Origin of the sequence: Psychrobacter immobilis (assembly GCF_904846175.1) — a bacterium.
In the GTDB taxonomy this organism is placed as follows: Bacteria; Pseudomonadota; Gammaproteobacteria; order Pseudomonadales; family Moraxellaceae; genus Psychrobacter; species Psychrobacter immobilis_E.
In genome coordinates this window covers 1-57,671 of sequence record NZ_CAJGZM010000006.1, presented here as the reverse complement: position 1 = coordinate 57,671, position 57,671 = coordinate 1, and the positions used below count along the sequence as shown (strand labels likewise).

Sequence of the window (57,671 nt, the reverse complement as noted above, 5' to 3'; positions counted from 1 at the left end):
GCGCGGTCACTTTTTGCGCCTTCAAAGAATTCATCTTTACTACAGTTCTCGACGATATGACCTTCATCCATAAAGATAATCCGGTTGGCAACTTGATTAGCAAAACCCATCTCATGGGTGACACACATCATGGTCATGCCATCACGGGTCAGTTCAATCATGACATCAAGCACTTCTTGAATCATCTCAGGATCAAGCGCTGAGGTTGGCTCATCAAAGAGCATCGCCACTGGATCCATCGCTAAGGCACGGGCAATCGCCACGCGCTGCTGCTGACCACCGGATAGCTCAGCGGGATATTTTGCCGCCTGAACCGTTAGCCCAACGCGATCTAAATAAGCCATGGCTTTTTTCTTAGCTTCGTCTTCTTTACGACCCAATACTTTGATTTGGGCAACGGTTAAATTATCAATAATCGTCAGATGCGGGAACAGCTCAAAATGCTGAAACACCATACCTACTTGACTGCGTAACTTGGGCAAATTAGTTTTCGGCGCACCCACTGAGATACCGCTTACCATTATCTCGCCCTTTTGAAAAGGCTCTAATCCATTGACAGTCTTAATGAGCGTTGACTTACCACTACCCGATGGACCGCAGACCACCACGACATCGCCTTTATGCACATGCGCAGTACAGCCAGTCATCACCTGAAAATCGCCATACCATTTACTGACATCGGTCATCTTGATGACAATCTCATCGCTTGCATGACCATTGTCGGTGACCAGTCCACCAAATTCATTTATATACGTGTCAGCATTATTAATCACCGGCTCATTCATCACTGGCTCCTAACCACATTATTTTTACAATTATTAAATAGAGCTATTCTTACGCAGGTTTCAATACTTAGGTTTCAATACTTAAGTTTCAATACAGAGGCAGCAAGACCTTAAAACCTTAAACGTTTTTGCAGTTGTTGCACACCAACAGAAGCGCTCAAACTGATGATAAAATAAACTGCCCCTGCCCCAAGTATATACGGCGTCAATAAGCCCATCAGCTCTCCGCGTACATAAGCGGCACGGAAAAAATCCGTCAAACCAATGGCAAAAACTAAGGTCGTATCTTGGAATAAAATAATACATTGCTGCAAAATCAGCGGTAACATCTTGCGAAACGCTTGCGGCAAAATAATCAAACGCATCGTTTGCCCATAGGTCATACCAAGCGCTTTTGCAGCATTGACCTGCCCACTACCAATAGATTGAATACCCGCCCGCACCACTTCTGAAAAGTATGCCGCTTCAAACATCATGAAAGCGACAACACAAGAGGTAAAGGCCGTATCTAGTTGTAAGTATTTACCGGCAATCCAAAAATAAATCATTGGCACCGCAAAATAAAACCATAGCAATACTAATAATAACGGTACAGAACGAAAGTAATTGACGTATAGCTTAGCGGGTATCTCAAGCGCTTTGATACCGGACAAGCGCATCAACGCCAATACTGTTCCTAAGCTGATGCCGCCTAATATTGCTAAAAACAATACCTTTAAAGTCGTCAGCATGCCACCCATCAAACCAGGGTAAGCCGTTGCAAGTTCGGTCATCATATTCATTTTTGACTCCCTGCAATCAGCCCAGGCACACGCAATTTACGTTCAATCAACCCCATAATGGCAATTAATGACAGATTAAATACCAAATAAATAATGGTCGCATAGGTATAAATCTCAAGACTGTTTTGGGTATATTCACTAATGGTTTTAGTCTGACTAATTAACTCCATGACCCCTACTAAAGACGCAACCGAGGCGTTTTTAAAGCAGTTGGTCAGCTCCGAGCTCAGCGGTGGCAAAATAACCCGAAAGGCTTGTGGCAGCAGCACTTCTTTATAAGCTTGCGGAATACTAAAGCCAAGCGCGTAGGCGGCGTTGATTTGTCCTTTTGGCAGCGACTCGATACCAGTACGTACTTGTTCAACAATACGAGCAGCGGTAAATAAACCTAGACCGATACTGGCTGACAGCATGGCTGAGGTATTTGGAGACAAGTCTTTATACCACCACTCTTGTATAGAAGGTGTTAGCCAACCGGGGGCGATATAAAACCAGAAAAACAATTGTACCAATAAAGGAATATTACGAAAAAAAGTCACATAAGCGGTGCCAATAGCACGCGCGCCTTTATTCGGTAAGGTGCGCATAATACCAAAGATGGTACCAACCACCATGGCGATTGCCCAAGCGATACTACCAATCAATAACAACCAGCCGAGACCCGTAATCATCCAATGGATATACAGCTCGCTACCGATACCGGTTTGCTCAAAGAGCACACCCCAGTTCCAGCTATAGTTCATAATTGTCTCTCCGAGCAACGGTTAAAAAGCCCACGCCTCAGACTGCTATCAAGAAACTTGACAAACAATCTGAAGGCGTAAGCATGCTATGTTGAGGGACAAGGAACATTATTGTGCAGTGGCAACTTTTGGCTGATCACTATCATGTGGATTGGCAATCAAAGCTTTTAAGTTATCTGACATCTCAAACTTTAGGTTGACATTTTTTGGTGGAATAGGATTCATAAACCATTTGTCATAAATAGTATTTATCTCGCCTGATTTAAAGACATTGGCTAATGCTTCATCAACCACCGCTTTAAATTCCGGATCGTCTTTACGCATCATACAACCATAAATCTCAAACGATTGTGGCTCACCAACGATAACCCATTCATCCGGATTTTTTGCCTTGGCTTTTTCGCCCGCTAGCAATACATCATCCATCATGAAAGCATCAGCACGGCCGTTTTCTAACATTAAGAATGCTTCGCCATGGTCTTTTGCTGAGATGATATTGATATTCATCTTTTTGTCATCGTTGTATTCACGAATATAACGCTCTGATGTCGTACCGGCAGTCGTGACCAAGGTTTTGCCTTTTAAATCATCAAAGCCTGTGATACCTGAATCTTTTTTGGTTAATAGACGCGTACCGATTTCAAAGAAGCCGTTAGAGAATGCAACTTGCTTTTGACGTTCTTCATTGTTGGTCGTTGAACCACACTCGAAATCTACCGTGCCGTTCTGTACCAATGGAATACGAGTTTGTGAGGTAATTAAGTTATAGCGGATTTTTAAATCCGGCATATTGAGTTTTTCTTTGACCGCCTCCACCACTTTCATCTCTAAATCATGCGCATAACCGATTGGCTGATTTGGATCATCAGCGATATAGGAGAACGGAATAGAAGAGTCACGGTGACCGACTACAATAGTACCTGACTCTTTAATTTTTTGTAGGGTACCGTTGGTATTTGCGGCCGCTTCTGTTGTAGCTGCACCATCTGCTGGCGTCGCTTCAGTATTGGTTTGATTGCTATTATTACAGCCCGCCAAGCCAAGCGCCATAAAGGCAACCAGAGTCAGAGGTTTTGAGATTAAGTAGCTCATGAGATACATCCTTTTATCACATTATCACAAAATTAAGAGGGGACTTTGGCGTTGTTTAAGCCATTACTCGACTTTATATTGGTCATTAAACGACTTTTCCGCCGTGCATCCGTGCTTGTTGCTGTTAGTTATCACTATGCAACTTAATGTTACTGTACAACAATTTGAGCGGTGGGGGTAAACTTTTTTTAATGAGACTGGTATTTTAAGACTTTCGGTTTTGTAGCATCAATAAACACTCAATAAATTAGGCAGTAGTGACCATCAACTTAGCGTTATTTAAAAAATTAATACCAGCATATATCCTTTATGAATCACTTAAATTAAACCAATAACCCAACCGCTATGATTGATAAATAACGATTAATCCCCATAAAGCTAACAACTTCTTAATACTAGCTATGACCTATGACACAACATACTCAAGCCCCAAATACAGATAACCAAACGGTTGCCAATAGCCATGATAACGATGTGCGCCAACGCTTTTTTATCGAAGATTCACCAGTACGCGGCGATGTGGTACGCCTATCGCGCAGCTATGCGACGACGATTGCGCAAAAACCTTACCCAGAAGCGATTAAGCGCTTATTGGGTGAGATGCTGACGGCAGCAAGCTTGCTCATTAGTACGGTTAAAATTAATGGTCGTTTATCGATTCAATTGCAATCATCGGACAGCGATAGCTTGCTCAATTGGGCGATGGCAGAATGCGACCAAGACGGTATCATCCGTGCGCTTGCCAGCTGGAAAAGCGACACTGACGAGCAAGTGCAAGCATGGGAAAATATGACCCATGCTAAAGAAGCGTTTGCTGAATTGGGCGCTGCTGGTCAAGGCGTATTGTTTATCAATATCCAGCCTGATGGCGGCGAGCCGTATCAAGGTATCGTTGAGCGTAGCCATGATAATTTGGCTGATTGCTTAGCGCATTATCAAAAACAATCGGCGCAGATTCCGACGCTGATTAATTTGGCGTCCGATGGTTTGCAAGCCGGTGGTATCTTGGTGCAAATGCTGCCTCGTACGGCTGAAGAAACTTATGAAGTCGAGCAAAACCAAGACGCCGGTATCGATGATGATTTGTGGACGCGCTTAAGTGTATTGACGCGGACGCTAAAAGAAGAAGAGCTAACCACGCTTGATACCAACGAGATTCTTTATCGCTTATATAATGAAGAAAAAGTTGTTGCCCCCGACCCTGTCTCTTTATCCTTTGGTTGTACTTGTTCACGCGAGAAGTGTGAAATGGCCATCGAGCAAATCGGTGAAACTGAAGCCTTGGATATCGTTGATGAGCAAGGTGGCACTTTTGAGATGGATTGCGGATTTTGCGGTGAAGTCTATAAATTTAACAAAGACGATGTGGCGACAATTTTCGCTGAGTAGTATTCAATTATATTTCTTTGTGATTATTTGATTTTTCTTAATTAAAATAACCCTCAAGTGTGAAGCTTGAGGGTTTTTCTTTTTTATCATGCTAGGCTTATTGCTCTAAACTTATTAACCATTATATCAATGAGTTTAAGAATGCTTAATCTGCAACTTCGTCTATTTCTGGATAAGAGTAGATACGGTCTTCAAGTGCATATTTCGCTTCATGCACGTCCCCCTGCCTATTAGCTAATAACCAAGTAACGATTTGCTGATGTACCCTATCGTTAGAAATTAAGTTCATATGATTGACGCCATAAAAAATCGCCTTATGACCCTCTGGCACATTCAACGTATGCTCTTCGGTATATTCGCCAAGCGCTGACTCTACCGAAACCAGTCCATCGCCAAGTAAGCTTGTGGTTTTAGATTTATAATGAACCTCGACCAGAGCCGCCGCCACCAAATAGGTATTCACATGCAAAGGCAAGCGTGTTGGATGGCGAAATTCTGCCGGCAGCACACTGCGACCTTCGGCAGATTTCCAGTCCGCATCGCGAATACTGCCATAACGCAAATCAATAATTCCTGCGCTACGCAAATCACCCAGTTTTGCCAGCGAACCTGCAAAAGGCAGCTTAGCGATTTTATCTTGGACAAAATGACCAATCTGCTCCAAGCTTGCGCCATGATGCGGCGAGCCTAAAGTGATAAGATTACTGACGCGTTTGACCCAGCTAAACCCTTGCTCTTTACCATAAAACAGCGCGCTACGACTCAGCAAACCGCCCATGCTATGACCGATTAAATCAAGCTGGGTAATATCAGGATTATTTTCGACCAAATCTTGCAAGACTTTTGCAAAGCTACGCCCATTACTGGAGATACGTCGACCGGTATTATAGTTCAAATACAATACCGTGGTATTTGGCAGACTGCTACTCAGTGTTTCAGCCAAATCACCTTCGTCTGATATCTGCCAACTCAAATGACTCATACAAAGCCCATGGCATAAAATAACCACCCGCCCTGATAATGTATCGGTTTGCACACCATTGTATTTGTCATATAGCACCATCGATACTGCCAATGGATTATGATGAGTGACAAGGTGATCGCCCATGACACCATTTAAGATATTAACCATACGGCGGAGGTTTTTTGGTAACGGCTGTATTTTTTTAGGCTTTAAAACGGTGTTATAAAGCCGCAGTCCGGTGGCAAGATTATTACCGACCAATTGCATTGCTTGGCGTACCGTACCATAAATGCGACCAGTGATACCGCGCTGCCAATGCTCAATATTGCCTTTATTAAAGCGACCTAAAGGACGTAGCAAAATCTCACGATGGATGGCTTCTACGATATCAGTGACTTCCACCACGCCCATCGTAGCTAGCTGAGCCAAACCCTCAAAGAAATCAACCAAAGAGATAGGATGATGCGGTTTGCTATAGCTGTTATCGACCATTTCTGCGCTTAGCTCATCGACATAAATATATTCGAGTTTCGCCAGCTCTTCATAGACATCGCCTTGAAAATCTTCATCAGCACCCGCTTCGCTATCAGGGGGACGCCGAGTGGTGGCAAATAAATCGTGAATGCTTTCTAAAGGTCTTGGATTGAGCATAGTTTTGATACATCAAACAATGAAGGAGATTTTCCATACTAGCCTGTAAATGCTCTAAACAGAAGAAAATGATTTAATTATCCCGTATATTTATTGTCAGGATGGTTAAAAGTGTATGAGCAAATATATTATTTACAGTTTTTTCTCAATGTTTTTATCAGTAAAATATAAAATTATCATGCTAAATTTTTAGCATAAAAAAACCCCAAATATTATTTGAGGTTTTGATAATGATTAGCAGGCTTGTTATTTAGAGCATTATCGTTGAAAGCATTATCGTTGAAAGTATTGCCATTAAAGGCATTGTGATTAATACAATTTATCATTCACAGTTAACTAATAGCTTATTTAACTTCTGCTTGCCATTCATGAGCGCCCAGTTTTAAGCTTAATTGGTCACCCACTTGCAATGCGCCCACACCGCTTGGCGTACCAGTCATAATCACATCGCCTGCTTGCAGGCTAAAGGCATGACTGATATTTGCCAATAACTCATAAACAGGAAATAGCATTAAGGCACTATCGCCGTCTTGCTTGAGCGCATCATTAATAGTCAGCTGATAATGCACATTTTTAAAATCATCAAATACTTGCGGGTCAAGCCAATCGCCAAGCACGCAGGCGCCATCGAAGCATTTAGCGCGCTCCCATGGATGACCTTTTTCCTTTAGCTCAGTTTGCAGCTCGCGCAAGGTCAAATCTAAGCCCAAGGTTACGCCACCAATGGCTTGCTTAGCTTCTTCAATCGTTGCTGCTGATAAGTCTGCGGCTAATTGCACACACAGCTCTGCTTCATAATGCGTTTCACCATACAGCGCTGGATTTGGACAGACCACGCCCTGACGGATAGAAACCACCGAAGAGGCAGGCTTCATAAATAATATCGGCGCTGTTGGTACTTCATTGCCTAATTCTTGAGCATGCGCCGCATAGTTACGACCGACGCAGACCACTTTACCAATAGCTGCACGTAAACGCTCATTGGTATGATGAATGCTGTCGGCAGTATTATCATTACTAACGCCCGCAGCAATCGCATCGACTAAAGACATATGTGGTGATTGGCTCATATTAGACTCTCATGGAAATTTATAAAATTATAGTTATTTCTTTATTCTATAAGTGCTGCCACTTTTATATTTATTATCAATATAATTAAGGAATCGTATTGGTCATGACATCAGGTGGCACATAGCTGGCATGGCGGTTCATGCGTTTTTCGAACAATCTAAAGCTAAACAAGATAACCCATGACAGCAATAGGTAAACGATACCAGCAGCAAAGAACAATTCCATCAAGGTATAAGTACGCGCACTAATCGTACGAGCGACGCCCGTGATATCCATCAAAGCGATGGTTGATGCCAGCGCACTGCCCTTTAGCATAAAGATAACTTCATTACTATAAGCAGGAATCACAATACCAAAAGCGCGCGGTAAAGTAATACGGGTCAGCTTTTGCCATTTTGACATACCAATCGCATCGGCGGCTTCAAGCTCGCCCACAGGAATATTTTGGATAGCACCGCGAATAATCTCGGCTAAATAGGCACTGGTATTGAGGGTAAAGGCAATAATTGCACACCAGTAAGCTTGGCTAAGCACGGGCTCCCATAAGAATGAGTTGCGCACCGCTTCAAACTGCCCAAGACCATAATAAATCAGGAATATCTGTACCAGTAGCGGCGTGCCACGGAAAAAGAAGATATATAAAAACGGTAAAACTTGCACTAGCCAATTTTTGGACAACCGCAATAACGCCAAAATCAAACCAAAAAACAGCCCAATAATGCCTGAAAATACCACCAGCTGTACGGTTAATACCGCGCCATTTAATAAATCAGGGATATGGTCAAAAATGACCTGCCAATTCCAATCCATAGTATCTCTCCTCTACCCTATGGTCGATTGACTGTGAGTGGTTTGATGGGGGCTAGTTTGACGGCTGAGCTTTTTGGCATAACGCGCCGCCGGATTGGCGCGCCATTCAAGCCACATCATAAAGCCAGTAATCAACATCGTCAGACCCAAATAAATAATCGCCGCTGCCATATAAAAGGTAAACGGCTGCTGTGTCGACTGCGCTGCACGCGAGGACTGATACATGATATCTTTGAGACCGACAACCGAGACCAAGGCCGTATCTTTAAGCAACACCAAAAATAAATTCCCCAGGCCTGGCAGCGCAATTTGCCATACTTGCGGCAAGGTAATACGATAAAAGGTCTGAAAAGGACGCATACCAATCGCTTGCGCCGCTTCACGCTGCCCTATCGGAATCTCTTGAATCGACATGCGAAAAATTTCAGTCGCATAAGCACCAAACGCAATAGACAATGCCATCACCCCGCCCCAAAAAGCACTAATCTCGACATAGTCGTTATAGCCGAACTTTTTGAGGATGCTCATCAGCACGATAGAGCCACCATAGTAGATAAACAGTACCAATAGCAGCTCAGGAATCCCGCGCATCGTGGCGGTATAAACCGTCGCAAGTTTACGCAGCAGCCAAATATTAGACAGCTTTGCTGTGGCACCGAGCAAACCTAACGCCATACCGATGATCAGACTGGTCATAGCAAGTTTTATGGTGACGGTTGCGCCGCTTAGTAATAGCGCGCCAAATCCTTGTAAATCAAACACAATTATCCACTCAGTCTCTTTATATTAGCAATTTGCAAAATATGAGTTAAAAGAATCAGCATCAATAGCTGAGCGCTGCCAATAATCGTCTGCTAGACCAAATAGAGCTTGGCCTTTTACGTCATAGAATGACGTCAGATAAATACGATTATTGCGGCGGTAATTGACACAGTAGAAATGAGCGCTGATTTTATCATATTCGCCACCAGCTATGTTAATACTGACATATAAAAGCGCTGTCTAAATAGGTGCTTATCAGCATAAATATCAAATAAATTCGTGAGATTTGATAAAAGTTGACCGTCAATCACACTTAAAACGCAATGATTTACTATAAAAAGCAAAAAAGACATCACTATTATAGTGATGTCTTTCAATTAAATATATTTATGCTTCAATAGCTTTGCGCTTAAATATCTTGATACTTATTAAGACAGTATTCATCCATGATGCTGATGTATCAAACCATCTAGTATCAAATCATTATTGTGCGGCGCTATCTACCGTTGTTGCTGTTGTTGGCGTCGCACTTACTGGTATAGCAAAATACTTTTGATTGATTTTATCATAAGTGCCATTGGATTTTAAATTGGCCAATGATTGATTAATTTTTGCTTGTAGTTCTTCATCATTAGGACGCACGGCAATGGCAAAGTTATCATTAATGTCAATCTCATCGCCTTTTAGCACATAATCACTACCTGACGCTGAGCCAAGCCACTCTAGTGCCGGCAGTTTGTCAGATATCATGGCATCGACGCGACCTGCACCTAAATCCAAAAACGCATTACTCAAGGTATCATAGAGCTTCATATTGGCTTTTGGATAAGTATTTTCTAACCACTGCGAAGAGATAGTTGAGCGCTGCGCGGCTATAGAATGTGCATTTATATCGCTGCTATTGGTTGGATCAAAGCTGCTGTCTTTTTTGGCTAAAAATACCAACGCATTGCTAAAGTACGGATCAGTAAAGGCAACTTGCTTTGCGCGCTCAGGCGTCACCGACATTGCCGCGACAATAGCATCATACTTACCAGCTTTAAGCCCAGGAATGATACCGTCCCAATCTTGCGCCATGATTTCGCAGGTCATCTTCATATCAGCGCAAATAGCATTGGCAATTTCAACATCAAAGCCGCCAAGCGTCCCATCAGCATTGGTATAATTAAAGGGTGCATAAGCGCCTTCGGTACCGATACGCAGCACATTATCATCTGCCGCAGCAGTATTATTTTCTGTTGCTTCTGATGTTTTAGTTGTCTCTGAGCTAGCGGTTTCGTTAGACTCGTTTTGACCATTGCTGCAACCGGCTAAGGCTAACATTGCAGCTAAGGCTAGCATCGGTTTTGGCTTTAAGAAATGCTTGCTAGCAAATAAGTTAGTAGTGGACGTACTAAATATACTGGCTGAGAGAAGATGGTTGCTCATAATCATCCTTGATGTTGTTGCTTGGTATTATTAATTAGTAATATATTATAAATGGCATAAAGCACGTTTTAGGTAAAACGTGCTTTATTAAAACCAGCGCTTATCTAATAGAACTTTGTTAAAAGCTATCTTAATTAGTCGCCGCTTCAGCTTGTTCTTCTTTGGCAATTACCGCATTGGCATCGACATTACCATCATCAACGACCACCACTTCTTTGACACCGTCAGTCGCTACGGCTTTTTGCGCCGCCGCTGTTGAGGTGGTACCAAAATAGCTACCAGTGATTTGATCATAAGTGCCGTTGTCTTTTATTTCAGCCAATGCTTTATTAAACTTAGCAACTAATGGATCGCCTTTGCGGAAAGCAATACCCATCGCATCATCACTGGTGCTGATTTCTTGACCTTTGACTTCGTAGTCTTTGCCCGCTTCGGTTTTCAACCAATCGATGCCCGTTACTTTATCAGACATCATGGCACGCACACGACCTGAGGTTAGATCTAAATAAGCATTGTCTTGAGTATCATAAAGTTTGATATCAGAGTCAGCGTGTTTTTCTTGCAGATACTGTGACGCAACCGTTGAGCGCTGTGAAGCAATCGGCTGACCTTTTAAACCTTCTACGCTAATATCATCGCCTTTTTTACCGATTAGGATGATACCAGTATGAAAGTACGGGTCGCTGAATTCTACCACTTCTTTACGCTCAGGAGTGATTGACATACCAGCGATGGCAGCATCAAATTTCTGCGCATTCAGCCCTGGAATCAAACCATCCCAGTCTTGCGAGATAACTTCACACTCGGCTTTCATTTGCGCACATAAGGCATCGACCAGCTCAATCTCATAGCCGATCAATTTACCATCAGCGTCAGTATAGCTAAAAGGCTTATAGCTTGATTCTGTGGCAATCTTTATATGCAAAGGCGCCTCTTCGCTAGCCGCATCAGTGGCTGCACTGTCTACCGGTGCTGAGCTGTTATTACAAGCAGTAAGCATAAGCATCGCTGCACTAAGGGGTGCAAGCCACAAGGCTTTTTTGCTTATTGATGATGTCATTGAAGTAATCATAGGGGTTATTCCTTAATATATTGACCAGCCGTTTATTAATCCGCAATGGGTCAGTCATTCGTTAGCCAACGCTCTCAAACAGTATCTTAGTTAAAGACTACTTCAAAAGCGTCGCAAGCAAATTATTGACCGAAGTTTTCCTGTTCAAGACGAGCAAGCTCACCGTTACTACGGATTTGGCTCAGTGCTTTGTTAAAGCTGTCTTTGATTGGATCACCTTTACGGACAGCAATAGCAATATTGTCGTCGTTATCAATCTCATCACCCACGATACCGAAACCTTCTGGATTGTCCGCTAACCATGATTTGGCAGAGACTTTTTCAGCAAGTACCGCATCACTACGACCAGATTTTAGGTCTAAATAAGCATTGTCATAATTATCATAGAGCTTAACGTTGTTACCGTTTTTGCCTTCATAATTGTCTTGTAAATACGCACCTGGTGTCGTTGAACGTTGACCGCCAAGGGTTAGACCTTTGATGGCTTTAGGGTCAAAGCCGCCTTTGGTATCGGTTAGCCAAACCATCGTATTGGCAAAATACGGCTCGCTGAAATCGACCTTTTCTTGACGTTCAGCCGTGATAGACATACCAGCGATGACCGCATCATATTTTTGCGCCAATAGACCTGGAATGATACCGTCCCAATCTTGGGCAACGATTTCACATTTGGCTTGCATTTGCGCACACAACGCATTGGCAACATCGATATCGAAACCTGCCAAGCTGCCATCGGCATTGGTATAGTTAAAAGGAGGGTATGCGCCCTCAGTGGCGATACGAATGGTCTTGCCAGCCGTTTCTGCGGCAGGGGCATCAGCGTTGGTATCAGCAGCATCATTTGCTGGCTGACTACAAGCACCAAGCATAATCGCGGCGGTAACGGTCATCGATGACCACAATAGGCGAGAATTCGACATCATACATTCCTTAAATTCTGATGGGTTTTTAATATAGGCTTCTGATATTTTGTTCTCTGACGTCCCTGCCAGATAAGCAATTTAATTAACAGAAGACACAAGCAGCCGTTACTAGCAACTGCCTGTAAACCTTTTGATAATACCTGACTCAAATATCAAAAACAAACGTTTTGCATACCGACTGTGATTATTGAGTAATAAACGCTCTAAGAAAATTACGAACAAGCAATTTTGGCGTTTTAATTGTTTAAAAACCATTAAAATTAAAGCAATTGAACACTGTATTTTAGTTTTGGCGATGCGCTGCCATAAAGTCTTTGACGCGCTCGGACTTTGGATTATCAAAGACCTGCTCAGGCGTACCAATCTCTTCAATAACGCCTTGATGTAAAAACACCACTTTACTCGATACTTCACGCGCAAAACGCATCTCATGGGTGACAATCAGCATGGTACGCCCTTCTTCTGCCAGCTCGCGCATAACGGCTAGCACCTCATTGACCAGCTCAGGGTCCAAAGCAGAAGTCGGCTCATCAAACAATAGTACTTGTGGCTTCATCGCAAGCGCGCGTGCTATCGCCACACGCTGACGCTGACCGCCCGACAAGTTCGCTGGATAAGCGTCTTTTTTATCAAGCAAACCAACTTTATCGAGCAGTTTTTCAGCATCGTTAATCGCTTGGTCTTTTTTAATTTTTAGAACCTGCGTTGGTCCTTCAATAATATTTTGCAAAATGGTCTTGTGCGGCCACAAGTTAAAGTTCTGGAAAACAAAACCAACGCGTGCCCGTAAGCTCTCTAACTGCTTGATGTCTGCTGCTTGCAACTCGCCTGACTTAGTAGGTTTGAGAATCAGCTCATCGTTACCGATGATAATACGACCCTGATTGGGCTTTTCAAGCAGATTAATACAGCGCAATAAGGTTGACTTACCGGAGCCAGACGAGCCTAAAATAGAGATGACGTCGCCATCATAGGCAGTGAGCGACACTCCTTTTAGCACAGCCAATGAGCCATAGCTTTTATGGAGGTCTTGTAAATCTAAGGCGATAGGGCGAGTCGGATTCTTTGCAATATCAAGCATGGTTTAGCAGACTTCCAATAAATATGAGTAAAAAAGTGCGCTATCAAAAAGCTCTCTAAAGAGCCACTGTATCAATAATAACAGTATCGATAGTAGCCAGATCAATATGAGTCATTCGAAGCTAAAGGCACTATCGAGGATTACTTTAATAGCGCTATTTTAATAGCATCGTTTTGATAACATTATGAGGGGTTCAATAAAGGCGCGATATTGTCGCCTATAATGCAATAAAAAGCCAAACCTTGTCACTTTTGCCTGTTAGCTTTTGACCAAGCAATATCCTTTATAAAATGAGGCCCATAACGCACCGTCAGTTATGGGCCTCATTTTATCATCTTAACACTGTTAGCGCTGTTTTATCTGCGGTCTTAGTAAGTCGAAATGTGCTCTTCGCTTTCAGTACCATCGATTCCTTCTGCATCATCGGCCGTTGCTACTGCCACATCGTCATTTGGTCCGACTGCGATCGCTTCGTTATTATTGGCAGCAGCACTGCCATTCGCGCTGGCAACAGCGACATCATCATTGCTGCCTGCTGTAGCAACGCCAGTGGCTTCATCTTCTACTGCTGTCTGCGCATCGGCTGTTGGTTGAACATCCATCGGCGCTTCATCTTTTTTGCCGCAAGCACTGATACTTAATGCCGCTGCCACCAAACCAACCGTCAACCAGTTTTTATAAGTCTTATTTTCAATCGTCATTTTGTTCTCCATCATAGGTAATAGATGTTTGTCATATTAGCGCTCACTATACTCACGATTTATGAGTACTACCTTAGCAGTTACAGCGCAGTTCTGTTAAAAATACGTAACAGCTCCCTAACTTTTAACTACTTATCTTTTTATTTATAGATGCTATTTATTGCGGATAAAATTTAAGTACGGGTAAAAACACCAATCCAAATATTTAATAAAAACAATCAAAAATGATTTCCAAGAAAACTCTACAGTGCTTGATAAACGGTCTCTGTTCACAAAATCAACTTTACTATCGGCCTCATCTACTCTATGTTAAATAGCAGAGCGCGATTAGTTTTCAAAAAACTGTCAGGTGCTAAAAAATATATTTTTGTGGATTACTGATGATAATTGGCGGCTTTAGCTGCTTTTATTTATGCCTGAATCTATATATGAGCATTTTATAAAATCTAGGATTCATAATTTAGAATTTAACATTACTAATCCAGAAATCCTCTATTGATAACTATAAGGAAGTTAATTTATGAGTCAATCGAATACCACAGATGTTGCCGCATATATGCAAAACGTTGGTCAGCAAGCACGTGCGGCATCACGAGCACTGGCGGCAGCCAATACAGGCGATAAAAATTCAGCCTTAATGGCAATCTATGATGAGTTAAAAAACGCCAAAGCCGATATTTTAGCAGCTAATAAAGTCGATATGGATAAGGGTGCACAAAACAACTTAGATGCCGCCTTGCTAGATCGCCTAGAACTAAACGACGCGCGCTTCGATAGTATGCTGCAAGGCTTAAAAGACGTCTCCGCGCTGCCCGACCCAATTGGCGCAGTGACAGATATGACCTATCAGCCATCAGGTATTCATTTGGGTAAAATGCGCGTGCCACTCGGTGTGGTCGGGATGATTTATGAGTCGCGTCCTAACGTGACCTTAGAAGCCGCTTCCTTGGCGCTAAAGTCTGGTAACGCCATTATCTTACGTGGTGGCTCTGAAGCATTTGAATCCAATCAAGCGATTGCTAAATGTATTTTAAAAGGTTTAAACAAGGTCGGTCTCTCTGAGCATAGTGTGCAAGTATTAGAGACCACTGACCGCGCTGCCGTCGGCGAGCTGATTACCATGACAGAGTATGTCGATGTTATCGTGCCACGCGGCGGTAAAGGTCTGATTGAACGTATCAGCCGTGATGCGCGCGTCCCTGTGATTAAGCATTTAGATGGTAATTGTCATACCTTTATCGATAGCGATGCCGATGCCGACATTGCTATTAAAGTTAGCGTCAATGCCAAAACCCATCGCTATGGTACCTGTAATACCATGGAAACGTTATTGGTCGATGAAGCCATCGCCGATGAGTTATTACCAAAGATTGCTGAAGCTATCGTAAAAGCTGATGACGCCATGCAACTGCGCCTTGATGACAAATCACAGGCTATTTTAAATGACAATGCTACCCTTCAAGGTCATCTGTCAGCGGCGACTAGCGAGGACTGGGATACCGAATATCTTGCGCCTATTTTAGCGGTTAAAGTGGTATCCGGTATCGATGAAGCGATTGAGCATATTAACACCCATGGCAGCCAGCATACCGACGTTATCATTACCGATAATTATACCAAATCGCAACGCTTTATCCGTGAAGTCGATTCGGCGAGCGTGATGATTAACGCTTCTAGCCGTTTCGCCGATGGGTTTGAGTATGGTCTTGGCGCTGAAATCGGTATCTCAACCGATAAAATCCATGCACGTGGACCGGTTGGGCTGGAAGGCTTAACTTCACAAAAATGGATTGTCTACGGTCATGGTGAAACACGCGCCTAGCTCAATACCTGCCTAGCGTATTATTTCCTCCCTATAATTTATGACCCAATTCAAGTATAATCAATAAAAAACGTCAGCTTCATTGCTGGCGTTTTTTTATTATTGATAAATATGCTATATATGACATATAAAAATTATTTTGCCGAATAAGAACCCCGCTATAGGAAGCCGCGCCCATGCAAAGTGGCAAGATTAAACACTGGAATGCCGATAAAGGCTATGACTTTATTGAGGTAGACAATCAAAGTGAAGATGTCTTCTTTCATATCAGCACCGTGCGCTTATCGCAACCTATAAGCGAGGGTCAACGCGTCTATTTTAACAGTCAGCGTAATGACAAAAATCAGTTGCGTGCGACTGAAGTTACCTCTAATGAATTGAGTATCTTAGAAACTGTCGATTCAAAAAATTCAGTGACTAATTCAGCGCAACACAACGTAGATAATGCACAACGCAAAAACAATCGAAATGCTCATCAGAAAAGCAATCGCCATAAAAATACTCATGGCAGCCAACATAAGAAAAGTGGCTTTTCTACTCTATTAAGTTTCATCGCCCTTATTGCTGTGGCGGTTTTTTTCTTTGGGGATTTGAAATCCAGTTTATTTGCAGATGGCACGCCAGCAACTTCTATATCGCAGACTGACTCTAACTCTAGTACAGCAGCTATCACAGGTGATGCGCAAATAGATAAGACGCTGGCGCTGATTCAACAAGGTGGTCCGTTTCCTTACCCTGATAAAGATGGCACAACTTTTTATAATCGCGAAGGTCAACTACCTGCCCAGTCGCAAGGCTATTATCGCGAATATACCGTGCCTACGCCGGGAGTTTCTGGTCGCGGCGCACGGCGTATTGTGACGGGCGGTCATCCACCGACTATTTATTATTTGACCGTCGACCATTACGATAGCTTTCGACAATTGCAGGTGAACTGATATGAGCCAAGCGATTTACTATGTTAGTCAAAACAGCATTAATCAAAACCTAATTAACCAAAATAGCATTATCAAAAACAATCAAAACAGCATTGCCCAAAAAGATGAAGCGCTTATTAACAGCATTCCTGAGCACGCGATTAACATTCCAATTAGCGATGTTTTAGATAAAGAAAGTTTGCTGAAAAGCTTAGCGAAAGCCGCCAATTTCCCAAGCTATTTTGCCCATAATTGGGACAGCGCTTGGGATTGTATGACCGACAGTGATATTACAGATTTCACGCTTTACTTAAATGAGGTAGAAAAAATCAACACTGAGGACTTTAATGTCTTTAAGAGCATCATTGAAGACGCCTACAAAGATTTTGGCAAACCGCGACTTTGGATTATTATGGCATCCGACGATTCTTTGAGTCGCCCATAAGATAAGAATCTGAATTCGAGATAAAAACAGATTTATCCCGAATTCAGGTTAATTTATATTTATATAAAGGATTAACATATGGAAATCACCCTAAACGGCTATTACACCTTGATATTAGCCACGCTGGTACTTTTGCTTGGACGCTTCTTGGTAAAGAAGATCAAGTTCTTAGAAGACTTTAATATTCCAGAGCCTGTCGCAGGCGGTCTGGTTGCTGCTGCGATTGTATATGCTCTTAATTTAATATGGGGTCATACCTTTAGCTTCAATCAAGCGTTACAAACTGCGACCATGCTGATGTTTTTTGCATCCATTGGTCTGAGTGCCGATTTTGGACGCCTTAAAGCTGGTGGTTCACCGTTACTCATTTTTACCATTGTCGTCTCCGTTTTTATTATCTTGCAGGATGTAGTTGGCGTAGCAATGGCAAGCGCGCTTGGGCTTGATCCTCTGCTCGGCTTGGTCACAGGTTCAATCGCTCTAACAGGCGGGCACGGAACGGCTGGTGCATGGGGTGTTGTGTTAGAAGAACAGTATGGTGTGGTTGGTGCCACCACATTAGGTATTGCCGTTGCTACTTATGGTTTGGTTGCAGGTGGCTTGGTTGGTGGTCCTGTTGCACGTCGATTGATCAATAAAATGGGACTTAAACCAACACCTGTCAATCCAAATCCAAGCGAGGTGGAAAAATTAGCTGGTAAGCAGTCGTTATACAGTACCAAACATACTGAAGATGACGATCATAGACATGAAGAGATGTTTGAGAAGCCTGATAACATTCGTCTGATTACCGCCTCTTCTACTATCGAAAGTTTGGCATTGTTTGCAGGCGCTTTAGCGTTTGCCGACTTGATGACCATCGTTGCACAGGGCACCGCATTTGAGCTGCCCACCTTCGTTTGGGCATTGGCAGGCGGCGTTATTATCCGTAATGCGTTAACCATGGTGTTCAATTTTGATATGTTCGACCGTGCTATCGATGTGATTGGTAATGCTTCGTTAAGCCTATTTTTAGCCATGGCGCTGTTATCCCTAAAACTGTGGGAGTTAACAGATTTGGCAGGACCGGTCTTGATAATCTTACTCGTACAAACTGCCGTCATGATTGGTTATGCTTATTTTGTCACCTTTAGAATCATGGGCAAAGATTATGATGCGGCGGTACTGGCAGCGGGACATTCGGGTTTTGGTATGGGCGCAACGCCAACGGCTATTGCTAATATGCAGGCAGTGACCGATCGCTATTTACCATCACCTAAAGCATTTTTGATTGTGCCGATGGTTGGTGCTTTCTTTGTCGATATCGTTAACGCGACTATCTTGCAGATATTTACGAAGATACCGTTTTAAACTATTGATGCAATGTCGTTAGATTAAAAATAATTTATGAAATAAAAAACCGCCTAGCAAAAGCTAAGCGGTTTTTTTATTTCTAACTTTTAAAATATCTTAATTAAAGCTCACTGATTTTTAGCATAAACAGGTAGCTCTTTACAGATAGCTTCAACTTTACCACGTACTTCAGCAGTCACTTTTTCATCACCGCGGCTATCTAGTACATCACAAATCCAACCTGCCAATTCGCCCGCTTGCGCTTCATTAAAACCGCGTGTAGTAATCGCTGGTGTACCGATACGAATACCAGAGGTCACGAATGGAGATTTTGGATCATTTGGAACGGCGTTTTTATTGACCGTAATGTGCGCATCACCTAACCATTTATCGGCTTCTTTACCCGTCATTTCTTGCTTAACCAAGCTGATAAGCATCAAGTGGTTTTCAGTACCACCAGAGATGATTTCATAGCCACGGTCGATGATAACTTTTGCCATCGCTTGTGCATTTTTGACCACTTGCTGCTGATAGGTTTTAAAGTCATCTTCTAATGCTTCTTTGAATGATACCGCTTTGGCAGCGATAACGTGCATCAGTGGACCACCTTGGTTGCCTGGGAATACCGCTGAATTTAATTTTTTGGCAAGCTTCTCATCACGAGCAAGAATCATACCTGAACGTGGGCCACGTAAGGTTTTATGCGTTGTGGTAGTCACCACATCCGCAAATGGTACTGGGCTTGGATAAACGCCAGCAGCGACCAGACCAGCTACATGAGCCATATCGACTAGTAAATAAGCACCCACTTCGTCAGCGATTTCGCGGAAACGTGCCCAATCTACTACTTGTGAATAGGCTGAGAAACCCGCGATAATCATTTTAGGCTTGTGCTCTTTTGCCAAACGCTCAACTTCGTCATAATCGATAAGACCCGTTTCTTCAACCAAGCCATACTGTACCGCGTTGTAGTTCAGACCTGAGAAGTTGATATGTGCGCCATGGGTCAAATGACCACCCGCATCTAAGCTCATGCCAAGGACGGTATCATTGGCTTCTAATAATGCTAAGAAAACAGCAGAGTTTGCTTGGCTACCAGAATGCGGTTGTACGTTCACATATTCTGCACCAAACAATTCTTTTGCACGGTCGATGGCCAATTGCTCAACGACGTCAACATGCTCACAGCCACCATAATAACGCTTGCCAGGATAACCTTCAGCGTATTTATTGGTCAGGTCAGTGCCTTGTGCTTCCATCACTGCTTGTGAGCAGTAGTTTTCTGAAGCGATAAGCTCAATGTGGTTTTCTTGACGAACGCTTTCAGCGGCCATGGCTTCAGCAAGTACTGGATCAAATTCTTTGATAGAAATATCTTTAAACATAGTGATGTCCTAGGTAGTGGCTATCGTTAATGGTAGTGCTCATTGAAAAGAGGCGAGTAATAAAAGGAGGTGAAAATGGGCAAGCAAAGGCAATTGACCTATTAATGACTTGTCCAAATTGGCAATAAATTCGATGCTAGTAGGCATCGATATCATCGCTACAGATTAAGTGTAGCATGAAACTTTGTGCTATGAGCGCAAAAAAACCTCACTGTAAGCTGAAGGAATTAAATGGCGTTATTAGAGAAATAAATGCGTAATGAAATCATTGTTTTATCTTTCTTACTTCTAAGTCTTAGCCGATTTGTTAGTCAAATAATTATTTATCGCCCATAAAAAAAACAGCCACTTTAAGGTGACTGTTTTATTTATTGATACATTAGTTAATGCATGCATCAACATTAAGTAGCACTAGACAAAAACGCCGCTAAAAAAGTCTCACTGATAAGTATGTTACGACCATACCAGTCATAAAGTGTCTGCCGTTGCCAACCATCTGCCGTATGTTCGATAGAACGCTGATTGGGCAAGGTACGACTGCGCTTAAATAACACATAGCCAATCGGCGTACTTTTTAGCTGCTGTAGACGGCGTGCCTGCCCCTTCAAACTCGCTAAAGGAAAAATACTTTGCGCTTGCACCCATGGCTTTACATCATTGCCATATAACTGTGCTTCGCGTACCCAGGCCAAGAGCGGGCGACTCAGCGCCGCGCCTTGAACCCCTAATTGTTTTTTTTGCGCTAGGGACAATAATCGATAACCCTCAAAGCTACGCTCGACGCGTAACGGTTGCCCTGCTTTTACCTCAAGCATGGCAGTGAGCGAACCTTCAGTATTGAGAAAATCTAATAGCTCAATGGGAGCAGATAGCGGGTTAGAACAAGAAAAATTACAGGTCATAGTTTACGGCTGATAGGAAAAGGTTAAGGAGAAAGCTATTACATAGGCAATTGCTAAAAAAACGATATATCTAACATTAATCAGTACTATCAAACGTCGGCATATTATCAATGTTAAAGGGCAAGGCTTCAAACGCCTGCTCTCGATACTGCGCCATATGCATGCGATCTTTGGCACAAAAATCGCTAATCGCTGAGACAAAACGCGCATCATAAATGCGATGCAATGAGTGAGTCTTGGTCGGAATAAAACCTCGAATCAGCTTATGCTCGCCTTGAGTGCCTGGGTCAAAATACGTCAAACCTTGCTCAATAGCGAACTCGATACCTTGATAATAACACAGCTCAAAGTGCAGGCTATCATACTCACCAAGCGCGCCCCAATAACGACCGTAAAGCGTTGCGTTTTTACTCTCTGGCTTATCGTATAAAAACAAACTACTTGCGATAATATTAGCATTGGTATCAAACGCTTGCGCCAGCATCAAATGCTCAGGCATGCTAGCAGCTAATTTCTTGAAAAGATCTAACGTCAAATAAGGCTGCTGCCCTCTTACGGCGTATGTCATCACATAACAATGATAAAACGTTTTCCAATCTTCTTCAGTGATAGCAGCGCCGCATTTGCGCTGGCATATAATACCTTGCTCGGCAACTTTACGCCGCTCAGCACGAATGGTCTTGCGTTTTTTGGCTCTGAGTGTTGCCAAAAATGCCTCAAAGTCTGCAAATTGTTCATTATTTTGACCGATATTTTTATTCTGCCATAGAAACTGACAGCCTTGGCGCTCCAATATCGGTAACTCAATCGGTTTTGCCTCATCGCCATTTGCTTGACGTTTAAGCGCCATTTCTATATCGATATCAGTCGGCAGCGCTGTATTGGCGATAGCAGCCATCTCAGACGTAACAAACAAACCATGCCAACCAGAGGCCCCTACTTGCTGAGCGATATCATCAACCCCTGCGATAGCTGCCTTTAAAATATCAGCATTTAGCGCCTCACCCTCCGCTAGCCATAAACGCTCGCCGGTCACTGGCGTATAAGGCGCGCTAGTAACTAGGCGAGGATAATAATCGAGTCCATACTGCGCATAAGCTTGTGCCCACGCATGGTCAAATACGAACTCGCCTTGATGATGACCTTTAATAAAAACAGGCATGACCGCAATAGGCTGGCCTATTTGTTCTGCAGATAGCTTTGATGAAGATAGCTTTGCCGAAGATAATGCTTCCTCAGTTACATCATTAGCTATATCGTTTGAGCGATGGATTAAGATATAAATCGGCAACCAACCTGCTTTTTCGCCGATTGCGCCCGTATCACTCAATGCTTGCCAAAACCCAAACGACATAAAAGGCGTATCTGGCGTTTGCCAATTGGTCAAATGCTGCCAACTGCTATCGCTGAGTAACGCATATTGTAAATTCATAATTCCCACACTATTACCATACTGGTTTTTAGATTGTTTTTCTTTAACGTTTAGCCTATCAAATAATCACAGCTTTACTGTCATAATTTGCAAAAACTTATGAATTTCTCATATCAGTAAAATAAAATATTTTTAGCTAAACAGTTTAAAAAGGGAGCATGAAAAAACCATCGACAACGATATCGACAGAGGTGTAGAGAACTTAACGGACTCGTTTCTGAAGCGTTATTTTATTTTTGTAGTTTAGATTCAGATTAAGGCCTAGGTTAGGCTATGGAATACGGTGAACGCTAGAGAAATAGCTATGTTAAAGAGCGACTTTTAAAGGAAGGTATTACTTTTGAGAGAATTAATATTTTAACAACCTCTGTATTTGAGAAATACGCCTATGAATGCAGAAAATAGTATTAAAAGCGTGCAAATTGTCTGCAAAGGATGATATCGAGGCTGATGACTGGTAGAATAAGGTTATTACTAGCTTAATATAATTCAGATACATAGGATATGAGCGAAAATAGTATACTTAGTTCAATGTACAAGATTGACATCATATAGAATTTATAGTGGATCGACTATAATATGGCGTCAGTCATACATTCTCAGACCATTTTAGTCTGAGAGCTTTGAAGTAAATGGTCAAGATGACCTTTAAATAATGACCTTTAATAAAATACATGCTTGCTACAGCGACTTTTTAAGAAAGGCCAACCTAAGAAAGGTCAGTCACTGCTTATGAAAGATTTTTCTAGCAATCTTGACACTCTAGAATGGCAATAAACGACGACACTTGATGTATTTGAACTAGACCCGTAGCCCATTATTGTATGAAGGCTGTATAGAGCTGTTAAATGATATTTCAGCTTTATTGACCTCATTAATGACAACAAGGAATACTCTACTAACATGTCAAAAATTATTTATACAAAAACTGACGAAGCCCCAGCGCTTGCAACCTTATCATTCCTGCCGATTGTAAAAGCCTTTACCCAAACAGCAGGCATCGAAGTTGAAACCAGTGATATCTCGGTTGCCGCGCGTGTGTTGGCTGAATTTCCAGAATACTTAACGGAAGAGCAGCGCGTTCCTAATAACTTAGCTGCGCTTGGTGAGTTGACCCAAGATCCAAACGCCAATATCATCAAATTGCCAAATATCAGTGCCTCTGTGGGGCAATTAAAAGCGGCAATTAAAGAGATACAAAGCAAAGGCTACGCGATTCCTGACTTTCCAGATGAGCCTCAAACGGAAGAAGAAGAAGAAATCCGTCGCCGCTATGGTAAAAGCCTAGGCAGCTCGGTAAACCCTGTCATACGTGAAGGTAACTCAGACCGCCGTGCGCCAAAAGCAGTGAAAAACTACGCCCGTAAGCACCCGCATTCTATGGGTGAATGGAAGCAATGGTCACAGACGCACGTCTCACACATGCACAGTGGCGACTTCTATGACGGCGAACAATCGATTACCTTAGATAAAGCCCGCACCGTACGTATGGAGCGCGTGGCTGAAGACGGCACGGTTAATGTCTTCAAATCAGGTATTGCTTTGCTCGATAAAGAAGTCATCGACTTAATGTTTATGAGCAAAAAAGCGCTGCTTGACTTTTATGAGCGTGAAATGGAAGATTGCCGTGAAGCCGGTATCTTATTTTCACTACACGTAAAAGCCACTATGATGAAGGTCTCGCACCCTATCGTCTTTGGACACGCGGTTAAAACCTATTATAAAGATGCCTTTAATAAACATGGTGCATTATTTGACGAGTTAGGTATCAACGTCAATAATGGCATGGCAAGTTTGTACGAAAAAATTGCTGAATTGCCAGCCAGCTTACGTGAAGAGATTGAGCGTGATTTACATGCTTGCCAAGTGCATCGTCCTCGTCTAGCGATGGTAGATTCATCAAAAGGTATCACCAACTTTCATTCACCAAGTGATGTGATTGTCGATGCTTCTATGCCTGCTATGATTCGTAACGGCGGTAAAATGTGGGGTGCTGATGGCAAACTATATGACTGTAAAGCAGTCATGCCTGAGTCTACTTTTGCGCGTATTTACCAAGAAATGATTAATTTCTGTAAATGGCATGGCAACTTTGACCCAACTACTATGGGTACCGTACCTAACGTTGGCTTGATGGCGCAAAAAGCAGAAGAATATGGCTCACATGATAAAACCTTCGAAGCAAGCGATTCAGGTATAGCTCGTATCGTTGATGAAGAAACCAATGAAGTATTGCTTGAGCAACGTGTTGAGAAAGGTGATATCTGGCGTATGTGTCAGGTCAAAGACGAGCCAATCCAAGATTGGGTCAAGCTTGCGGTACGCCGTGCTCGCGAATCAGATACGCCGGTTATCTTCTGGCTCGACCCTTACCGTCCACATGAAAACGAGCTGATCAAAAAAGTACAAATGTACTTAAAAGATTATGACACCGACGGTCTACATATTGAAATCATGTCACAGGTTCGTGCGATGCGTTATACCTTGGAGCGCGTTGCTCGTGGTCTAGATACCATTTCTGCCACCGGTAATATTTTGCGCGATTATCTGACTGACTTGTTCCCAATTTTAGAATTAGGCACCAGTGCTAAAATGTTGTCAGTTGTGCCACTAATGAAAGGCGGCGGTTTGTTTGAAACAGGCGCAGGTGGTTCAGCACCGAAACACGTGCAACAGCTGCTTGAAGAAAATCATCTACGTTGGGATTCTCTCGGTGAGTTCTTAGCCTTGACCGAATCTTTAGAGCATTTAGCCAAAAATGACAACAATGCCAAAGCAAAAATATTGGCAGATACGCTTGATAGAGCTACTGAAACGCTGCTATTAAATGACAAATCACCTTCACGTAAAACGGGTGAGCTTGATAACCGTGGTAGCCATTTTTATCTAGCAAAATATTGGGCCGAAGAGTTGGCCGCTCAAGACAAAGATAGCGAGCTAAAAGCACAGTTTGCACCACTGGCGCAAAAGCTTGAAAGCAATGAAGCCGCTATCGTTGAGCAGCTCAATGCAGTTCAAGGCAAAGCCATGGATCTAAAAGGTTATTACTTAGCAGATGAAGAGCTAGCTGAGAAAGCCATGCGTCCAAGTCCTTTATTTAACGAAGCCATTGCTTCTTTATAATAGGTGCTTCATTGTAATTAATGCTTCGTTGTAATTAGCTTTACATTAGAACTAGCAAGCTTTGCTAAAATCGTAATCAATAAAACGCCCCAAAGGTCTCAGACTTTTGGGGTATTTTTTATGGCTAAATAACTGAACAACCATAAAAAAGCCATATACATTAAGTAGATGGCTTTTAAAAATATAACTTGGTAAAACTTAGCTAACCAGTCGCGTAACTTCCTGACTTATTAAGCATCCATATGTTTAATAATGGCTTTACCAAACTCAGAGCTGCTGAGCAAAATAGCATCTGGCATCAAGCGTTCAAAGTCATAAGTCACGGTCTTATTTTTAATCGCTCCTTTAATACCATCGATCACAAGTCTGCAGCTTCTGTCCAACCCATATCGCGGAGCATAATTTCAGCAGATAGAATCAATGAGCCTAGATTGACTTTGTCTTGACCGGCATAATTAGGCGCTGTACCGTGAGTTGCCTCATAAACGGCGATTGAACCGCCTTTATTGGCACCCGGTGCGATAGCGCTATCTGAGCGGGACATATTGAACAGAACATAGCTAAGCCGACATGCTTGGCGAGGTGATGTATAATACTATTAAAAGTAATATTTAAAGATATTGTTACTTGTAGGATTAATAATTTCTTAAGAATCATTTAAAAGAGTCAAAGCTACCGCAAAAAATTGCCAAGCTACTTAGCTGTAAAATACAAAGTTATTAGAATAATTAGAAATACATTTTATAAACTAGATAATGGTAAAAAACTATAAGCTATCCTATTCATTGCAATAAGATAACGGCCGCGCTGATAATTTTTGTTTAGTATGAGCCATTTTTATTTATCAACATTATAAATACCACAATCTTATTATGGTTATTGACAATCATAAAAATCGACTTATAACACGTTTAGTTTTTTAGCAAACACTCACTGTTTTAATATTGCTTATATTTATCCTATATTCAGTTTTTTATCTTTTGGAAACGCTATTTTATGTCGACCTCCAGCCTGATTTTATTCAACAAGCCTTACGGAGTACAAAGTCAATTTCGTGATGACAGCAATAATGACCACAGTACCTTATCAGAGTATTTCACCGATAAATCTCTTCGTATTGCTGGTCGACTGGATGCCACCTCAGAAGGCTTGCTGATATTGACCAGTGACGGACGGGTTAACAAAGCCATTACCCAGCCGCCATCAATCAAGAATTTTGCACAGAATAAGCAAAAACAAGGTAAAACCTATTTGGTACAAGTCGAAGGTTTAATAAGCGCTGCTCAATTAAAGCAATTGGCTGTTGGGGTCCATTTAAAAGATGGCAAAACTTTACCAGCGACTGCGCTACAGGTCGACGAAGCAGACTTGCCAATTGACTTATGGCAACGTGATCCGCCTATCCGTGAGCGCAAAAGTGTGCCAACCTCATGGCTTATGCTGACCATCTATGAAGGTAAAAATCGTCAAGTTCGACGTATGACCGCGCATGTAGGACTGCCTTGTTTGCGCCTAGTACGCTGGTCAGTGGCAGGATTTGAGCTTGGAGAACTGGGCGTTGGTGAATTTGTGCGTATTCATTTAAGTAGTGAACGTTGTCAGCAACTAGGTGTTATTGATTAGCTCGCTAGTATCGTAAATTGTATGTTTCTATTAAATTTAAGCACTCATAAATTGGCTTTGCTGTTACGCTCGTTAAAGATATTACGACTTGTTAAACATAGCGTCTCGAACGAGTAAGATTTATCTGTTAAGCTGAAAAACCATGTTATCTTTGGGCTATATCTGTATTTAATATAGCGGATATCGCGTGCAGCTTGCTTATTTTTTGTCCGATTTGTTACTTTTATTGATAGTAAGGATATATTGTGATCGCTTCTCGTCGTTTTACCTTGTTTGTCACTAGTATCTTTGCGGCCTTGCTGCTGAGTGCTTGCCAGCCAAAAACAGAGGATACTGAGGTAACACCGTCAGAAGAATCCATAGCAACCACGACTGAGCCGTCTGAAGCAGCTGACGATATGGACGCACATGCTGGCCATGATATGACTGAGACTGGCGATGCAGTAGACGAAGCACAAATGACGGACATGCTACAAGACTATACGAAGTCGATGACCAGTATGCACAATGAGATGATGGTTGGTATGGGCTATAACGATCCCGATACCGCCTTTGCTAAAGGGATGCTCGGTCATCATCGTGGCGCGGTCGATATGGCAAAGATTGAGCTAAAATATGGCACTGATGAGACCATGCGCAAGCTTGCCCAAGACATCATCGACTCTCAGCAAGTTGAAATCGATATTATGAATAAATGGCTGGCCAGCCACCCTGATGCGCCCGAACCTAAACCCAATACTGAGGCCATGCAAGAGGCCTATGCTAAAGGGATGAACACCATGCATAGCGACATGATGTTAGGCATTGCAGAGCCTGAGGCTGATATGGCATTTGCGCGCGGTATGCTGCCGCATCATATTGGCGCGATCGATATGGCAAAAGTACAGCTCAAATATGGTACTGATGAAGAAATGCGTAAATTGGCACAAGATATTATCAATGCCCAAGAGCCTGAAATCGAAATAATGCAAGATTGGATTGGCAGAACATCATTTGATGGCAAAGAGACTAATAATCTAACTGATAGCGCTCAGTAGATGCTAGATAGACAACTTTCAAGAATAAGCTAACTTATTATAGATTTTTGATTTACAGATATTACCGCTTAACTGAATACTTAAACGAGGAAGTGGTATTATCTCTCACACGATATAATCTATAGAGGTCTGTATGTTAGTTAATCTTATAAGAGAAGGTTTAGGACGGATCATTGCTGCTGTGAGTATATTAACTCAAGGTAAGCCAATGGCACGTAGTCAGGAACAGCAAGCGGAAGTGACTGCTGCCTGTAAAAATTTATCGCTATATCAATTTTATGCCTGTCCTTTTTGTATAAAAGTACGACGTAAAATGCATCAATTAAATTTACCTATCGAATTTCGAGATATTAAAAAAAATCTAGAATTTCGCAGTGAGCTCGCTGAGAATGGTGGGCGCGTCAAAGTACCTTGTTTACGTATTGAGGAAAATGGCGAGGTTCAGTGGATGTATGAATCGAATGATATTATCGCTTATTTACAGAAACGCTTTGGCTAATATTCCTGATCAGTGAAAGACACTATCGGCTCGGGTTAGTAGGAACGTAACCCGAGCATTTATTTATCAGATTATTTATCATATCAAGTCAGGTGCATTCTTTACTAACCCTACCTACTATTACTATGCATTGATTTAAAAAGTTTTATCTCTTTAAGACTTAACAAAGTCAGGTGTTAACCATTTATCAAACCCTAACTTTTCCAGCTTTAGATTCACCTTATGCGGACTGGCTGTGCCTACTTTATCTTGTTGGGTATCTCTTATTTCACTTGCCACATTCGCTGCTACGCTGACACACATCAACTCGTCACGACGGAATAAATGACATTCAGTCTCAGATTGCGCCATTGATACAGCAGCCAGTTGCTTACTGTCAGCTCTGATACCATCAAGAGCAATGATGACATCATGCGCAGATATGCCTGCTTTAGCAGCAGCGCTTGCACGCCTTACCTGATTCACCATAAGTCCAGCAGGCGTTTCCGTACATCGCATGCCCCACGGTAGAGATTTATCAGCCGTTTCTTTAGTGTTGCTATGCACTGTAATACCGTTTGCCGCAAGTAGCTCTTGCATCGGTAACTCTTCAACGCCATTGACATAACGTCGCTCAAAATCTTGCCAATCCGCTAACGGTATAAACTGCGCGATTACCGTTCCCATATCGGCACTATTGATACCAATACGCTGATTGTCATTTTGCTTCGCTTGCTCATAAAAGGCTTTGACCACATCAAACAAACGATAACGACCGTCACTTTTTTCAAGTAACGTTAAATCCAAACATAACGCCACCAAAGCGCCTTTATTGTAATAACTGATACCAGCATTACCCGTATTTTCATCATTGCGATATAGCTTAATCCAAGCGTCAAAGCTCGACTCGGCAACGCTTTGATGCGCGCGCCCAGGAGTTTGATAATAGCGATTAATTTGCTCGGTTAGTAATTTAAGATAACTTGCCTTATCAATGACGCCTGAAGCTTGCAACATAAAATCATCGATATAAGAGGTGAAACCTTCAAAAACCCATAACAATGGCGTAAAGGCTTCGCGTCGTAAATCCACATCCAACATCACATCTGGACGCACTGTTTTCACCCACCACGCATGAAAGTATTCATGGCTGCATAAGCCCAAAAAGCGTTGATAATCGGCGCTTGGTACTTTTGGCTCATCAACGCTGGGTAAATCGCGACGCGGGGTGATCAAACTGGTCGAATTGATATGCTCAAGACCACCGTAATCCTGACCACTGGCAAAGGTCATAAAAGTGTAATCATCAAATGGCGCATCACCGAGCCAATCTAAATAAGTTTGACAGATTTGAGTGACGTCTTGCTGCAAACGTCCCATATTGGCACTATGCTTACCTGCTAGATAGAAATGGTGGCTAATCGTCTGGTGCTTATCATCTTGAATAATGAAATCAAAGGTATCTTGTTCCCCAATCTCAAACGGATAGTCGATAAGCTCTTGATAACTGTCTGCTCGTAGAGTATATATTCGCAGCTTAGCACTCTGTGATGGTATTGCCTCAAGTCCGCATGCCAAGCGCACACGGCTATCGTCTTTGTCGGCCAAAAATGCCGCTGGCACGATTAAATTAACTTCTATTACTTTTTGCTCTTGTCCCTCAATCGCTAAGGCAAGCGAGGTAAAATTGCCATAAAGACGCTGCTGGTCAACATAAGCGGTACGCACAGATAAATCATAACAATACACTTCATAGCTGACGTCTACTACCTGCTCCGCTTTAGCATGTGGCAGTTGCCAAGTATTTTTATCGGTCTTTATTGCGCGGTACACCTCCGACCATTCATCATCCATTATTCGATAATGTACCGCGGTGATATTACGGGCAAATTCACGCATTAAATAACTACCCGGTATCCATGCTGGCAACCACAAACTTGGCGTGTCAGTACCGGCGGTAAAGGTAAGCGATACGTCGACCAAATGCTCTAAAAAGCGCGCAAAGTCGAATTGGTAAGAGATATTGGTAGTTTGCTGGTTCCAAGTATTAACCGTTAAAGCTTGAGAAGATGCAGTCATTATCATTATTTATCCTTATGTTTGTCACTATTCTTATTGTTATGGTCGTCTCTATGGTAGGAGTCATTATGCAAAAACGCAACTGGCAAACCTTAAACCACTGACGTTAAAGCGGGCAAAAATTAGAAAAATCATATTTATTTACATTAATTAGGCGATTAAATGGCATTTTTTATGTTTTTAACCTTGAAACCGATAGCAGGCATCGCAATTAAAGATGCTAACTGCTAAAGTTACCCTAATAAACTGATGATAATTGACTAATGACGTGGCTATTTGGCTGGCTGATTGGCTTTTTTAGGTTTATTCCAACCGTATTTAAATTTTAATATCGACATATTTAGGATAATTTATGACTACTATCGCAAAAGACACTGCCGTCAAGTTCAACTACACCCTAAAAGACGACGAAGGCAATATCCTTGACCAGTCTCCAGAAGGTCAACCGCTTGCTTATTTACATGGCCATAGCAACATCATCCCAGGTCTTGAGCAACAACTAGAAGGCAAATCTGCTGGCGAAAGAGTCAATGCCGTTGTAGAGCCTGCTGATGGTTACGGCGAATACCAAGAACAAGCGGTACAACATGTACCACGTGAAAACTTCCAAGGCGTTGAAGATATCCAGCCTGGTATGCAGTTTCAGTCAGAAGCGGGCGGTCAAGTTATGCTGGTTACCGTTACTGACGTAAACGACAAAGAAGTGACTGTTGATGCAAACCATCCATTGGCTGGTAAGCGTTTGACGTTTGATGTTGAAATTCAAGAAGTACGCGCAGCAACTGAAGACGAATTGAACCATGGCCATATCCATGGCGCTGGTGGCGTTGAGCACTAATCTCTTTTCGAGTTTAGCGTATTATTTTTAGTATGGTTAGACGAATACTTTGTTATTAATAATAGTGTTGTCTAACTCAAAAAGGTCAGTAGAACAATCTACTGACCTTTTTTTGCACCAATTTTAATAAAAATCTTGTCGCATAAGTCAATTTCTAAAAAATGACTCTTATAAGCATTGTAGAGATTACAGACGTAACAAAGCCGCATAACGACAAGCATTATGCGGCTTTTATCACTAACCATCCATGTTAATGTTATTAGATACTTAATCCCGGAGCATCTTATAACGTTCAGGCTTCCAACCTTATCATCCCTAATCAGCAAACCATCTATCCCTGATGCGACCTTTAAGATACCAATCCCTAGTACCTATGAACCTTTTCGTTCAATCGTGCCGTACAGTTATAATCGCAGATTGACGTGAGGTTAGTAAGAGGTCAAAACGTCAATACATGTAAGCATATGCTTACATGCACTTTTATAGCTAATAGGCAGCGCTAAAAAGGTGCGATTCTTTATAGCTTTTCTTCTGGACTAACCTGCACCTTTGCATCAGCGCTAAGCATGATATAAGCCGCTTCTTTAATGAACGCCTCATCCTCAGGTAACTCAGGACGCTCACTTTCTTTCATCTGACTGCGCTCTTCAAATTTTGCATCCATTGCCGCTTGATAAGTATTCCAGTTGGCATAAGGACGCTCACCTGTTGCGATAAGGCGTTTATTTTCAGCTTCCAATGAGCGTTTTTCTATTAGCTGCATTTTGGCGCGGCGACTATTGATATCGAGAGGAATCGGTTTTTTCTCATCTTCCATATTACGAATATCATTTAGCGTTGATAGATAAGCAAAATGCGGATTTTGCTGCTGACGGATTTTTGATTGCTGATTTAGCGTTGCTAACGTATTGGCAGAGAATTTACCTTCAGGTTTATAAGGCGCGGTTTTAATGGTATCCCAAGGTAGGGCTTTTTTCTGGGCGCGCTCGCCAAAGGTCGCATCATCGTAAATATTGACCAATTCAATATCAGGAACCACGCCTTTGTTTTGCGTACTGCCGCCTGTGATGCGGTAGAACTTACGCTGCGTTAGCGTTGCTGTACCTAAAGCCAAGCTATCAAGCTGAATCTGCGCCGAGCCTTTACCCGTCGTTGTACTACCGACAACCAGACCACGGCCATAATCCTGAATCGCTGCAGCGAAAATCTCACTAGCAGAGGCAGACGCTAGATTGGTAATAACAACGACTTTGCCATCATAAAGCTGCTCGCCGCCATCGTCATCGCGGTAGACTTGAATGTTGCCGCGATTGTCACGAATCTGCACCAGTGGTCCGCTCTTGATAAAGAAGCCGAGCATCTTAGCAACCTCATCGAGCGAGCCGCCTGGGTTATTACGCAAATCAACCACCAGACCGTCGATATTTTCTTTATTCAGCGCTTTGAGTGCTTTTTCGGTATCATCACTGACGCTACGGTACTCTTCGCCATTGCGGCGGGCGCGATAGTTGAGATAAAAGCTTGGTATCTCAAGTACACCGATACGTTTTGGGGTTTTGTCGATATTAGGACGTTGTACTTCAACGACGCGTTTCTTCACGCCCGACTCTTCCTGCTGAATAATATCGCGAACCACGGTTACATTACGGGCGCTCGCATCAGGGGTATTCGGTTGACGTACTTTGATAGTCACCGACGTGCCACGTTTACCACGAATTAGGCCAACAATTTCACGCGTTGACCAACCAACCACATCGATCATGGTTTCGCCGTCTTTGGCAATACCGACAATCAAATCATTGGGTTTAATCTGACCAGATTTAGCCGCTGGACCACCGTCTACCAAGGTGACAATGCGAGTATAATCAGGGTTTTTACGGTCAGGGCGAATGGAAACCCCAATCCCTTCTAACTGCAGACTCGATTGAATTTGCAACTCGTTGGCTTGAATCGGCGCATAATAATTACTGTGCGGATCATAAGTCAGCATCGCCGTATTTAAGATGGTTTCCATGATTTCATCATCTTTCAGACGCGAAAGCTGCTCTTGCTGGCGTGATAAACGATTCACCAAAATCTCACTCGGCGTGCGCTCATCATTACGCACTAAGTCTTGCCCGCGCGTGATATCAGGATTGGTTAAAAATACTTTTTCTTTAGCCTTCTCATCTTCTTGACCCAAAGTAATACTCATCAGCTGAAACTTCAGCTGACGCTTCCAATAATCGCGCTGCTCTTTTTTGGTTTTAAAGTGGCTGAGCTTTTCGCGGTCAAGCACGATGCTATCTTTACTGGTTAAATCAAGATCTGTTTTTAGCAGCTTTTTTGTTAAGGCAAAGTATTCATTAGAGCGTGTACGATAGCGCTCAAACACTTCTACGCCCGCAGATAAGTCACCGCGTTTTAGCCGCGCACCAAACTCATCAGCATATTTTTTCTTAAATTCATCGACATCAGATTGCAAAAACAACGTATGGTTTGGATCGAGGCTATCGATATACATGGATAGAATCTCGCTACCCGTTGCGGTATCAAGTGGCTGATTGAGATAATGGCTACGATCTAGCAATGCCGCTACCTGACGGGTAGTGACCTGCTGCTCAGGCGTGGCCTTAAAGCCTGCAGTATTGCTATCAGCCATTGCGGTGCCATAGCTTTGGGTAAGAATAAGACCAGCGATACCCACTGACGCTGCACTGAGTAACCACTGTGCTGGTTGTTTTTTCATCATATATACCTAATTTTTTTAAGTGAAAAGTATGCAAAATATGCTTCATAGTCCATTCTATATACCTCAGATACAGGAACAGGCGCGCGGCTTATCCTACTATTTGTAGGAGTTTCACTCGCCTTTTTTTATCCAAACTACCCAAAAATGACTATAATTTTTATTCCTATTAAAAGTTATCTACTAAACGGCTATCCATAAAATCCGGCTGTTTTTTACTCTGTTATATTTACCATTAAACCATGCGATACGCCAGCATTAAAAGCGCGTAAACACATCATAGTTATTTTAGTTTTATCGTTAAAAAATCAGTCAATACTAGCATGGCTATAAATATGTCACTGTCTCAAACTGTATAAACAATCTTACCCGCAGCGTCGTTATCTCCTACTTACCAACGTCCACAGCTTCTATCAATCACATTCGTTGCTCTAACTTAATAAATAATTAATTCATCAAAATATATCTTTTAAATCAATTCAGCCGCGACATTATGCTCATCTTATAATAACTGTCATAATATAACCAATATGACACTAAACAGCGATAGCAAATAATGACTATAAATAATGTGCGTCATTGCTTAATGCTTTTTAAGCTTAAACGATAATATAACCCTAAACGATAATATAACCATATCTAGCCTAATAAGGATCACGCAATGTACGGCGTCTTAATGATTGATATCGATAGTACCGCACTGACTGCTGAAGATGTCAGTTTAATCAAACAAGCACAAATCGGTGGGGTGATATTATTTGCTCGCAATGTAGCAGACGCGGCGCAAGTGCGCTCCTTATGTGACGATATACGCTACCACAATGCTGATATCTTGATTGGTGTTGACCAAGAAGGTGGGCGCGTTGCTAGATTACGTCACGGTTTTACGCCATTGCCGGCGATGGGCAGGCTTGGTGAGTTATTTAATCAAGACCCTGACCGCGCCCTGAGCTTTGCTTACGATTGTGGTTATTTGATGGCGGCAGAGGTATTGGCAGTTGGTATCGATTTAAGCTTTGCGCCGGTGCTCGATAGAGATGGTATCAGCCAAGTTATCGGTGACCGTAGCTTTCATCAGGAGCCTCAAGCGATTATCGCCTTGGCAAGCCAGTTTATGCGCGGTATGAAAGACGCCGGTATGGCAACCACCGGTAAGCACTTTCCCGGTCATGGTGCCATCGCGCCTGACTCGCATGTGGCAGAAGCCATCGATACGCGTAGCTTAGATGAGATTATGAATAGTGATATGCAGCCTTTTGCACAGACGTTGCCTTGGCTTGATGCCTTAATGCCGGCGCATGTGATTTTCTCACAAGTCGATAATAAACCCGCAGGATTTTCAAAAATTTGGCTCAAAGACATCATTCGTCAGCAGCTTAATTTTGATGGGGTTTTATTTTCCGATGACTTATCGATGGCCGGCGCACAAGCTGCAGGCAATATTAGCGCCCGCGTCAAAGCAGCGATTGAAGCAGGCTGCGATATTGCCTTAGTCTGTAATGATCGCGTTGCTGCTCACGAAGCGGCCAAAGCGGCACAAGAGCTGCCCTATCCTAACCAAAAACGCATCAAAACCATGTGTGGGCAGTTACCTGTTTGGCAAGGCGATCTTGAATCGACATGCCAGCAGTTTGATTATTGGCAACAAGCAAAAGACAATATCTTGCAGACCTTCTTCCCTAGTCAAACAGAAGCGCGAGCTGATTTAAAAGACCCTACTAATTATAAATAATCTTTGTTAAACGCTAAAGGCGCCATCAATAAAGAATTTAGGCAAAATAAAAACCGCACCTTATTAAGATGCGGTTTTTTGATATTAATAGGTCATTTAAGCTTATAAATAATTGATAAGTGGTTATTAATTATTTGCCTTTGGGTCTAGAGCAGTACCACGGCTTGGATCATCTGAATCTGGTAATAGATCATCATTATTGCGATCTAGCGGATTCAAGTCTGGATTTGGCATAGTGGTATTAACACCGCGATCATCAGCATCAGGCATGAGATCATCATTGTCGCTATCTAAAGGATTTAAATCTGGGTCAAGCGCACTTTTGCTAATGACCATACCATCGTTTGCATTGGCTGTTTCATCATAGACGACAAATTCAATACGGCGGTTGCGGAAACGACCTTGATCAGTGGCGTTATCAGCAATTGGATCGGTCTCACCCATGCCTTTTGTCATCAGCTTACTTGGATCAGCACCCTGCGCGACTAAGTAATCTTTCATCGCTTGCGCACGCTCTTGTGATAATTTCATGTTATAAGCGGCATCAGCAGTTTTATCGGTATGACCAATAATCATCAGCTTCATATTTGGTACTTGCTGCATAATTTTAACGGTATTGTTCAGCAATGGCTTGTTAACTTCTGGAATTACCGCTTTATCTACTTCAAAATTGACTACTTGTAGACTTAGAGCACGAGCTACATCGCGAGGATCAGGATCTTGACCAAGATTATCCATCGCAGCTTGAGACGCTGTTAAGCTATTATCAATCTCGCTCTGCTCATCTAGCGGACCTTCTGCTTTTACCGTCATAGCTGGTGCAGCCGCTTGTAAATCGGCAACCATTTTATCTAATGCCGCAGCATCAGGCGCATTCACGGTAATAGTATCGCCTTTAATCAACATACTGGCGTTTGGCACGTTTTTAACGATAGCGAGAATAGAAGCGAGCTGAGCGGCTGCAGGCATATCAATCGAGAAGTTATCATCGACATCTGCACGGCAATTATTGGCTTCATCACCAAATGTGGCGGTCAAAGCGTCCATAACATTGCTCTGTAACGTCTCATTACCAACGTTCATACGGCAAGCGTATAGTTCACTGTTTTCACCAGTGGCGATACGCAATGATGCAGGTTCAATATCAGCGGCAACTACTGCTTGCCCGTCATTGTCTGCTTGCTGCTCAGTAGCAACTGGCGTACCGACTGGCTCAGGGTTGTCTTGACAACCTCTTAGCAGCGCCCAAGCCAATGCACCCAAGATAATAAGACCAATAATCGGTAGCAGCGCTTTCATAAAGCTGCCTTTTTCTTCCTCTTCGCGGCGGATAGGGTCAGTGCTAACCGTATCAGACAGACGAGCACCAGCAGGTGCCACAGCAATCATACCGGCAGGCAGAACCGTACTTGCCCATACAGGAATATGATGTTGATAACTGGCAAGATTGTCATTTAAAAACTGTGGTGCCGGCGTTGTGCCTGCCAAGCTTTTTATTTCGTGATAGGCCAACGGCGCCGCCATGGCAATGAGACCGCGAGCAGCTGTGGCATCGACGTTATGTTTGCCAGCAAGCTCACGAGCGATTTGATCGCGGTGCGCACCGTCAGTCCATACGCGGTCATAAAACCCTTGATCATCACGGGCGATATTTTCATTAGCAAAACGACTATAAGTGTCGTTATCCGCTAGGCGCGCGGCAAAAATAGCATAAAACTGTTCAAGTAAATTTTTCTTCGCAGGATTGCGGTCATCTCCTAATACTGCAGGGCTCACTGTCCGCGTTAAGTGACTGATAATATCCATAGTGTCATTCCTCAATTAATCGTTATTTTTAGTAGCTTGCTATATATAAAAGTAGCTTGTTATATAAAGTAAATTCTCAAAATTTGGCGTGTTGATATCGAATTGTCAGTATTTAATTGATAGATACTGAAATAATAAGCGCTTAATGACTGACAGCTGATTATTCATAATTGATAAGAAATGATAATAATCAATGTCTAACAATACTTAAGCCACTTGTATTCAACTTTTGTTATTATAAAAGTATTAAGGATGCATTCACAATCAATAGGCTGTTGTGCAATTGCTACGTTAAGTAATGTTTCAGTTGTTACACGTAACTGCGATGCCTTTAAAGTACAAATTACTAACATATAAATAGATAAAATCTCGCTACTCCATAAGCTAAACAGTCATTTTCAACAAGCATTTAGCATGGCTGGTCTTTACCTCTACTATATTTACTTAGCTATAAGCAGAAAAAGGGAGGACAGTTAATTATTGCTACTGCCCTCCTTTTAGCTATTTACTTTGAATTCATTACTTCCTATACATCTCTTATTGTAGTCTTATTCTAACTTTAGTTATTTTCTGACTTGGGCAGGTTCCGCCACTATGACACTGCTTGCCATATCATCAACTTCAGATTCTGAGAAAGGTCCAGGCGGCCTGGTTGATGCTGGACGTTCGTTATTGACAGGCGCATTATTCATAGGAACGCTATTCATGGCAGCGTTATTGCTAGGTTGGTCATACGTAGGCGGATTATTAAAATCATTATTGCGCGCCGGTGCTGGCATCACGCTATCACCTGTATCATCGTCCGTAGCTTGATAATCATTATTGCCGTTAACATTGTTATTAGCATTGTAGTTGTTAACATCGTACTGATTGTTTGCGCCATTCATATCAGCAGCTCCCATACCGTCATTATTAGGTAATGGCAGCGGCGCGGTACTATCAACCATCATCGTAGGTACTAAAGTACGAATATCTGTAGCCAGTTGCTGCAGCTGCATGCTATCTGGCGCTTCCAACATCATGCGATCATTTTGCAGCTGCAAACGAGCAAATGGGGTCGCTCTTAACAGTGTCAAAATATTAGGTAGTACCTCTATAGGCATATTGGCAATATTATTCGCAATGCCTTCTTGCACTGTAAATTGACACATACCCGCCTGCTCACCAAAGCTACTATTAAGCGCTTGTTGCAGCGTATCTTGGAGTGCAACATCACCGACAGAGGCAGTGCAGGTATAAAGACTGCCACTATTATCTACGCCAACGATAAGCTCAACCGGCGTTAAGGTTTGCGCTGGCGGCTCAGCGATAGGCGATATGACAGCAGGCGCAGTCACAACTGGCTCTACAGGCGTTACGTTATTAGGCTTAATTAACAATGCCCATACCAACCCAATCGCTGTAATTGCCGCCAGTAATAAAAACACTCTTATCAATAAATCATTGCGTTGGTTACGGGTCCGTACTTTCTGGCGCTTAAGACTGCCGTTTTCTGCTAAGTGGTGCTCAGCAGGATTGGCATGAATAGCGCTCGTATCTAGACTGTTATCAAAACTTTCATTAGCAAGTTCTGCTGCCTCGTTTGGTTCTGTTATCAAGTTCTCAGAAGGAATTACCACACTGGCATCATACTTATTTAATGAAACAGGAGCGGCTGCTATATCTGCTACCGCGCTTTGAGCATTAAACAGCTCATCCTCATCATGTTGCGCCGCGGTAATCAATGGAGCCAACCATATCGGCAGATAATGACGAAATGACGGTTGTTGGCTTTGCAAAAATGCCGGCAAAAACTGTCCGTTTGCCATTACTTTAAGCTCGCGATAAGCCAAAGGTGCTGCATTCATAATAAGCTTTATGGTTGTCACCTCATCAATATGATGGGTCGCTGCAAGCTCTTGGATAATGGTTTGGCGCGCGCTTGGTGCTTGCCATAATTGTTCAAATAATGGTGTCTCTATTATATTTTCATTAGCAATCGGCTCATCATCACGCAGTAATTGCGAGTAAATTTGGGGTAACGCCAAACGCGCCGCCAACATGGCATAAAACTGTTCTAATAAGCTGACATGAGATACGCTGCTGTTATCAACTTGACCAGTATTGTCGTCATTAACGTAGACGCCGCTAATATTGCCGTCATTACTATAGCCACCCAACACCGCTGAGGTCACTGTTTGTTCTAATTGGTCGATGATATTCATAAGTTATTGCCTTTGTCGGCGTTGATTTAGGATATGTAGCAGCGATTTCTTTTTTTGACTTCAGTTTTATACGCTGTAGACTATAGCACGGTTATGAAACTGCGCGTTTAACTGGTCATCTGTTAACAAGTAATAAGGACATATAAATTGCCTACTATTCATGACGCTTTATTGTTATTTAAATAGTTATAAATCCAAATAAATATCGCCTAATATTTGCTTGTTTTTTGGTGAATTTTTATTCTGTCGTTAAACTTTACGGTCAGTATACGAAGCATTACTTAGTTGCCTGTTGCGCTGTTATATTATTCAATATAAACGATTATTAAAGCATAATTTTGTCGTCTATTGGTTTTTTGCCTTAGCATCACTGTTGGTTTCAGCTTTTGCTATTTATCAGCAACCATATTTAGCTATTACTTATCCAACTTATTTGGTCTTTAAGCACTACGCTCTATAACAATGCCCTCTATCAGGCTCGGCCTAAGGACTCTCCTTTGTTTAACCATACGACGCTTATTATCATCATTACTGTTATTGTCAGTCTACTTGCATGGCAAAACAAAACCTTGTTTAATCGGCTGATTTTTTATCCACCAGCGGTGAATAATGGTCAATGGGATCGATTTGTGACTCATGGTTTTATTCATGCTGATGGAATGCATCTGCTGTTTAACATGTTCACCCTATACTTTTTTGGTCGTGCGATCGAAGGTCTGTATCAGCCATTTTTATTCGGTTATGGTTTCGTAGTTTTTTATGTATTGGCTATCGTTGTCGCAATGATTCCAAGCTATATTAAAAACAAAAATAGTGCCAGCTATCTAAGCCTTGGAGCGTCAGGCGGCGTATCGGCGGTACTGTTTGCTTTTATTCTACTAGCACCGTGGGAAAAGATTTATCTATTTGCCGTTATTCCTATTCCAGCGATATTGTTTGCAGTTGCTTATATTGCTTATAGTATTTACGCCGATAAACGTGGTGGCTCAAATATCAATCATATGGCACACATGTGGGGCGGCGCGTTTGGGATAATTGCAACTATTATTTTAGAGCCTCAAGTTCTACCGCACTTTTTAAATGCGCTATTATCTCCTGGGTTTTAGAGTTTTCTATTAAAAATAATTAATAAGAATAAGTAATAAAAATTAACCGTAAAAATTGAAATAAAAGCTTGGTTTATGAGAGTAGCTTAATGAATTAAGCAATGATTAATTAATGTAGTTTGATGTTTTACATAGATTTATATTTAACAAAATATTTAAGAATTTGATAATTATTATGATTATAGATGTGATTGGTGATATTCACGGTTATGCAGATAAGTTGGTCGGTCTACTAAAGCAGTTGGGCTATATTCATAATGGCACCCATTTTGTACCGCCATGCGGTCATCGGGCGCTATTTATCGGCGACCTAATGGACCGTGGACCGCAGCAAGTAGCGTCGCTAGAGATAGTATTTGCTATGTTAGATGCAGATGTTGCCGATGCGGTGATGGGCAATCATGAATATAATGCATTAACTTTTGCCATGCCTGACCCAGAGCAACCTGAGCACTATTTACGCTCGCATAGCGCTGTTCATGTGCGCCAGCATGAAGCGTTTTTAGCAGAAGTACCGTTTGGCTCAGAAGTGCATCAATACTGGCTGCAGCGCTTTTATGAGATTCCCTTGTGGCTCGAGACTGACTACGCTTGCTTTGTACACGCTTGCTGGGATGTCGATAGCATGGCGGTATTGAAGCCGCTTTTGACTGCCGATAATTGCCTGACGCCTGCAGCCGTCATTGCCACGGCGCAAAAGAATAGCCCTGCTTATGAAGCGCTTGAGCGCGTGCTAAAAGGCGTAGAAACCGCGTTACCCGATGGTTTAGTCATGGTCGATAAAGATGGTGCAGCGCGCTCGCAAGTACGTGTGCGCTGGTGGCTTGATGAGCTTAACAAACGCACCATTCACGAGATTGCCCGTGCACCCAGCTCAGGATTGGCGCAAATACCAAGTGATGCCCTAGCGGAAAATATCGAATTTGCCCTTAAAACCCATAAGCCGGTATTCGTCGGTCATTATTGGCTGACCGGTACACCGAAACCCCTTAGCCCGCAGGTCGCTTGTACCGATTATTCAGCAGCGATTGATAGCGGTTATCTGACCTGCTATCAGCTCGATACCGAGCAGCCATTACCGCTTAAAGCTTATAATTTCGTACAGTATCGCCATGATGCCCATGATGTATAACAAAAGAGAGATTCATAAAAAAGAGAGATGCATAAAAAAGATAAATGCATAAAATCAGCGTTATTTAGCCCGCTTTGCTATTAAACAGCAAACTTGGCTTTACGAAGGCAGCAAAACTTTTGTATGATGGTCTTTTTGAGGATATCAAAGCATGAGCACTACGTCGGCTACCGTTACCCCTGTTGAGCAAAACAGCCTAATTACTTCTCCTGCTGGTCAGCCAAAAGTAGGTATTATAATGGGCTCACAGTCTGATTGGGCAACCATGAGTGCAGCGGCGCAACTACTTGCCGACTTTGATATCGCCTTTGAATGTGAAGTGGTGTCAGCGCATCGTACCCCTGATAGATTGTTTGATTATGCCAAAAGCGCCAAAGGTAACGGTTTACAAGTGATTATCGCTGGCGCTGGCGGAGCAGCGCATCTGCCTGGCATGTGTGCCAGTCAAACGCCGCTACCTGTCTTTGGTGTCCCTGTTAAGTCATCAATGCTCAGTGGTTGGGATAGTCTGCTTTCTATTGTACAAATGCCAAAAGGTGTTGCCGTTGGGACCTTAGCGATTGGTGCAGCTGGCGCCTATAACGCTGCTCTCCTTGCTATTCAAGTACTTGCCTTGCATGATGAAACAATTGCGACTAAGCTGGATAACATGCGTCAAGCGCAAACTGATACTATCCTTGCCAGTCCAACACCCGGTATTATTAACGCGTAAAGCCTGCCAAATAGCGTTAGTTTTTAGCAAAAAATACGATTAGCCAACAGCAATATGAACAAAGAAACATTAAGCACAATCATCTGATTCTTTACGCTAAATATCAAACCTGAATACCAAATCTAACGAGCAATGCTCTAAACTTGATATTTTTGACCAGATGCGTTCTACTAAATACAAGGTGCATACAGTGCACCTTTTCCTATTTTAATAGCATAAGTTTTATCCCGTAATTTTTAGATGTTAATACTCAAAACCCCTTATTCATTTTTAATGTAAAGAGCCTGCCATGACTACAGCGAACGCTTATCCTGTTACCCAAACCATTCGTACCATCGGTATTTTAGGCGGTGGTCAGCTTGGTATGATGCTCGCCGAAGCCGCCATCCCGCTCGGTTATCAGTGTGTATTTTTAGAAGATAATGCTGACTGTCCTGCCAGCCTATATGGCAAAGTCTTTCATAGTGAGCAGTTAGAAGCATTTATTGCGGCAGCTGACGTCTTTACCTTAGAGTTTGAAAACACGCCTACTGCCACAGTTGAGCAATTGGCTAGCCTATCAAAATCTAGCGATAAACAAGGCATGTTTCCGCCACCGATTGCCCTTGATATCGCCCAAGATCGCTTGAAAGAAAAAGGCATGTTTAATGAGCTTGATATCGCTACCGTGCCATTTATGGCGGTCAATTCTGAGGCAGAATTAAAGCACGCTTGCGACGAGCTAGGCTTGCCTATCGTCCTAAAAACCAGCCGCGGCGGTTATGATGGTAAAGGTCAGTTCGTTATTAGAGAAGAAAGCGATATTAACGCAGCTTGGCATGAGCTTAAAGATGCGGTTAGCGGCAAAGGCGCACTGACGCCAACGCCTGCGCCACTTATTGCAGAAGGCTTTATTAACTTTAGCCGTGAAGTATCTATCATTGCTGCACGCGCGCAAAATGGTCAAGTACGCTGCTATGATTTGGTCGAAAATCATCATCATAATGGCATATTGGCCAAAACCCGCGCGCCAGCCGTTGGTACCAGCCATTTGTTTCAACAAGCAACCGATGCCATTATCACTGTGATGAATCATCTAGGTTATGTTGGTGTGATGGCGCTTGAGCTGTTTGTGAGCAAAGATACTCGTGGTAACGACTATCTGCTTGCCAACGAGATTGCCCCGCGCGTCCATAACTCTGGACATTGGAGTATCGAAGGCGCGATTACCAGCCAATTTGAGAATCATATCCGCGCTGTGGTCAATCTGCCTCTGGGCGATACCGACAACGTCCACCCAGCGATTATGCTTAATGTATTGGGGCAGTATCCTGATATCAGCGCGGTGTTAAACATAGATGGGGCGCATTATCATAGCTACCATAAGGCGGAGCGTGAAGATCGTAAGATTGCGCATATTACCCTGATGCCAAACGATGTTGCTGACTTAGATATTGCCCTTGCTAAACTGGTTACTGTATTGCCTAATAAAGTGGGTCTTGATAAAAAGTTAGCGCCTACGATTACTGAGAACCAAGCAAAAACATTAGAGCAAGCAACTAACGCGGAAACAGACCACGCTGTAGAAGAAACTGCTATCCATGTTAAAGACAGCCAAACAAAGGCTTTAGGAGATATAGACGCATTATTAAACGTAGATAAGGCCAAGAAATAATGCAGATTTGGGTAGATGCAGATTCAGTGCCACTGATTGCCAAAGACTTGATTATCAAAACGGCTGAACGTACGCAAACCATGGCGATATTCGTCGCCAATCAGCCAATCAAACTGCGTAAGTCGCCGCTGCTCGTTATGACAGTGGTGCCATCAGGGTTTGATAAAGCCGATGATTATATCGTTGAGCAAATCCAGCCTGGCGATTTGGCCATCACTAGCGATATCCCTTTGGCAAATGATATTTTAGATAAAGGCGGTATGGTTTTGACCACACGCGGGATGGTCTATGACAAAAATAACATCAAGCAAAAGCTCAATATGCGCGATTTTATGGATACCATGCGCGGCACTGGCGTGCTTGAGCTGCAAGAAATGAGTGGGCAAAAGCCTTATGGTGATCGCGATAAAAAAGCCTTTGCCGATGGTCTTAATCGCTTAGTGCGTTAACTTTCTGACTCATTATTTAGCAATTACCCTTTCTAAAGCTTCTTACCTTCTTTTTATCATTATAAATAACAGCCTTTATAAAGAAAAACTTTTATAAAGAGCAACCTTGCAATCCCTATACACTCCATAACCAAACACTATGCAAACGGCACGCTTCATAACGAAGTGTGCTAATCATTGTTGTTACGCTATATGCAGCTTTTAAACTAATCGGTTTTTGAATAATTTGTTTTTAAACAATAAGTTTTAAAATAACGATAACGTATATAAAACGCATATAAAGATAGGAATGATGATGAAAATTTTAGTGATTGGTGCCAGTGGTCGAGTGGGTACAGATTTGGTCAAGCAGTTATTAGCCAATAACCATCAAGTTATAGGGACAACCCGTCAAGATGAAAAACTCTTTAACGATGACAATTATAGTCAGTTAGATTTAGATATCACTGCTGAAAAAGAGGCTATTCAAAAGCAAATCGAGCAAGATATTGATGCCGTCTATTTCGTTGCGGGCTCTGGTGGTAAAGATGTCTTAGAAGTCGATTTACACGGCGCGGTTAAGACCATGCAAGCCGTGGAAGATAAAGGTATCAAACGCTATATTATGCTAAGCACAGTATTTTCATTAGACACCAGCAAATGGGATAGCCCTGGTATTGCTGATTTAAAAGAATACTATATCTGCAAGCATTACGCTGATCAGTGGTTAGTTAATAACAGCAGCCTTGATTACACTATCGTGCAAGCAGGTGCGCTAAAAGAGCGTGCAGCGACTGGTAAAATCACCATCAACGATGACAATGCGGGTGAAAACTCAATTGAGGATGTGGCTACGACGTTGGCTGCTGTACTTAATGCTAATAATACGATTAAGAAAGTATTTAGTATGCAGAACGGTGACATAGCAATTGATAAAGCGATTGCTAAATTATAATAGAGTGCAGCTCTGCAGCAATTAAAGAAAGTAAAAAGCGAGTAAGCCTTCCGGTTTACTCGCTTTTTTCTTTTGGGCTATTCAAATAATTCTTAGCTGTGTCAAAATCTATTAGCAAGCAAGCAAGTAATCTAAGCCAAACCACTGGGAAAAGGAATCACGTCCTCTAAGCTGCTAGCGCCTGTGATAACCATAAGTAACCTATCAATACCAACAGCGATACCGCTGCAAGGTATCAAGTCATCAGACGCTGCTAATAAATGCTCATCAATTGGCATTTGTGGCAAGTTATGACGCCGGCGTAATTGATTGTCGCGCTCAAAACGTTCCCCTAAGGCCTGCCCATCTGCCAGTTCATCATAAGCATTGGCAATCTCAATACCATTAATATAAAGCTCAAAACGTTTAGCGACTGTATTACCGTCTTTATCCACCGCCGTTTTTGCCAATGCCGCAGTTGCAGGTGGATATTCTATAATCAACGTCGGCAAATCGTGACCCAGATTTGGCTCGACGGCATGACTAAATAATAAATCTAACCAACTTTGGCGAATATCCTCTTCGCTGTTGGCTGCGCCGCTTTCTGTACTATTAAAATCAAAGCCTGTTAAACCTTTATCTTCTGCCACGGATTGTAGTGCCGCAATACCGGCAGTCAGCGGATGAATACCAACAAAATCCATAAAGGCATCGACGTAACGGTAATGACTTAGCACAATCGGATAGCCATATAGCGCTTCTAATAGCTCGCCCAATTCAGCAGCCATATCATCTAGGCTATAGTTCGGTTGATACCATTCGAGCATGGTAAATTCAATATTGTGACGGATACCTATCTCATTATCTCGAAATACCGGACAAATCTGATAAATGGGTACCTGCCAGCTGGCAAGTAAGCGCTTCATCGCAAACTCAGGCGAAGTATGCAAATAATAGGTAAAAGGTTTATCTTGATAAGTAACTTGCGCCGCAACCGACTGCAAAAAGGTATCGGTATTGCCCGCTTGTGATAACAACGGCGTCTGCACTTCAAGCACATGACGTGTGGCAAAAAACTGCCGAATAGCACTCATAAATTGCGCACGCTTTTGTGCCATCGATACAGTCATCGTTGGCTCATAGCTAGGTTTCAAAGGAGCATTACTTGCTTGGTTCATTATTATTTACTGTCATTTAAGAATAAAAAATAGATTTTGAAATGGTGTTTTAGGTTTTAAGCTTGCCTGACCTTTAAAACTAGCTAACTTTTAAAAGTGCCTAACTTTCACGATTGCCATTCACGGCGTAAATGATAATCTCGGCGCAATTGATCAAAGTCTATACCCTTTACTTGCCCATCAGCTAACTTGCTTCGTAGTGAAGCATCATCTTGCATAATGTCATAAAACTTAATCAGCCTTTCTGGATGCGCCTTAAGCTCAGACCATAAAAACATATTGAGTGGTAATAGTGTGTGCATAGACTGCACAGGTGTGACGGCCAGTTTTTCACAGAGCGCATCATAGATAATTTGCGTACCACGTAGCTTACCTTCGACCGTATAACCGGCGATATGCGGAGTCGCAATCGCAAGTTTGGATAGTAACTGCTCAGAAATTTCTGGCTCATGTTCAAAAACATCAAGCACCACTCGACGACCCGTACACTTAATATCTGCTTCTAATTCAGCTGCATTAATCACAGGCCCGCGCGCGCTATTGATTAATAAAGTCTCTGACGGCATCACATCTAATGCATTTTTATCGATTAAATGCCGAGTTGGATAGTCGCTGCCATTAGGATTAGTATTATCTTTTTTATCGGTTAACGGCACATGCAAGCTAATCACATTACTTTGGCTCAATACTTGCGCAAGGCTAGCATTATTAATATTTGATGCAGGCAGTAGCGGATCGTAACCCAATACCTGCCAACCTAAATCATAGGCATATTGAGCAAGAGTACTACCAATATTGCCCAGTCCGATAATACCCAATGTCACTGGCGCTATCGATGGCTGCCAATACTGCGGGCACAAGGTTAAGATAGCGGTTAATACATATTGCGCAACCGAGTGCTTACTACAGCCTGCGGCATTGGCAAAGGTTATATTACGCGCTGCCAAGTAGTCTTGATCGACATGATCAATACCGATTGTTGCCGAACCAACAAATTTAACACTGTTATTCTCTGCCAATAGCGCCTCGCTAACTAGCGTCACCGAGCGTATCAATAGCACGTCAGGCTGACACTCTGCAATCAGTTGCGCATTGATATCACGTCCAGCGACGGCAATAATGTTCACCGTGGGCTTAGTCTCTTGCCCAAGCGTCGATGCATTAAAAAATTCATCGAGACTGGCAATATTGCTATCGGCAACGATGGTCAGAGGACGAATATTTTCATTAGTCATAACGCTGGCATTAGGCATCTTTAAACATCCCTATTTATAAAGGTTTATTATCAATAATCGAATTATTAGAACCGTATATTTTTATGACGAACTTTATGCGTTTCTCTTTTGAATTTATAAGTTGTCAGTAGAAGTGATTGTTTCATCTTCACTTTGCACATTAACTTTAGGTAATTTTCGACCGTCAGCCAACATCACTTCATGCTCAGCAAATAATTCATTCTTATGCTGCGATATCCACTCACGCCATACCGCAAGGCCAATTGCCAATACCACAGGACCGATAAACAACCCAACGAAACCAAACGCCGTCAGACCGCCCAATACTCCGATAAAAATAATGATAAAAGGAATTTTGGTCGCGCCACTGATGACGATAGGACGGATAAGATTATCAACCCAACTGATGACCAATATGCCCCAAAGCCCTAAACCGATACCTTCTACGGTATGGCCTTGGCTTAATAACCAAATAGATACTCCGCCCCAAACAAACGGCGTACCAAAGGGGATTAAAGCAATGATAAAAGTGACGATGGTCAATAAAATAGGACTTGGCGCACTAGCGAAATAATAACCAATACCAGCGAGGAGTGCTTGTGCCAACGCGGTCAGACCAATGCCATAAACCACTGCGCGCGTGGTCGTACCGACCGAATCAATATAACCATCGATGCGATTGCCAATAACATTGCGTAACGCTTGACGGATTTGACGCACCAAACTGGTGCCATCACGATAGAAGAAAAACAGTGTCATCAGCGCCATGCCAAGCTTAGCCAAACCACTGAATACCACATCAAATGCCACTTTGCCATAATATAGATGCGACTGCACCCACAGACGAAATGCTTCTAACGTCCCTTCAGGATTCTTATTGATTCTCCATAGCACATCTTTGACTTGCTGACCGATGATTGGCAAGTCCTTTATCGAGTCAGGCACGTCTAAATAGCCAACTTTGATACGATAGACTAAATTAGTAATCAAGCTTAGCGCTTCTTGCTGCAAGATAAAAACACCGACGACGAGCGGCACACCGATCATAAGTATGATGCTCACCGTCATAATGGCGGCGCTAAGATTTGAGCTAAAGCGAACTCGTTGATGAAAAAAATTATAAATAGGAAAGGTGACGTACGCTAAAATTGCTGCCCACAGTGCCGGTACAATAAAAAACTGTACGACTTGGAAACACAATACAATCAGCACCACTAGCAAAGTAATGGCCAATAAGCGCTGAATAATAAATTCTTTTGTCCAGTTTTCGATCATAGTGTATAAACCAAGAGCGGGCAGCACACAGCCAATTCGGCTCTGCTGTAAAGTTTATAAATAGGTGTATAGAAATCACAGATTATGTCCATCATCTATATCCATTAGCGAGTATTTTGCAGTGTAAATTTTGAGCAATAGATTTGGTTGATAAGTTAAGTATAAAATAGTTGCGACAAATCACGCCCACAATAGCGATACCGTACCATAGAGCGCTTTCATAAACACCTTAATCAGCTATAAAAACAGTATTAATCTACAAAAATTGCTTTAGGTGATGAAAACAGTATTTATTCGATATCCGCCTACATTATCCATCTATATTTACAGCGTAAAACCAAACCATAACAACGACTTATTATGCCTCAAAGCACGCTAGATAAATAAGGCTATGTTGTAATCTTTACTTACAATTATCTGTATGCAGTTGGCAAGAATATTGATATTTACTGTTGGAAATCATCAATTAAAACCATTCGTTTAAAACAATAGCTATTTATCGGCTTTTTGCTTTTTCTACTGACTTCTACTGTAATGACTGGCACGCTAAATCACTGCTCAGTTCTATTCGTACGGACAATTGATGTTATACTAAAGGGATTAATTTGAACGCTTAAATGCTGCCAAGTTGGTGTGACCTTATTTATTTTTGTCATTATCAGCCGTAGCGTTTTGAAAATTACCTCTTACAATCCTTATTTGCCCCCTACTCTAAACGGTCTTAATAACTTGCCTTTTAGAGCAGCGTTGCATATTTTGGTATTGTCGATGCGCATTGCATTAATGCCTATCCAAGCGTTGCGCTTAGCATAGATTCACTATTCAAGAATCGTGTTTTAAGAGCATGAGTACATACTTATATTTTGCATTAATTTCAAAAACTATTTTGATTTGGTTTTATTTGAAACCAAGACGGATTCAACACATTTAAACAACCTATTGATAGGAACAATAACAATGTCAAAAGACACTACAAAAGATACTGATAACCCCAACTCTACTGCCTCAAATTACGCCAATACGGCATCTAAACCGCAAGATAGCGTTACTTTTGCATTAGCCCAATCCCATTTTTTAGTGGGGGATATCACTGCCAATGCTGAAAAAATGCGCACGCTTGCACTACAAGCCCGTGAGCAAGGCGCGGATGTCATCATCTTCCCAGAGCTAGGATTATTGGGCTACCCACCGCAAGATTTGTTGCTACGTCCAAGCTTATCGGGTCGTATCAAAAGCGCGCTATCAAGCTTAAGTGATATTGATGATATCGTGATGATTGTAGGCTACCCGCATGTCGACCATCATGGCACCTTTAACTCAGCAGCCATTTTGCACAACGGCCATCAAAAAGGCTTTTATCATAAGCAAATCTTGCCAAACTATGGCGTATTTGATGAGCGTCGTTATTTCGATAAAGGTCGCAATCAAGTTTTATTTGACTATAAAGGCATCACCATTGGTCTGCTTATCTGCGAAGATTTGTGGGAAAAAGGTCCGATTGCCGAGCTTAAGAAACAAGGCGCTGATCTAATTGTGAGCTTAAACGCCTCACCATTTGAGATTGAAAAACAAGACAATCGTAAAACCATGCTCGCCAAACGTAGCCGCGAAAACAATTTACCGATCATTTATCTAAATGCCGTTGGCGGTCAGGATGATTTGGTATTTGACGGTGGCTCTATGGCGATTCAAGCCGATGGTAGCGTTGCTCATGAAGCGGCACGCTTTATGAATCAGCTCATGCTAGCGACATTTGACGTAAAGACAGCAAAATTTGATACGCAAGCAAAAGCACCTTTATCATTAAGCCGTGAGTCGGAGATGTACCAAGCGCTAGTCGTTGGTTTACGTGATTATGTCAATCTTTCAGGCTTTACTGGCATCATTGTTGGTTTATCAGGCGGTATTGATTCAGCCTTAACCCTGTGTATCGCTGTCGACGCCTTAGGCGCAGATAAAGTATATGCGGTGATGATGCCGTACGAATATACCTCACAAATCAGCTTAGAAGATGCGCAAGCACAGGCCCGTCGCTTAAACGTTTCTTATACGGTCTGCCCAATTTTTGATGCGGTCGAAGGCATCCGTCATACCTTAGCGCCATTATTTAATAAATCACCTGCTGATACTACCGAAGAGAATATCCAAGCGCGCGCACGCGGTGTGGTGCTAATGGCACTGTCTAATAAATTCGGTCATTTGGTCATCACCACGGGTAATAAGTCAGAGTTAGCTGTTGGTTATTCAACATTATACGGTGATATGGCTGGCGGTTTTGATGTGCTAAAAGACGTGTATAAATCGCAAGTATATAAACTTGCTAGCTACCGTAACCGCTTAGAAGATACGCCGGTTATTCCTGAGCGCGTGATTACGCGTCCACCATCGGCTGAGCTGCGTCCTGATCAAAAAGACCAAGACAGCCTGCCTGACTATGATGTCCTAGATGGTATCTTAATGTCGTATATCGATGAAGATATGGGCTATCAAGATATCGTCGATAAAGGCTTTGATGCTGATTTGGTTGCCAAAGTCATTAAAATGGTTGATAACAGCGAGTACAAACGCTCGCAAGCACCGATTGGCACTAAGATTAGCCATAAAGCCTTTGGTCGTGAGCGTCGTTATCCACTGGTGAATAAATGGTCAATAAAAGGCTAAGACTTAACTACTGATTTATCATTACAACCTTTTAGATAAGCCGTTATTTTTTAGATTAATGTCTATTTAAATGACAAGCTAAAAGGTTGGATAACTTTCAGTTTTTATACAATGTTATTCAAGTGTTTTATCATTAGCTGGGCGCTTACCCAGCTTTTTTAGTTTTTATCGATAAATATTTTCGTTATCTACTAACGTTTCTAAATATTCATACATAGTTTCTTAATTCTCATTATTCCAACTATTATTTTTTATTTAACTACCCTACCTATTTTTATCCGAGTCCTTCATGAGTTTGCTAACCGCTACTATCTTCCTTCTTTTATTACTTACCTTGAGTGCTTTTGTCTCTGCCGCCGAGATTGCCATCGCTGCTGGTCGCAAGATTAAACTCCAAATCATGGCAAAAGAAGGTGAAGTCCGCGCCCTTGATGTCCTGCATATGCAAGAAAATCCTGGTGGATTTATTACTGTGGTGCAAGTTGTTCTTAACGCCGTCGCCATTTCAGCCGGTGCGGTTGGTGAGTCAGCCATTAGCCCTTATTTGCAGCTGTTGATCAAGCATGAAGCGGCGGCATCCATTATCTCATTTGTCCTTATTACCAGTTTATTTTCCCTACTTGCTGATTTGATGCCTAGGCGCTTGGCGATGTCTAATGCAGAAATCTTTGCTGTGCGACTGGTACGCCCTATGATGGCTTTGACATTTATTTTTAAGCCGGTTATTTGGGTCTTTGATGGCGCCGCAAATCTCATCTTTGAGCTTTTTAATATATCAACTATTCGTCAAGATGACATGACTCCAGAAGATATCTATGCCGTCATGGACGCTGGCGCTGAAGCGGGTGTGCTCAAAAAACAAGAGCACCATTTGATTGAAAACATCTTTGAGATGCAAGAGCGTACCGTCACCTCAGTGATGAATCCGCGTGAGCATATCGTTTATTTCGATAGCAAAACCAGTACCGAAGAAGTGGTCGAGGTGATGATCGCGCAGCCGCATAATAAGTTTTTGGTCTGTGAGGAAGACGATTTAGAACAAATTATCGGTTATGTAGAGTCGCGCAGCTTTTTAGCCTTGGTACTTAACCAGCAAGAAGTTAGCCTCATTGACAAAGCGCTATTAAAACCGGCGTTATTTGTACCCGATACTTTGTCTTTGTTTGAAGTGTTAGAGATGTTTAAATCGACGGGTGCTGACTTTGCCGTTATCGTCAATGAATATGGCTTGGTGGTTGGTGTCATTACCCTACGCGATGTGATGAGTATTGTCATGGGTGAGCTGGTGACGGTTGAGGAGCAGCCTATCGTGCAGCGTACGGATAATTCTTGGCTTATCGATGGTATGACGCCCATTGAAGACGTCATTCGGGCGCTAGATATTGTTAATTTACCACGCAGTCAGAACTACGAAACCATCAGCGGCTTTATGATGTATATGCTGCGCAAAATTCCTAAAAAAACCGATACCATCGAATACGCCAATTATCGTTTTGAAATTATCGCTACTGACAATCTTAAAATTACGCAGTTACTCGTCACCAAACTTGATGAAGCAGTTAAATAACTACCATACTTTAAGCTCAATGCCAATGTAAGCTTCAAAGGCTTAATTGGTTTAATAACAATAACAAAAGTCAGGCACGTGCACCAAATATTGCCGTGCCGACGCGTACCATGGTAGAGCCGTTGGCAATGGCATCACTCATATCGCCACTCATACCCATGCTCAGCGTATCCCACTGCTGTAATTCTGGATGTTCGCACTTGATGTCTTCAAATAACTGCTTGGTTCGAGCAAAAGCATCAGTGTTAGCTTTCGCCGGTATAATCATTAAACCACGCAATTGCAAACGCTCGTAATGTTTAATGACGCTTATCAATTCGGGCAGATCGGCTGGCAAACATCCTGATTTACTGTCTTCAGTGTCGATATTGACTTGTATCAGCACATTAAGGGGTGACAGCTCAGTGGGGCGTTGTTCATTTAAACGCTTAGCAATAATCTCACGCTCCAGCGTTTGCACCCAATCAAAATGCTCAGCAATATCTCGCGTCTTATTTCGTTGAATACTACCAATATAATGCCAAATAATAGATTCACATTCTGGCTGTTCTCGTAAAACTTGTATTTTCTTAAGCGCTTCTTGCAGATAGTTTTCACCAAAATCACGCTGCCCTTGCCGCACTAATGTCGCAACCATCTCAGCAGACTTGGTTTTAGATACTGCCAATAAAGTGACTTCATTATTCTCCCTTGTCGCTTGTGCACACGCCTGCGCTACTTTTTTATTAACTTGCTGCCAACTTTTAATTAAACTTATATTATCGATGTTACTTTCATCATTTTGCATGGCAAACAAAGTCACATCAGCGGATGTGTTATTTTCATTGGTACGCTTAGATGTATCATTCATAAAAAGCTCACGGAGATAAATAATAGAATAATTTTTATTATAAGTAACTTTTAGTTTAAAAAATTATACCTTAATGAAGAAGATAATAACCTTGCATAAAAGGCTGAAAAATGAAGCTACATTATTTTTGCATTTTATTTATATAGTAGATGGTTAAATAGCCATAGTCTTGTTATTATATTGTTACATGGTCTAACATATGCTACTGAAAAATATAGAAATCGTAACAGAATAGACCATGTTCTTTTAAGATAATTGATTTGAATTGTGTTATAGAATCATTAAACGTTCTAGGCACTTTTTGGCTCACCATTATTTATTGATACTTATTGATAGGAATACCCCATTATGGCTGAAAAGAATAATTTAAGCATCGAAGACTTATTACGCTTTACGGTCAAGCATAAAGCCTCAGATTTACATATCTCAGCCGGTATGCCAGCGATGATTCGTGTTGACGGTGAGATGACGCGTATTAATATGCCTGAGATGAGCCATCAGGTCGTACATCAACTCATCTATGACATCATGAATGATAAGCAACGTGCCGATTTTGAAGAGTTTTTTGAGACCGATTTCTCTTTTGAAATTCCGAATTTAGCGCGTTTCCGTGTTAATGCTTTTAACCAAAACCGCGGTGCAGGCGCTGTTTTTCGTACCATTCCATCTAAAGTTCTAACGATGGAAGACTTAGGTATGGGCGAGGTTTTCAAACGTGTGTCTGACTTTAAACGCGGCGTGGTATTAGTTACAGGTCCGACGGGCTCAGGAAAATCGACTACGCTCGCAGCAATGATTGATTATATCAATGAAACCCGTAAAGAGCATATTTTAACCATTGAAGACCCGATTGAATTTGTCCACGAGTCTAAAAAGAGCTTGATTAACCAACGTGAAGTTCACCGCGATACCTTGGGTTTCGAGCCAGCATTGCGCTCTGCCCTACGTGAAGATCCAGACGTTATCCTCGTTGGTGAGCTACGTGACCTTGAAACCATTCGCTTGGCATTGACCGCCGCTGAAACGGGGCACTTAGTCTTTGGTACTTTGCACACCAGCTCAGCGGCAAAAACCATTGACCGTGTGATTGACGTTTTCCCCGCTGCTGAAAAAGATATGATTCGAGCGATGTTATCAGAATCGCTACAAGCGGTGATCTCGCAAACCCTTTTACGTCGTCAAACCGGTGGACGAATTGCCGCGCATGAAATTATGCTGGGTACACCCGCTATTCGTAACTTGATACGTGAAAACAAAATCGCCCAAATGTACTCCTCTATTCAGACGGGTGCTGGTGATGGCATGATTACCCTAGATCAAACGCTGAAAAACTTAGTGTCCAAAGGTACCATTAGCAAAGATGTCGCACGTCCTTATGCCAAGCAGCCTGAGGCATTTATTTAGTATTGGTTTTCATCATACTAAACGTGCTAGCACTCAGTATTTTATACCATCACAAATTAACAACCATAGATTCTTGCTTAGCTTTATTTATTTTTAATGGTCGTTATTGGCAGTCTTTAAAAGTTTATTGAAGCACCTTTTAATCTATATATTACGAACGTAGGTACGTTATGGACATTGATAAACTTTTACAGCTCATGATTAACAAAAATGGCTCTGACCTCTTTATTACTGCTGACGTCGCGCCGTCCATGAAAATCAATGGGAAAATCTTGCCCGTGGGTAAAACGCCGTTAACGGCTGAGCAAACTATGAGACTGGTTAAAGGTGTGATGACGTCAAGCCAGCAAAAAGAGTTTGACGAAACCAACGAGTGTCAGTTTGCGATTACAGACCAAGCTCAGCAGGCACGTTTTCGGGTTAGCGCTTTTATACAGCGCGATATGGCGGGGATGATTTTACGGAAAATTGAAAATAAAATCCCAACGGTTGAAGAGCTGCGCTTGCCACCGGCATTAAAAGAGCTGGCCATGAAAAAGCGCGGTATTATTTTACTGGTTGGCGCTACGGGTACAGGTAAATCTACCACCCTTGCGGCGATGATTGGACACCGTAACCAAAACTCGCATGGTCATATTATTACCATCGAAGATCCTATTGAGTTTGTGCATAAGCATCGCGGTTGTATTATTACCCAGCGCGAAGTCGGTATCGACACCCACTCTTTTGAAGCGGGTCTAAAGAATACCTTACGCCAAGCGCCAGATGTTATTTTGATTGGCGAGATTCGTAACCGCGAAGTCATGAGTTACGCGATTCAATACGCTGAAACGGGACATTTGGTTTTTGCAACCTTACACGCCAATAACGCCAACCAAGCCATTGACCGTATTATTCATTTCTTTGAAACCAGTCGCCATAATCAGTTGTTCATGGACTTATCTTTAAACTTACAAGCTATTATTGCCCAGCAACTGATTCCAACGCCTGACGGTAAAGGACGACGCGCTGCTATTGAGATTTTATTAAACTCACAGCTGATTAGCGACTATATCCGTAAAGGTGAGGTTCATGAAATCAAAGATGTCATGACGCGCTCACGCGATAGCGGTATGCAAACCTTTGACCAAGCGCTGTTTGATTTATATGAACACGGTGAGATTACTTATAAAGAAGCCATTCTGCACGCCGACTCCCCTAACGATTTACGCTTAAAGATTAAATTGAGTAGTAAAAACGGCACCGCCAATTTAGATGAAGGCGCTGACAGTCGGAGTTTTTCAAGGTAGTTGTCACCATCAAGCTAAATTAAGCGGCTTGTAATCTTTGCTGTTGTTGCTCTTTTACAGGATTTAGCGTTGTTGGCCCTACAGGCTCGCAGTTCCTCACCTCCTGAGT

46 protein-coding genes and 1 pseudogene (1 of these 47 running past the window's edge) are annotated in these 57,671 nt (G+C 42.3%); 22 read left to right on the top strand and 25 right to left on the bottom strand.

Features of this window, described 5'->3' with window-relative positions:
• From JMW39_RS09265 to JMW39_RS09250, 4 genes are all read right to left on the bottom strand, one after another.
• Positions 1 to 686: the 5' portion of an amino acid ABC transporter ATP-binding protein gene (locus JMW39_RS09265; protein WP_201546288.1), read on the bottom strand. It extends 34 nt beyond the left edge of the window; only the first 686 of its 720 coding nucleotides appear in the window; it begins with the start codon at positions 684 to 686; its stop codon lies beyond the left edge, outside the window.
• A 209-nt stretch (positions 687 to 895) separates the two neighbouring features.
• Positions 896 to 1,567 (bottom strand): ABC transporter permease subunit, encoded by a 672-nt coding sequence (locus tag JMW39_RS09260; RefSeq protein WP_201546209.1) that lies wholly within the window; start codon positions 1,565 to 1,567, stop codon positions 896 to 898.
• Positions 1,564 to 2,310 (bottom strand): amino acid ABC transporter permease, encoded by a 747-nt coding sequence (locus JMW39_RS09255; RefSeq protein WP_201546208.1) that lies wholly within the window; start codon positions 2,308 to 2,310, stop codon positions 1,564 to 1,566. Before JMW39_RS09255 ends, JMW39_RS09260 begins: the two co-directional genes overlap by 4 nt.
• A gap of 108 nt (positions 2,311 to 2,418) precedes the next feature.
• Positions 2,419 to 3,402: a glutamate/aspartate ABC transporter substrate-binding protein gene (locus JMW39_RS09250; protein ID WP_201546207.1), complete on the bottom strand. Its 984-nt coding sequence runs from the start codon at positions 3,400 to 3,402 to the stop codon at positions 2,419 to 2,421.
• Between the two features lie 408 nt (positions 3,403 to 3,810).
• On the opposite strand from JMW39_RS09250, the gene JMW39_RS09245 reads away from it, so the two are divergent.
• Positions 3,811 to 4,791, top strand: coding sequence for an Hsp33 family molecular chaperone HslO (locus JMW39_RS09245; RefSeq protein ID WP_201546206.1), 981 nt, complete (start codon positions 3,811 to 3,813; stop codon positions 4,789 to 4,791).
• 145 nt (positions 4,792 to 4,936) lie between these two features.
• Here the strand turns inward: JMW39_RS09245 and JMW39_RS09240 are convergent, their stop codons facing one another.
• The 9 genes from JMW39_RS09240 to JMW39_RS09200 form a co-directional block, all read right to left on the bottom strand.
• Positions 4,937 to 6,406: an alpha/beta fold hydrolase gene (locus JMW39_RS09240; RefSeq protein WP_201546205.1), complete on the bottom strand. Its 1,470-nt coding sequence runs from the start codon at positions 6,404 to 6,406 to the stop codon at positions 4,937 to 4,939.
• A 344-nt stretch (positions 6,407 to 6,750) separates the two neighbouring features.
• On the bottom strand, positions 6,751 to 7,476 hold the full coding sequence (locus tag JMW39_RS09235) for a fumarylacetoacetate hydrolase family protein (protein WP_201546204.1): 726 nt from the start codon (positions 7,474 to 7,476) through the stop codon (positions 6,751 to 6,753).
• An 85-nt stretch (positions 7,477 to 7,561) separates the two neighbouring features.
• On the bottom strand, positions 7,562 to 8,287 hold the full coding sequence (locus JMW39_RS09230; protein ID WP_201546203.1) for an ABC transporter permease: 726 nt from the start codon (positions 8,285 to 8,287) through the stop codon (positions 7,562 to 7,564).
• A gap of 12 nt (positions 8,288 to 8,299) precedes the next feature.
• Positions 8,300 to 9,049 (bottom strand): ABC transporter permease, encoded by a 750-nt coding sequence (locus tag JMW39_RS09225; RefSeq protein ID WP_201546202.1) that lies wholly within the window; start codon positions 9,047 to 9,049, stop codon positions 8,300 to 8,302.
• Between the two features lie 483 nt (positions 9,050 to 9,532).
• On the bottom strand, positions 9,533 to 10,477 hold the full coding sequence (locus JMW39_RS09220) for an ABC transporter substrate-binding protein (protein WP_201546201.1): 945 nt from the start codon (positions 10,475 to 10,477) through the stop codon (positions 9,533 to 9,535).
• A 130-nt stretch (positions 10,478 to 10,607) separates the two neighbouring features.
• The gene (locus JMW39_RS09215; RefSeq protein ID WP_201546200.1) at positions 10,608 to 11,549 is read right to left on the bottom strand and encodes a transporter substrate-binding domain-containing protein; all 942 of its coding nucleotides are present in this window, start codon (positions 11,547 to 11,549) and stop codon (positions 10,608 to 10,610) included.
• A gap of 122 nt (positions 11,550 to 11,671) precedes the next feature.
• Positions 11,672 to 12,472, bottom strand: coding sequence for a transporter substrate-binding domain-containing protein (locus JMW39_RS09210; protein ID WP_201546199.1), 801 nt, complete (start codon positions 12,470 to 12,472; stop codon positions 11,672 to 11,674).
• A gap of 283 nt (positions 12,473 to 12,755) precedes the next feature.
• Positions 12,756 to 13,553, bottom strand: a complete 798-nt coding sequence (locus tag JMW39_RS09205; protein ID WP_201546198.1) for an ABC transporter ATP-binding protein — start codon at positions 13,551 to 13,553, stop codon at positions 12,756 to 12,758.
• Positions 13,554 to 13,921: 368 nt separating this feature from the next.
• Positions 13,922 to 14,254, bottom strand: coding sequence for a hypothetical protein (locus JMW39_RS09200; protein WP_227679474.1), 333 nt, complete (start codon positions 14,252 to 14,254; stop codon positions 13,922 to 13,924).
• 520 nt (positions 14,255 to 14,774) lie between these two features.
• Between JMW39_RS09200 and JMW39_RS09195 the strand changes: the two genes are divergently transcribed.
• The 4 genes from JMW39_RS09195 (at position 14,775) to JMW39_RS09180 (ending at position 18,788) form a co-directional block, all read left to right on the top strand.
• On the top strand, positions 14,775 to 16,076 hold the full coding sequence (locus JMW39_RS09195) for a glutamate-5-semialdehyde dehydrogenase (protein WP_201546196.1): 1,302 nt from the start codon (positions 14,775 to 14,777) through the stop codon (positions 16,074 to 16,076).
• A gap of 176 nt (positions 16,077 to 16,252) precedes the next feature.
• Positions 16,253 to 17,014 carry a ribonuclease domain-containing protein gene (locus JMW39_RS13330; RefSeq protein WP_201546195.1) on the top strand — a complete coding sequence of 254 codons (762 nt, stop codon included), beginning with the start codon at positions 16,253 to 16,255 and terminating at the stop codon, positions 17,012 to 17,014.
• Between the two features lies 1 nt (position 17,015).
• Positions 17,016 to 17,438, top strand: coding sequence for a barstar family protein (locus tag JMW39_RS09185; RefSeq protein WP_201546194.1), 423 nt, complete (start codon positions 17,016 to 17,018; stop codon positions 17,436 to 17,438).
• Positions 17,439 to 17,516: 78 nt separating this feature from the next.
• Positions 17,517 to 18,788, top strand: a complete 1,272-nt coding sequence (locus JMW39_RS09180) for a sodium/glutamate symporter (protein WP_149490585.1) — start codon at positions 17,517 to 17,519, stop codon at positions 18,786 to 18,788.
• Positions 18,789 to 18,898: 110 nt separating this feature from the next.
• Here the strand turns inward: JMW39_RS09180 and glyA are convergent, their stop codons facing one another.
• The 3 genes from glyA to JMW39_RS09165 form a co-directional block, all read right to left on the bottom strand.
• Positions 18,899 to 20,155 carry a serine hydroxymethyltransferase gene (glyA, locus tag JMW39_RS09175; RefSeq protein ID WP_149490584.1) on the bottom strand — a complete coding sequence of 419 codons (1,257 nt, stop codon included), beginning with the start codon at positions 20,153 to 20,155 and terminating at the stop codon, positions 18,899 to 18,901.
• 401 nt (positions 20,156 to 20,556) lie between these two features.
• Positions 20,557 to 21,057 (bottom strand): chorismate--pyruvate lyase family protein, encoded by a 501-nt coding sequence (locus JMW39_RS09170; RefSeq protein WP_201546193.1) that lies wholly within the window; start codon positions 21,055 to 21,057, stop codon positions 20,557 to 20,559.
• A 76-nt stretch (positions 21,058 to 21,133) separates the two neighbouring features.
• Complete coding sequence (locus JMW39_RS09165; protein ID WP_201546192.1) at positions 21,134 to 22,489, bottom strand: GNAT family N-acetyltransferase; 1,356 nt, start codon at positions 22,487 to 22,489, stop codon at positions 21,134 to 21,136.
• 903 nt (positions 22,490 to 23,392) lie between these two features.
• On the opposite strand from JMW39_RS09165, the gene JMW39_RS09160 reads away from it, so the two are divergent.
• Positions 23,393 to 25,612, top strand: coding sequence for an NADP-dependent isocitrate dehydrogenase (locus tag JMW39_RS09160; protein ID WP_201546191.1), 2,220 nt, complete (start codon positions 23,393 to 23,395; stop codon positions 25,610 to 25,612).
• Positions 25,613 to 25,842: 230 nt separating this feature from the next.
• Here the strand turns inward: JMW39_RS09160 and JMW39_RS09155 are convergent.
• Positions 25,843 to 26,135, bottom strand: a pseudogene (locus JMW39_RS09155) (isocitrate/isopropylmalate family dehydrogenase); the annotation flags it as partial.
• A 473-nt stretch (positions 26,136 to 26,608) separates the two neighbouring features.
• Here JMW39_RS09155 and JMW39_RS09150 point away from each other — a divergent pair.
• From JMW39_RS09150 to JMW39_RS09140, 3 genes are all read left to right on the top strand, one after another.
• Positions 26,609 to 27,235 carry a pseudouridine synthase gene (locus tag JMW39_RS09150; RefSeq protein WP_201546190.1) on the top strand — a complete coding sequence of 209 codons (627 nt, stop codon included), beginning with the start codon at positions 26,609 to 26,611 and terminating at the stop codon, positions 27,233 to 27,235.
• Positions 27,236 to 27,480: 245 nt separating this feature from the next.
• Positions 27,481 to 28,272, top strand: coding sequence for a DUF305 domain-containing protein (locus JMW39_RS09145; RefSeq protein ID WP_201546189.1), 792 nt, complete (start codon positions 27,481 to 27,483; stop codon positions 28,270 to 28,272).
• A gap of 181 nt (positions 28,273 to 28,453) precedes the next feature.
• Positions 28,454 to 28,771 (top strand): glutathione S-transferase N-terminal domain-containing protein, encoded by a 318-nt coding sequence (locus tag JMW39_RS09140; RefSeq protein ID WP_265088452.1) that lies wholly within the window; start codon positions 28,454 to 28,456, stop codon positions 28,769 to 28,771.
• 153 nt (positions 28,772 to 28,924) lie between these two features.
• On the opposite strand, the gene JMW39_RS09135 is transcribed toward JMW39_RS09140, so the two are convergent.
• Positions 28,925 to 30,829: a M61 family metallopeptidase gene (locus JMW39_RS09135; RefSeq protein ID WP_201546187.1), complete on the bottom strand. Its 1,905-nt coding sequence runs from the start codon at positions 30,827 to 30,829 to the stop codon at positions 28,925 to 28,927.
• Positions 30,830 to 31,181: 352 nt separating this feature from the next.
• Here JMW39_RS09135 and JMW39_RS09130 point away from each other — a divergent pair, with 352 nt between their 5' ends.
• A complete protein-coding gene (locus JMW39_RS09130; protein ID WP_149490575.1) occupies positions 31,182 to 31,667 on the top strand; it encodes an FKBP-type peptidyl-prolyl cis-trans isomerase in 486 nt (161 codons plus the stop codon).
• Positions 31,668 to 32,184: 517 nt separating this feature from the next.
• Here JMW39_RS09130 and JMW39_RS09125 read toward each other — a convergent pair.
• Positions 32,185 to 34,395 (bottom strand): carboxy terminal-processing peptidase, encoded by a 2,211-nt coding sequence (locus tag JMW39_RS09125; protein ID WP_201546186.1) that lies wholly within the window; start codon positions 34,393 to 34,395, stop codon positions 32,185 to 32,187.
• Positions 34,396 to 35,056: 661 nt separating this feature from the next.
• Here JMW39_RS09125 and nagZ point away from each other — a divergent pair.
• Complete coding sequence (nagZ, locus tag JMW39_RS09120; RefSeq protein ID WP_201546185.1) at positions 35,057 to 36,127, top strand: beta-N-acetylhexosaminidase; 1,071 nt, start codon at positions 35,057 to 35,059, stop codon at positions 36,125 to 36,127.
• A 126-nt stretch (positions 36,128 to 36,253) separates the two neighbouring features.
• Here nagZ and JMW39_RS09115 read toward each other — a convergent pair whose 3' ends face one another.
• Positions 36,254 to 37,933: an OmpA family protein gene (locus JMW39_RS09115; RefSeq protein ID WP_201546184.1), complete on the bottom strand. Its 1,680-nt coding sequence runs from the start codon at positions 37,931 to 37,933 to the stop codon at positions 36,254 to 36,256.
• Between the two features lie 563 nt (positions 37,934 to 38,496).
• Positions 38,497 to 40,137: a hypothetical protein gene (locus tag JMW39_RS09110; RefSeq protein WP_201546183.1), complete on the bottom strand. Its 1,641-nt coding sequence runs from the start codon at positions 40,135 to 40,137 to the stop codon at positions 38,497 to 38,499.
• 497 nt (positions 40,138 to 40,634) lie between these two features.
• On the opposite strand from JMW39_RS09110, the gene JMW39_RS09105 reads away from it, so the two are divergent.
• The 6 genes from JMW39_RS09105 (at position 40,635) to JMW39_RS09080 (ending at position 46,124) form a co-directional block, all read left to right on the top strand.
• On the top strand, positions 40,635 to 41,243 hold the full coding sequence (locus tag JMW39_RS09105; protein ID WP_201546182.1) for a rhomboid family intramembrane serine protease: 609 nt from the start codon (positions 40,635 to 40,637) through the stop codon (positions 41,241 to 41,243).
• A gap of 175 nt (positions 41,244 to 41,418) precedes the next feature.
• A complete protein-coding gene (locus tag JMW39_RS09100; RefSeq protein ID WP_201546181.1) occupies positions 41,419 to 42,375 on the top strand; it encodes a metallophosphoesterase in 957 nt (318 codons plus the stop codon).
• A gap of 151 nt (positions 42,376 to 42,526) precedes the next feature.
• Entirely contained in the window at positions 42,527 to 43,087 is a 561-nt protein-coding gene (gene purE, locus JMW39_RS09095) for a 5-(carboxyamino)imidazole ribonucleotide mutase (protein ID WP_201546180.1), read from the top strand.
• A gap of 289 nt (positions 43,088 to 43,376) precedes the next feature.
• Entirely contained in the window at positions 43,377 to 44,741 is a 1,365-nt protein-coding gene (locus JMW39_RS09090; RefSeq protein ID WP_201546179.1) for a 5-(carboxyamino)imidazole ribonucleotide synthase, read from the top strand.
• A complete protein-coding gene (locus JMW39_RS09085; protein ID WP_021814375.1) occupies positions 44,741 to 45,190 on the top strand; it encodes a YaiI/YqxD family protein in 450 nt (149 codons plus the stop codon). The genes JMW39_RS09090 and JMW39_RS09085 overlap by 1 nt, the downstream gene beginning before the upstream one ends.
• Positions 45,191 to 45,485: 295 nt before the next feature.
• The gene (locus JMW39_RS09080; RefSeq protein ID WP_201546178.1) at positions 45,486 to 46,124 is read left to right on the top strand and encodes an NAD(P)H-binding protein; all 639 of its coding nucleotides are present in this window, start codon (positions 45,486 to 45,488) and stop codon (positions 46,122 to 46,124) included.
• A 131-nt stretch (positions 46,125 to 46,255) separates the two neighbouring features.
• Here JMW39_RS09080 and epmA read toward each other — a convergent pair whose 3' ends face one another.
• From epmA to JMW39_RS09065, 3 genes are all read right to left on the bottom strand, one after another.
• On the bottom strand, positions 46,256 to 47,281 hold the full coding sequence (gene epmA / locus JMW39_RS09075) for an EF-P lysine aminoacylase EpmA (protein WP_201546177.1): 1,026 nt from the start codon (positions 47,279 to 47,281) through the stop codon (positions 46,256 to 46,258).
• Positions 47,282 to 47,388: 107 nt separating this feature from the next.
• The gene (locus JMW39_RS09070) at positions 47,389 to 48,501 is read right to left on the bottom strand and encodes a 4-phosphoerythronate dehydrogenase (protein ID WP_201546287.1); all 1,113 of its coding nucleotides are present in this window, start codon (positions 48,499 to 48,501) and stop codon (positions 47,389 to 47,391) included.
• A gap of 129 nt (positions 48,502 to 48,630) precedes the next feature.
• Positions 48,631 to 49,791 carry an AI-2E family transporter gene (locus tag JMW39_RS09065; protein ID WP_201546176.1) on the bottom strand — a complete coding sequence of 387 codons (1,161 nt, stop codon included), beginning with the start codon at positions 49,789 to 49,791 and terminating at the stop codon, positions 48,631 to 48,633.
• A gap of 633 nt (positions 49,792 to 50,424) precedes the next feature.
• On the opposite strand from JMW39_RS09065, the gene JMW39_RS09060 reads away from it, so the two are divergent.
• The 3 genes from JMW39_RS09060 to JMW39_RS09050 all read left to right on the top strand — a co-directional run bounded on the left by JMW39_RS09060 (position 50,425) and on the right by JMW39_RS09050 (position 54,019).
• Positions 50,425 to 50,604, top strand: a complete 180-nt coding sequence (locus JMW39_RS09060) for a hypothetical protein (protein WP_201546175.1) — start codon at positions 50,425 to 50,427, stop codon at positions 50,602 to 50,604.
• 144 nt (positions 50,605 to 50,748) lie between these two features.
• Positions 50,749 to 52,452: an NAD+ synthase gene (locus JMW39_RS09055; RefSeq protein WP_201546174.1), complete on the top strand. Its 1,704-nt coding sequence runs from the start codon at positions 50,749 to 50,751 to the stop codon at positions 52,450 to 52,452.
• A gap of 289 nt (positions 52,453 to 52,741) precedes the next feature.
• Positions 52,742 to 54,019: a hemolysin family protein gene (locus JMW39_RS09050; protein ID WP_201546173.1), complete on the top strand. Its 1,278-nt coding sequence runs from the start codon at positions 52,742 to 52,744 to the stop codon at positions 54,017 to 54,019.
• Positions 54,020 to 54,089: 70 nt separating this feature from the next.
• Here JMW39_RS09050 and JMW39_RS09045 read toward each other — a convergent pair whose 3' ends face one another.
• Positions 54,090 to 54,806, bottom strand: coding sequence for a YggS family pyridoxal phosphate-dependent enzyme (locus JMW39_RS09045; protein ID WP_413786229.1), 717 nt, complete (start codon positions 54,804 to 54,806; stop codon positions 54,090 to 54,092).
• A gap of 411 nt (positions 54,807 to 55,217) precedes the next feature.
• Here JMW39_RS09045 and JMW39_RS09040 point away from each other — a divergent pair, with 411 nt between their 5' ends.
• Together JMW39_RS09040 and JMW39_RS09035 are read left to right on the top strand one after the other, a co-directional pair.
• Positions 55,218 to 56,273, top strand: coding sequence for a type IV pilus twitching motility protein PilT (locus tag JMW39_RS09040; RefSeq protein WP_149490560.1), 1,056 nt, complete (start codon positions 55,218 to 55,220; stop codon positions 56,271 to 56,273).
• Between the two features lie 170 nt (positions 56,274 to 56,443).
• Entirely contained in the window at positions 56,444 to 57,562 is a 1,119-nt protein-coding gene (locus tag JMW39_RS09035) for a PilT/PilU family type 4a pilus ATPase (protein ID WP_201546171.1), read from the top strand.
• Positions 57,563 to 57,671: the final 109 nt, after the last annotated feature.

Excerpts from the sequence above, each read along its gene's own strand:
- JMW39_RS09260 (WP_201546209.1), bottom strand. The coding sequence starts at position 1,567 with ATGAATATGATGACCGAACTTGCAACGGCTTACCCTGGTTTGATGGGT.
- JMW39_RS09255 (WP_201546208.1), bottom strand. The coding sequence starts at position 2,310 with ATGAACTATAGCTGGAACTGGGGTGTGCTCTTTGAGCAAACCGGTATC.
- JMW39_RS09250 (WP_201546207.1), bottom strand. The coding sequence starts at position 3,402 with ATGAGCTACTTAATCTCAAAACCTCTGACTCTGGTTGCCTTTATGGCG.
- JMW39_RS09245 (WP_201546206.1), top strand. The coding sequence starts at position 3,811 with ATGACACAACATACTCAAGCCCCAAATACAGATAACCAAACGGTTGCC.
- JMW39_RS09240 (WP_201546205.1), bottom strand. The coding sequence starts at position 6,406 with ATGCTCAATCCAAGACCTTTAGAAAGCATTCACGATTTATTTGCCACC.
- JMW39_RS09235 (WP_201546204.1), bottom strand. The coding sequence starts at position 7,476 with ATGAGCCAATCACCACATATGTCTTTAGTCGATGCGATTGCTGCGGGC.
- JMW39_RS09230 (WP_201546203.1), bottom strand. The coding sequence starts at position 8,287 with ATGGATTGGAATTGGCAGGTCATTTTTGACCATATCCCTGATTTATTA.
- JMW39_RS09220 (WP_201546201.1), bottom strand. The coding sequence starts at position 10,477 with ATGAGCAACCATCTTCTCTCAGCCAGTATATTTAGTACGTCCACTACT.
- JMW39_RS09215 (WP_201546200.1), bottom strand. The coding sequence starts at position 11,549 with ATGATTACTTCAATGACATCATCAATAAGCAAAAAAGCCTTGTGGCTT.
- JMW39_RS09210 (WP_201546199.1), bottom strand. The coding sequence starts at position 12,472 with ATGATGTCGAATTCTCGCCTATTGTGGTCATCGATGACCGTTACCGCC.
- JMW39_RS09205 (WP_201546198.1), bottom strand. The coding sequence starts at position 13,553 with ATGCTTGATATTGCAAAGAATCCGACTCGCCCTATCGCCTTAGATTTA.
- JMW39_RS09200 (WP_227679474.1), bottom strand. The coding sequence starts at position 14,254 with ATGACGATTGAAAATAAGACTTATAAAAACTGGTTGACGGTTGGTTTG.
- JMW39_RS09195 (WP_201546196.1), top strand. The coding sequence starts at position 14,775 with ATGAGTCAATCGAATACCACAGATGTTGCCGCATATATGCAAAACGTT.
- JMW39_RS13330 (WP_201546195.1), top strand. The coding sequence starts at position 16,253 with ATGCAAAGTGGCAAGATTAAACACTGGAATGCCGATAAAGGCTATGAC.
- JMW39_RS09185 (WP_201546194.1), top strand. The coding sequence starts at position 17,016 with ATGAGCCAAGCGATTTACTATGTTAGTCAAAACAGCATTAATCAAAAC.
- JMW39_RS09180 (WP_149490585.1), top strand. The coding sequence starts at position 17,517 with ATGGAAATCACCCTAAACGGCTATTACACCTTGATATTAGCCACGCTG.
- glyA (WP_149490584.1), bottom strand. The coding sequence starts at position 20,155 with ATGTTTAAAGATATTTCTATCAAAGAATTTGATCCAGTACTTGCTGAA.
- JMW39_RS09170 (WP_201546193.1), bottom strand. The coding sequence starts at position 21,057 with ATGACCTGTAATTTTTCTTGTTCTAACCCGCTATCTGCTCCCATTGAG.
- JMW39_RS09165 (WP_201546192.1), bottom strand. The coding sequence starts at position 22,489 with ATGAATTTACAATATGCGTTACTCAGCGATAGCAGTTGGCAGCATTTG.
- JMW39_RS09160 (WP_201546191.1), top strand. The coding sequence starts at position 23,393 with ATGTCAAAAATTATTTATACAAAAACTGACGAAGCCCCAGCGCTTGCA.
- JMW39_RS09150 (WP_201546190.1), top strand. The coding sequence starts at position 26,609 with ATGTCGACCTCCAGCCTGATTTTATTCAACAAGCCTTACGGAGTACAA.
- JMW39_RS09135 (WP_201546187.1), bottom strand. The coding sequence starts at position 30,829 with ATGACTGCATCTTCTCAAGCTTTAACGGTTAATACTTGGAACCAGCAA.
- JMW39_RS09130 (WP_149490575.1), top strand. The coding sequence starts at position 31,182 with ATGACTACTATCGCAAAAGACACTGCCGTCAAGTTCAACTACACCCTA.
- JMW39_RS09125 (WP_201546186.1), bottom strand. The coding sequence starts at position 34,395 with ATGAAAAAACAACCAGCACAGTGGTTACTCAGTGCAGCGTCAGTGGGT.
- nagZ (WP_201546185.1), top strand. The coding sequence starts at position 35,057 with ATGTACGGCGTCTTAATGATTGATATCGATAGTACCGCACTGACTGCT.
- JMW39_RS09115 (WP_201546184.1), bottom strand. The coding sequence starts at position 37,933 with ATGGATATTATCAGTCACTTAACGCGGACAGTGAGCCCTGCAGTATTA.
- JMW39_RS09110 (WP_201546183.1), bottom strand. The coding sequence starts at position 40,137 with ATGAATATCATCGACCAATTAGAACAAACAGTGACCTCAGCGGTGTTG.
- JMW39_RS09100 (WP_201546181.1), top strand. The coding sequence starts at position 41,419 with ATGATTATAGATGTGATTGGTGATATTCACGGTTATGCAGATAAGTTG.
- purE (WP_201546180.1), top strand. The coding sequence starts at position 42,527 with ATGAGCACTACGTCGGCTACCGTTACCCCTGTTGAGCAAAACAGCCTA.
- JMW39_RS09090 (WP_201546179.1), top strand. The coding sequence starts at position 43,377 with ATGACTACAGCGAACGCTTATCCTGTTACCCAAACCATTCGTACCATC.
- JMW39_RS09085 (WP_021814375.1), top strand. The coding sequence starts at position 44,741 with ATGCAGATTTGGGTAGATGCAGATTCAGTGCCACTGATTGCCAAAGAC.
- JMW39_RS09080 (WP_201546178.1), top strand. The coding sequence starts at position 45,486 with ATGAAAATTTTAGTGATTGGTGCCAGTGGTCGAGTGGGTACAGATTTG.
- epmA (WP_201546177.1), bottom strand. The coding sequence starts at position 47,281 with ATGAACCAAGCAAGTAATGCTCCTTTGAAACCTAGCTATGAGCCAACG.
- JMW39_RS09065 (WP_201546176.1), bottom strand. The coding sequence starts at position 49,791 with ATGATCGAAAACTGGACAAAAGAATTTATTATTCAGCGCTTATTGGCC.
- JMW39_RS09055 (WP_201546174.1), top strand. The coding sequence starts at position 50,749 with ATGTCAAAAGACACTACAAAAGATACTGATAACCCCAACTCTACTGCC.
- JMW39_RS09050 (WP_201546173.1), top strand. The coding sequence starts at position 52,742 with ATGAGTTTGCTAACCGCTACTATCTTCCTTCTTTTATTACTTACCTTG.
- JMW39_RS09045 (WP_413786229.1), bottom strand. The coding sequence starts at position 54,806 with ATGCAAAATGATGAAAGTAACATCGATAATATAAGTTTAATTAAAAGT.
- JMW39_RS09040 (WP_149490560.1), top strand. The coding sequence starts at position 55,218 with ATGGCTGAAAAGAATAATTTAAGCATCGAAGACTTATTACGCTTTACG.
- JMW39_RS09035 (WP_201546171.1), top strand. The coding sequence starts at position 56,444 with ATGGACATTGATAAACTTTTACAGCTCATGATTAACAAAAATGGCTCT.